Source organism: Paraburkholderia yinzeri (genome assembly GCF_046581065.1).
In the GTDB taxonomy this organism is placed as follows: Bacteria; Pseudomonadota; Gammaproteobacteria; order Burkholderiales; family Burkholderiaceae; genus Paraburkholderia.
On the sequence record NZ_JBFOCJ010000002.1, the window covers coordinates 1,437,233 to 1,493,266 of the forward strand.

The 56,034-nt window shown below is 65.4% G+C and carries 54 protein-coding genes and 1 pseudogene (2 of these 55 only partly in view); 26 read left to right on the forward strand and 29 right to left on the reverse strand.

Annotation, left to right across the window (positions count from 1 at the left end; genetic code table 11):
- Nucleotides 1-315, reverse strand: the 5' portion of a protein-coding gene (locus WJ542_RS23460) for a DUF4440 domain-containing protein (protein WP_411191868.1). It extends 147 nt beyond the left edge of the window; the window shows 315 of its 462 coding nt (coding positions 1-315); its start codon is at nucleotides 313-315; its stop codon lies beyond the left edge, outside the window.
- 311 nt (nucleotides 316-626) lie between these two features.
- On the opposite strand from WJ542_RS23460, the gene WJ542_RS23465 reads away from it, so the two are divergent.
- From WJ542_RS23465 to WJ542_RS23510, 10 genes and pseudogenes are all read left to right on the forward strand, one after another.
- Nucleotides 627-2,003 (forward strand): DUF2957 domain-containing protein, encoded by a 1,377-nt coding sequence (locus WJ542_RS23465; RefSeq protein WP_411191869.1) that lies wholly within the window; start codon nucleotides 627-629, stop codon nucleotides 2,001-2,003.
- A 102-nt stretch (nucleotides 2,004-2,105) separates the two neighbouring features.
- Nucleotides 2,106-3,371: a DUF2957 domain-containing protein gene (locus tag WJ542_RS23470; protein WP_411191870.1), complete on the forward strand. Its 1,266-nt coding sequence runs from the start codon at nucleotides 2,106-2,108 to the stop codon at nucleotides 3,369-3,371.
- A 190-nt stretch (nucleotides 3,372-3,561) separates the two neighbouring features.
- Complete coding sequence (locus tag WJ542_RS23475) at nucleotides 3,562-4,386, forward strand: OmpW/AlkL family protein (RefSeq protein WP_411191871.1); 825 nt, start codon at nucleotides 3,562-3,564, stop codon at nucleotides 4,384-4,386.
- Nucleotides 4,387-4,492: 106 nt separating this feature from the next.
- Complete coding sequence (locus tag WJ542_RS23480; RefSeq protein ID WP_411191872.1) at nucleotides 4,493-5,434, forward strand: MerR family transcriptional regulator; 942 nt, start codon at nucleotides 4,493-4,495, stop codon at nucleotides 5,432-5,434.
- Nucleotides 5,435-5,674: 240 nt separating this feature from the next.
- A complete protein-coding gene (locus tag WJ542_RS23485) occupies nucleotides 5,675-7,252 on the forward strand; it encodes a flavin-containing monooxygenase (RefSeq protein WP_411191873.1) in 1,578 nt (525 codons plus the stop codon).
- A gap of 50 nt (nucleotides 7,253-7,302) precedes the next feature.
- Nucleotides 7,303-8,281, forward strand: a pseudogene (locus tag WJ542_RS23490) (SDR family NAD(P)-dependent oxidoreductase).
- Complete coding sequence (locus WJ542_RS23495; protein WP_411191874.1) at nucleotides 8,226-9,125, forward strand: metal-dependent hydrolase; 900 nt, start codon at nucleotides 8,226-8,228, stop codon at nucleotides 9,123-9,125. The pseudogene WJ542_RS23490 and the gene WJ542_RS23495 overlap by 56 nt, the downstream one beginning before the upstream one ends.
- Nucleotides 9,122-10,069 (forward strand): alpha/beta fold hydrolase, encoded by a 948-nt coding sequence (locus WJ542_RS23500; protein ID WP_411191875.1) that lies wholly within the window; start codon nucleotides 9,122-9,124, stop codon nucleotides 10,067-10,069. The genes WJ542_RS23495 and WJ542_RS23500 overlap by 4 nt, the downstream gene beginning before the upstream one ends.
- Nucleotides 10,070-10,168: 99 nt before the next feature.
- Nucleotides 10,169-11,206 (forward strand): alpha/beta fold hydrolase, encoded by a 1,038-nt coding sequence (locus WJ542_RS23505; RefSeq protein WP_411192534.1) that lies wholly within the window; start codon nucleotides 10,169-10,171, stop codon nucleotides 11,204-11,206.
- A gap of 143 nt (nucleotides 11,207-11,349) precedes the next feature.
- Nucleotides 11,350-12,294 carry a DUF1571 domain-containing protein gene (locus WJ542_RS23510; protein WP_411191876.1) on the forward strand — a complete coding sequence of 315 codons (945 nt, stop codon included), beginning with the start codon at nucleotides 11,350-11,352 and terminating at the stop codon, nucleotides 12,292-12,294.
- 398 nt (nucleotides 12,295-12,692) lie between these two features.
- Here the strand turns inward: WJ542_RS23510 and phbB are convergent, their stop codons facing one another.
- The 10 genes from phbB to WJ542_RS23560 form a co-directional block, all read right to left on the reverse strand.
- Nucleotides 12,693-13,436 carry an acetoacetyl-CoA reductase gene (phbB, locus tag WJ542_RS23515; RefSeq protein WP_411191877.1) on the reverse strand — a complete coding sequence of 248 codons (744 nt, stop codon included), beginning with the start codon at nucleotides 13,434-13,436 and terminating at the stop codon, nucleotides 12,693-12,695.
- Nucleotides 13,437-13,633: 197 nt separating this feature from the next.
- Nucleotides 13,634-14,815, reverse strand: coding sequence for an acetyl-CoA C-acetyltransferase (locus WJ542_RS23520; RefSeq protein ID WP_411191878.1), 1,182 nt, complete (start codon nucleotides 14,813-14,815; stop codon nucleotides 13,634-13,636).
- 121 nt (nucleotides 14,816-14,936) lie between these two features.
- A complete protein-coding gene (gene phaP, locus WJ542_RS23525) occupies nucleotides 14,937-15,404 on the reverse strand; it encodes a TIGR01841 family phasin (protein WP_411191879.1) in 468 nt (155 codons plus the stop codon).
- Between the two features lie 340 nt (nucleotides 15,405-15,744).
- Nucleotides 15,745-16,725 carry an aldose epimerase family protein gene (locus tag WJ542_RS23530; protein WP_411191880.1) on the reverse strand — a complete coding sequence of 327 codons (981 nt, stop codon included), beginning with the start codon at nucleotides 16,723-16,725 and terminating at the stop codon, nucleotides 15,745-15,747.
- Between the two features lie 15 nt (nucleotides 16,726-16,740).
- On the reverse strand, nucleotides 16,741-17,394 hold the full coding sequence (locus WJ542_RS23535; protein ID WP_411191881.1) for a nucleoside triphosphate hydrolase: 654 nt from the start codon (nucleotides 17,392-17,394) through the stop codon (nucleotides 16,741-16,743).
- Nucleotides 17,391-18,284, reverse strand: a complete 894-nt coding sequence (locus tag WJ542_RS23540) for a sugar phosphate isomerase/epimerase family protein (RefSeq protein ID WP_411191882.1) — start codon at nucleotides 18,282-18,284, stop codon at nucleotides 17,391-17,393. Before WJ542_RS23540 ends, WJ542_RS23535 begins: the two co-directional genes overlap by 4 nt.
- A complete protein-coding gene (locus tag WJ542_RS23545) occupies nucleotides 18,285-19,331 on the reverse strand; it encodes an ABC transporter permease (protein WP_411191883.1) in 1,047 nt (348 codons plus the stop codon).
- Between the two features lie 8 nt (nucleotides 19,332-19,339).
- Nucleotides 19,340-20,341, reverse strand: coding sequence for an ABC transporter permease (locus WJ542_RS23550; RefSeq protein WP_411191884.1), 1,002 nt, complete (start codon nucleotides 20,339-20,341; stop codon nucleotides 19,340-19,342).
- A complete protein-coding gene (locus tag WJ542_RS23555; protein ID WP_411191885.1) occupies nucleotides 20,334-21,902 on the reverse strand; it encodes a sugar ABC transporter ATP-binding protein in 1,569 nt (522 codons plus the stop codon). The genes WJ542_RS23550 and WJ542_RS23555 overlap by 8 nt, the downstream gene beginning before the upstream one ends.
- 12 nt (nucleotides 21,903-21,914) lie before the next feature.
- Nucleotides 21,915-22,907 carry a substrate-binding domain-containing protein gene (locus WJ542_RS23560; RefSeq protein ID WP_411191886.1) on the reverse strand — a complete coding sequence of 331 codons (993 nt, stop codon included), beginning with the start codon at nucleotides 22,905-22,907 and terminating at the stop codon, nucleotides 21,915-21,917.
- 193 nt (nucleotides 22,908-23,100) lie between these two features.
- Between WJ542_RS23560 and WJ542_RS23565 the strand changes: the two genes are divergently transcribed.
- A complete protein-coding gene (locus WJ542_RS23565; protein ID WP_411191887.1) occupies nucleotides 23,101-24,162 on the forward strand; it encodes a LacI family DNA-binding transcriptional regulator in 1,062 nt (353 codons plus the stop codon).
- Nucleotides 24,163-24,215: 53 nt separating this feature from the next.
- Here WJ542_RS23565 and WJ542_RS23570 read toward each other — a convergent pair whose 3' ends face one another.
- The 8 genes from WJ542_RS23570 to WJ542_RS23605 form a co-directional block, all read right to left on the reverse strand.
- Entirely contained in the window at nucleotides 24,216-24,965 is a 750-nt protein-coding gene (locus WJ542_RS23570; protein ID WP_411191888.1) for an IclR family transcriptional regulator, read from the reverse strand.
- Nucleotides 24,966-25,076: 111 nt separating this feature from the next.
- Nucleotides 25,077-25,724: a glutathione S-transferase family protein gene (locus WJ542_RS23575; RefSeq protein ID WP_411191889.1), complete on the reverse strand. Its 648-nt coding sequence runs from the start codon at nucleotides 25,722-25,724 to the stop codon at nucleotides 25,077-25,079.
- Nucleotides 25,725-25,769: 45 nt separating this feature from the next.
- Nucleotides 25,770-26,570 carry an SDR family NAD(P)-dependent oxidoreductase gene (locus WJ542_RS23580; protein ID WP_411191890.1) on the reverse strand — a complete coding sequence of 267 codons (801 nt, stop codon included), beginning with the start codon at nucleotides 26,568-26,570 and terminating at the stop codon, nucleotides 25,770-25,772.
- Nucleotides 26,567-28,342, reverse strand: a complete 1,776-nt coding sequence (locus WJ542_RS23585; protein ID WP_411191891.1) for an FAD-dependent oxidoreductase — start codon at nucleotides 28,340-28,342, stop codon at nucleotides 26,567-26,569. Before WJ542_RS23585 ends, WJ542_RS23580 begins: the two co-directional genes overlap by 4 nt.
- Before the next feature lie 51 nt (nucleotides 28,343-28,393).
- A complete protein-coding gene (locus WJ542_RS23590; protein ID WP_411191892.1) occupies nucleotides 28,394-29,167 on the reverse strand; it encodes an SDR family NAD(P)-dependent oxidoreductase in 774 nt (257 codons plus the stop codon).
- 79 nt (nucleotides 29,168-29,246) lie between these two features.
- On the reverse strand, nucleotides 29,247-30,560 hold the full coding sequence (locus tag WJ542_RS23595; RefSeq protein ID WP_411191893.1) for an MFS transporter: 1,314 nt from the start codon (nucleotides 30,558-30,560) through the stop codon (nucleotides 29,247-29,249).
- Nucleotides 30,561-30,635: 75 nt separating this feature from the next.
- Nucleotides 30,636-31,382, reverse strand: a complete 747-nt coding sequence (locus WJ542_RS23600) for an SDR family NAD(P)-dependent oxidoreductase (RefSeq protein WP_411191894.1) — start codon at nucleotides 31,380-31,382, stop codon at nucleotides 30,636-30,638.
- A 346-nt stretch (nucleotides 31,383-31,728) separates the two neighbouring features.
- The gene (locus WJ542_RS23605; protein ID WP_411191895.1) at nucleotides 31,729-33,282 is read right to left on the reverse strand and encodes a phospholipase D family protein; all 1,554 of its coding nucleotides are present in this window, start codon (nucleotides 33,280-33,282) and stop codon (nucleotides 31,729-31,731) included.
- A 321-nt stretch (nucleotides 33,283-33,603) separates the two neighbouring features.
- On the opposite strand from WJ542_RS23605, the gene WJ542_RS23610 reads away from it, so the two are divergent.
- From WJ542_RS23610 to WJ542_RS23635, 6 genes are all read left to right on the forward strand, one after another.
- On the forward strand, nucleotides 33,604-33,936 hold the full coding sequence (locus WJ542_RS23610) for a BufA1 family periplasmic bufferin-type metallophore (protein ID WP_411191896.1): 333 nt from the start codon (nucleotides 33,604-33,606) through the stop codon (nucleotides 33,934-33,936).
- 70 nt (nucleotides 33,937-34,006) lie between these two features.
- Nucleotides 34,007-34,960 carry an MNIO family bufferin maturase gene (bufB, locus tag WJ542_RS23615; RefSeq protein WP_411191897.1) on the forward strand — a complete coding sequence of 318 codons (954 nt, stop codon included), beginning with the start codon at nucleotides 34,007-34,009 and terminating at the stop codon, nucleotides 34,958-34,960.
- Nucleotides 34,957-35,934, forward strand: a complete 978-nt coding sequence (locus WJ542_RS23620; RefSeq protein WP_411191898.1) for a hypothetical protein — start codon at nucleotides 34,957-34,959, stop codon at nucleotides 35,932-35,934. The genes bufB and WJ542_RS23620 overlap by 4 nt, the downstream gene beginning before the upstream one ends.
- A 31-nt stretch (nucleotides 35,935-35,965) precedes the next feature.
- Nucleotides 35,966-36,820, forward strand: coding sequence for an HvfC/BufC N-terminal domain-containing protein (locus tag WJ542_RS23625; protein ID WP_411191899.1), 855 nt, complete (start codon nucleotides 35,966-35,968; stop codon nucleotides 36,818-36,820).
- Nucleotides 36,817-37,332 carry a DoxX family protein gene (locus WJ542_RS23630; RefSeq protein WP_411191900.1) on the forward strand — a complete coding sequence of 172 codons (516 nt, stop codon included), beginning with the start codon at nucleotides 36,817-36,819 and terminating at the stop codon, nucleotides 37,330-37,332. The genes WJ542_RS23625 and WJ542_RS23630 overlap by 4 nt, the downstream gene beginning before the upstream one ends.
- Nucleotides 37,319-38,734 (forward strand): dihydrolipoyl dehydrogenase family protein, encoded by a 1,416-nt coding sequence (locus tag WJ542_RS23635; protein ID WP_411191901.1) that lies wholly within the window; start codon nucleotides 37,319-37,321, stop codon nucleotides 38,732-38,734. Before WJ542_RS23630 ends, WJ542_RS23635 begins: the two co-directional genes overlap by 14 nt.
- On the opposite strand, the gene WJ542_RS23640 is transcribed toward WJ542_RS23635, so the two are convergent.
- Complete coding sequence (locus WJ542_RS23640) at nucleotides 38,731-38,886, reverse strand: hypothetical protein (RefSeq protein ID WP_411191902.1); 156 nt, start codon at nucleotides 38,884-38,886, stop codon at nucleotides 38,731-38,733. The two genes, WJ542_RS23635 and WJ542_RS23640, sit on opposite strands and share 4 nt — an antisense overlap.
- 46 nt (nucleotides 38,887-38,932) lie before the next feature.
- Between WJ542_RS23640 and WJ542_RS23645 the strand changes: the two genes are divergently transcribed.
- Nucleotides 38,933-39,247: a putative quinol monooxygenase gene (locus tag WJ542_RS23645; RefSeq protein WP_411191903.1), complete on the forward strand. Its 315-nt coding sequence runs from the start codon at nucleotides 38,933-38,935 to the stop codon at nucleotides 39,245-39,247.
- Between the two features lie 262 nt (nucleotides 39,248-39,509).
- The gene (locus WJ542_RS23650; RefSeq protein WP_411191904.1) at nucleotides 39,510-40,550 is read left to right on the forward strand and encodes a helix-turn-helix domain-containing protein; all 1,041 of its coding nucleotides are present in this window, start codon (nucleotides 39,510-39,512) and stop codon (nucleotides 40,548-40,550) included.
- Between the two features lie 223 nt (nucleotides 40,551-40,773).
- Here WJ542_RS23650 and WJ542_RS23655 read toward each other — a convergent pair whose 3' ends face one another.
- The 3 genes from WJ542_RS23655 to WJ542_RS23665 form a co-directional block, all read right to left on the reverse strand.
- Nucleotides 40,774-41,301: a hypothetical protein gene (locus WJ542_RS23655; protein ID WP_411191905.1), complete on the reverse strand. Its 528-nt coding sequence runs from the start codon at nucleotides 41,299-41,301 to the stop codon at nucleotides 40,774-40,776.
- 185 nt (nucleotides 41,302-41,486) lie between these two features.
- Nucleotides 41,487-41,966 (reverse strand): nuclear transport factor 2 family protein, encoded by a 480-nt coding sequence (locus tag WJ542_RS23660; protein WP_411191906.1) that lies wholly within the window; start codon nucleotides 41,964-41,966, stop codon nucleotides 41,487-41,489.
- 90 nt (nucleotides 41,967-42,056) lie between these two features.
- Nucleotides 42,057-42,725: a TetR/AcrR family transcriptional regulator gene (locus WJ542_RS23665; RefSeq protein WP_411191907.1), complete on the reverse strand. Its 669-nt coding sequence runs from the start codon at nucleotides 42,723-42,725 to the stop codon at nucleotides 42,057-42,059.
- Nucleotides 42,726-42,897: 172 nt separating this feature from the next.
- On the opposite strand from WJ542_RS23665, the gene WJ542_RS23670 reads away from it, so the two are divergent.
- Complete coding sequence (locus tag WJ542_RS23670; RefSeq protein ID WP_411191908.1) at nucleotides 42,898-43,566, forward strand: YceI family protein; 669 nt, start codon at nucleotides 42,898-42,900, stop codon at nucleotides 43,564-43,566.
- Between the two features lie 39 nt (nucleotides 43,567-43,605).
- Here the strand turns inward: WJ542_RS23670 and tdh are convergent, their stop codons facing one another.
- Together tdh and WJ542_RS23680 are read right to left on the reverse strand one after the other, a co-directional pair.
- Nucleotides 43,606-44,634, reverse strand: coding sequence for an L-threonine 3-dehydrogenase (gene tdh / locus WJ542_RS23675; protein WP_411191909.1), 1,029 nt, complete (start codon nucleotides 44,632-44,634; stop codon nucleotides 43,606-43,608).
- A gap of 16 nt (nucleotides 44,635-44,650) precedes the next feature.
- Complete coding sequence (locus WJ542_RS23680; protein ID WP_411191910.1) at nucleotides 44,651-45,850, reverse strand: glycine C-acetyltransferase; 1,200 nt, start codon at nucleotides 45,848-45,850, stop codon at nucleotides 44,651-44,653.
- Between the two features lie 111 nt (nucleotides 45,851-45,961).
- On the opposite strand from WJ542_RS23680, the gene WJ542_RS23685 reads away from it, so the two are divergent.
- The 3 genes from WJ542_RS23685 (at nucleotide 45,962) to WJ542_RS23695 (ending at nucleotide 48,206) form a co-directional block, all read left to right on the forward strand.
- Entirely contained in the window at nucleotides 45,962-46,612 is a 651-nt protein-coding gene (locus WJ542_RS23685) for a helix-turn-helix domain-containing protein (protein WP_411191911.1), read from the forward strand.
- A gap of 91 nt (nucleotides 46,613-46,703) precedes the next feature.
- Nucleotides 46,704-47,099, forward strand: coding sequence for a DUF2471 family protein (locus WJ542_RS23690; RefSeq protein ID WP_411191912.1), 396 nt, complete (start codon nucleotides 46,704-46,706; stop codon nucleotides 47,097-47,099).
- 102 nt (nucleotides 47,100-47,201) lie between these two features.
- A complete protein-coding gene (locus WJ542_RS23695) occupies nucleotides 47,202-48,206 on the forward strand; it encodes a tyrosine-type recombinase/integrase (protein WP_411191913.1) in 1,005 nt (334 codons plus the stop codon).
- Between the two features lie 84 nt (nucleotides 48,207-48,290).
- Here the strand turns inward: WJ542_RS23695 and WJ542_RS23700 are convergent, their stop codons facing one another.
- Nucleotides 48,291-49,496: a DNA-binding protein gene (locus tag WJ542_RS23700; RefSeq protein ID WP_411192535.1), complete on the reverse strand. Its 1,206-nt coding sequence runs from the start codon at nucleotides 49,494-49,496 to the stop codon at nucleotides 48,291-48,293.
- 7 nt (nucleotides 49,497-49,503) lie between these two features.
- Nucleotides 49,504-49,860 carry a hypothetical protein gene (locus WJ542_RS23705; protein WP_411191914.1) on the reverse strand — a complete coding sequence of 119 codons (357 nt, stop codon included), beginning with the start codon at nucleotides 49,858-49,860 and terminating at the stop codon, nucleotides 49,504-49,506.
- Nucleotides 49,861-51,443: 1,583 nt separating this feature from the next.
- Here WJ542_RS23705 and WJ542_RS23710 point away from each other — a divergent pair.
- Nucleotides 51,444-52,796: a replication initiation protein gene (locus WJ542_RS23710; protein ID WP_411191915.1), complete on the forward strand. Its 1,353-nt coding sequence runs from the start codon at nucleotides 51,444-51,446 to the stop codon at nucleotides 52,794-52,796.
- 125 nt (nucleotides 52,797-52,921) lie between these two features.
- Here WJ542_RS23710 and WJ542_RS23715 read toward each other — a convergent pair whose 3' ends face one another.
- Nucleotides 52,922-53,986, reverse strand: coding sequence for a ParB/RepB/Spo0J family partition protein (locus tag WJ542_RS23715; protein WP_411191916.1), 1,065 nt, complete (start codon nucleotides 53,984-53,986; stop codon nucleotides 52,922-52,924).
- Between the two features lie 24 nt (nucleotides 53,987-54,010).
- Entirely contained in the window at nucleotides 54,011-54,673 is a 663-nt protein-coding gene (parA, locus tag WJ542_RS23720; protein WP_411191917.1) for a ParA family partition ATPase, read from the reverse strand.
- Between the two features lie 386 nt (nucleotides 54,674-55,059).
- On the opposite strand from parA, the gene arsC reads away from it, so the two are divergent.
- Together arsC and WJ542_RS23730 are read left to right on the forward strand one after the other, a co-directional pair.
- Nucleotides 55,060-55,419 carry an arsenate reductase (glutaredoxin) gene (gene arsC, locus WJ542_RS23725; protein WP_411191918.1) on the forward strand — a complete coding sequence of 120 codons (360 nt, stop codon included), beginning with the start codon at nucleotides 55,060-55,062 and terminating at the stop codon, nucleotides 55,417-55,419.
- Nucleotides 55,420-55,776: 357 nt separating this feature from the next.
- On the forward strand, nucleotides 55,777-56,034 hold the 5' end (the start) of the coding sequence (locus WJ542_RS23730) for an NADPH-dependent FMN reductase (protein WP_411191919.1). It continues 297 nt past the right edge of the window; 258 of the gene's 555 nt are visible here — the first part of the coding sequence; it begins with the start codon at nucleotides 55,777-55,779; its stop codon lies beyond the right edge, outside the window.

Here is a 56,034-nt window from a genome sequence, read left to right on the forward strand (position 1 = left end):
GCAGTCGATCTCGATCCAGCTAGAGTCGATCTTGCCCACCGGCTTCTTCTTCAGGAATACGACGAAATAGTCCCGTTTGGTTTCCGGCGTGAGCCGCGGTTTGTTCGACACCGTCGGCAGCAGAATGGAGCGCGTCGCGTAGTTCGCCACGACCTTGTCCGGGTCGCCCGTCTGAAGCGATGCGTTCCAGCGGTCGAACAGCGAAGCGATGTCCTGCTCGCTGGCCTTCCTGCACGTGTCGGTTCGCCCGAATGCCGTGGCCGACGGCAGCAACACGCACAGTCCAATGGCCGATATTGCAATCAGGTTTTGCATGATGGCTCCCGCAGGCCCAACAACGTTGCACCGCATCTCTCTGCGTCTCTCAATTAAATGCGCAACTTCTTTCAATCCGCTGTCGATTCGCACGGTTCCGTGCGCACGGGAACACCGTTTGCTCCGCGCGCCGCTTCGGTCTCCTTGATACCGCTTCGGCACATCAGGACAAACCCCGGTGTCTCGTTCGCAAACCAAGACAGGACAAGCCGTTCAGGCGGACTGCCCGGATTTAGACGGTTCGTTCAATTGACAGCCGCTGATGTCATGATTCACTCTCTTTCGCATAACTAGATACAGGGAGGCAACGCATGTTGGATAAGATCCGCGGCGTGGCGCTAGCCATGGTCGCCAGTCCTTTGCTGCTCGCGTGCGGAGGTGGCAACGCGAGCAACCCGGGTCCCATCTCGCCCGCGCAATGCTCGGGCTCGACGTGCGCCAATCAAGGGCCGCCCACGAGCCAGCCCGCCGCCACGGCCTTGTGCCCCACGGATTCACAGATCGCGGCCAACACCTATCTCGGCGGCGCCGGCAGCGGCGAAGTCGTGAGCCTCAGCATCAATCCGACAACCATGACGTACAAGCTCACGTGGCTTGCGTCACCCATTCCAATCGCGTCGAGTTCGGTGCAGAACACGCGCACCGGGCTCACGATCACGGGCGCCGTGCAGCATCCGCCTTCGGGCTCGCTCCCCTCGGCTTCGCAGATCGCCTGCGCGTTCCAGCTCCAGGCCGGCACCGGCACGCTTAACGGCGCGAGCTATACGACCGCGTACAACGCCCAGAATCCGCCCACCATCTATGTCGGCTTCGGCGTGGCGGGCGGCGGCATACCGGGCGCAACGGTCGATATCGATGGGGATTCCCAGGCAAATCTGCTGTTCCCGAACCAGCCTGCGCGTACCTTCGACTTCTATCCGTTCATCGGCTTTTCCACGGTCAGCACGAGCATTACCGATCTCGCGGGCTCGTATAACGCGCTGCTCTATCACATCGTGCCGTCGAGTAAATTCGCCGCCGCGGCCAAAGTTGTTCAGGAGTCCTACAACGGCAGCGGAAACTGCAGTGTGCCGAGCGGCGCGACCAACACGAGTTGCGAGACTGCCTCGAATACGTGGGCGGCCGACCCGAACGGCAGCTACTTCACGAGCACCGACGCCCCGCAGATCGAAACGCCGTCCAACGCCCTGTTCGGCAGCCCCACGGCAAGCGCGCACCTCATTCTCGGCAAGCTGAACGGGGCTATCGTGCCGGTCGTCGTCCGCACGGGCCACGTGGCGGAAATCAGCGTCACCAACCTCATCCCGCAGATCGACGACGAATCGGGCATTGCGCTGCTCGCGCCCGCCACGGCGCTCACGTCGGGCGCGTTCAACGGCAGCTACATCGGCGCCGATTCGAACTTCGCCTACACGGCGGCGCTCATCAACGATCAGCAAGGCGGCTTCCTCAAGCCTTCGACGATGACGACCGAAAGCACCTTCGCGCTCGACTACACCCAGACGCATCCGGGCCTGATCGGCGTGACGGACTCGCAGGGCAACGCGGGCAGTCTCATTGCCGTGGGCGGCCTCTACGGCGTTTTCATCAACGGCGAGGAGAACGGCGGCGTCACGCCGACCTCGGCGAACAGCACCACCCAGAATTCGCCCTATTTCGGCGTGGGTGCGCTGATTCAGCCGCAATAGCATGCGCTTCGGCTTGCTAAACAACTGACCGAGCAGGACCAGGGAGAGGACCGGCCGGAGGGGAGCCGGTCCCGGACACAAAAAACGATCCGGAGAAGCAGTATGAACAAGAAGCTTTTTGCGGCGCTTATCATCTCGGCACCGCTCTTCGCCGCGTGCGGCGGCGGTGGCGGCGGTGGCGGCGGCAGCAGCAGCCCGGCGCCGGTGGCGGCCGCGTTGTGCCCCACCACGCTCGACTACGGCACGGTCTATACCGGCGGCGGCGGCGACGGCGAACTCGTGAAGCTGCAGCTCGACACGACCAAAATGACCTGGCAGATCACCTACGTCGAGTCGCCGATCCCGCAAACCACCGGCACGGTCACGCCCACGCGTCAGGGCCAGGTCGCCACGGGCACGCTCACCCAGGAAACCGGGCTGCCCACGCAGAAGCTCAACCAGTGCGCCTACCAGCTCAACGGCGCGAGCCTCGACCCCACCCGGCTTGCGCGCGTGTTCATCGGCGAGGGCGTGGCGGGCGGTACGATTCCCGGCGCCGAGATCGCCTATGCGGGCACGGGCGGCGTAGGCGTCGTGCCTGAAACGACGTTCCCGTACTACCCGTTCATCGGCTTCTCGTCGATCGATACCAACATTGCCGACGTCGCGGGCGTCTGGAACCAGCTCGGCTATCACCAGGTGCCCTCGCAGAACTTCCTGCCGGTGCCCGTCGACGCCAAGATCACGATCAACGCGGATGGCAGTTGGACCGAGTGCGACAACACCGGCATCAACGCCGGCACGTGCCAGCAGCCCGGCACGAACCTCGCGCAATCGGCCGACGGCAGCGGCGCATTCGAGACCGACCACTTCCTCGGCCAGGCCAAGCCGACGCTCGTCACGGGGCAACCGGCCGCGAAAGGCTTCATGATCGTCGGCAAGCTGCGCGGCCAGCTCGTGCCGGTGCTCGTGCGCCGGGGCGTAGCGTATCCGTACATCGGCACCGATCCGCAAAGCGGCGCAACGGGCCCGGTCGCCGACGACGAGTCCGGCATTTCGGTGCTCGCGCCGCAGGCGGCCGTCGCGGTGGACTCGCAGGACGGCGAATACATCGGCGTGGACAGCCAGTTCGACTATCGCACCACGGCGCTCGAAGGCACCGAGGCCACGCTGCTCGACCCGTTCAATGCTTCGCAGGCGGCGCTCGCCACGGCACTCGATCTCAGCTTCACGGAAACCGTGCCCGGCGTCGTGACCACCACGCATGTCGGCGCCTCGACCGGCTCGACGCCCACCGGCAAGATGATCTTCACGGTCGGCGTGTTCGGTTTCCTCGACATGAGCACCCCGTCTGCGCCGTACTTCACGGTCGGCGCATTCGTTCAATAATTCGTTCAATAAGCAGTACAGAAGAGACCCCGATGCTCCGGGGTCCGTGCTGATGAGGTAGCCGCCCGACGACCGCCGCGCAACGCGGTGGCCGAACCGGAAGGCGCGCAGGGACCGGCAGGCCGGTGAAGAAGCCGGAAGCCGCCGGATGCCGCGCGCGGGCAGGCATACCCGAACCTGGGAGGAAAGAATGAGACGCATCGTCATGGCGGCGCTGACCGCCGGACTTTCCATGAGCGCTCACGCGCAGCAGGCGGGAGACAACGTGGCCGTGCTGGGCTGGTTCCATGTGGCGCCGCAAGGATCGAGCACGCCGCTCACGACCAACGTCGCGCCCGTGCCGATCAACACGCCGTTGCGCCTGCCGAACAGCTTCACGTCGCCGGGCACGGGCCTCTCGACCACGAACGCGGACACGGTCGGCCTCACTTTCAGCCACTTCCTGACCGACCACATCGCGATCACGACCGTGGCCGGCGTGCCGCCCACGTTCAAGCTCTACGGCCACGGCACGATCAAGCCACCGGGCCCGGCGGGCGCGCTCGGCAGCCAGAACCTTTCCGATCCCGCGGCCAACCCGATCGTCACGAGCGTACGCCAGTGGAGCCCGGCGCTGCTCTTCCAGTACTACTTCCGCGACGCCGACGCGAAATTCCGGCCGTTCGTGGGCATCGGCGTGTCGTACAACTGGTTCTCGGACGTCCAGCTCAATCCGAACTTCGTGAGCGCCACGCAGAACGACCTCGGCTCCGTGCTCGCCGCCGGCGCCGGCAAGCCGGGACCGACGCAGGTGAGCGCGAAAGCGTCGGCGTCGTGGCAGCCGGTGTTCAACGCCGGCGCGGAATACAACATCACGGCGCATCTCGGCCTCGTCGCCTCGATCACGTACATTCCGCTGAAGACCACCTCGTCGGTAATCGTAAAGGCCGCGGACGGCACCGAACTCGCCGTGAGCAAATCGGATCTTTCCGCAGACCCGATCATCTCGTTCCTTGCCGTCTCTTACCGCTTCTGACATGCGGTCATGATCCGCCGCGCGACCGTGGGCGAGCGCACGCTATGCATGCTATTGCCGCGCGCCCTTCTCGCGCCGGTCGATCGGCTCGCGTTAAAATCGACGCATGCCGAAATCGCCCCCAACTTCCAGCGCCGAAGCCAGGCCCGAACGCGCGACCGAGAACGAATACACGGTCGACGAACTCGCACGCGTGGCCGCGACCACGGTGCGCAACGTGCGCGCCTACCAGGACCGGGATCTGCTCATGCCGCCCGAGAAGCGCGGCCGCGTGGGCATCTACAACGATTCGCACGTCGCGCGGCTGAAGCTCATCAATCATCTGCTCGCGCGCGGCTACACGCTCTCGAACATTCAGGATCTCATCAAGGCCATCGACGACGGCGGCGACCTGCGCTCGATCCTCGGCCTCGAAAACGCGATTGGCGGGCGCTGGACCAGCGCGCGGCCGAAGACCTTTACGATCCGCCAGCTCGTCAAGATGTTCGGGCCGCAGGCGCCGGGCCAGCTCACGCGGCTCGGGGAACTGGGGCTGCTGGAGCGGCGCGGGCTCTCGTTCGTCGCGCGCAATCCGGCCGTGCTCGACGCCGCGGCGGCAACGGTACGCGAAGGCATCCCCGCGCGCGATCTGCTGAAGGTGCTGGAAGAGGCGAGGCCGCACTTCGACGCCATCGCGAAGCTGCTCGTCGAGATGGTCGTGCGGCATCTGGACCGCTACGACGCGGGCGCGCTGCCCCCGGCCACCGACATGCCGGCACTCGTCGACGCGATCTGGCGGCTGCGGCCGCTCTCCAGCGTGTTCGTCGAGAACGAGATCCTGCGCGCGCTGGAGGAACAGTCGAGCAACTACCTGGGCGGCCGGGTGGCGACGATCCTCGACAAGACGCTCGGCGGGCAAGCGGCAAAAGAGCCGCAGGCGCAGGAAGCGCCGCGCGCCGCGCGCAAGACAGCGGCGAAGAAGGCCCCCGTTGCGCTCGCCCCGGCCCGCAAGACGCCGCGGCCCGCGGCCAAGCCGATCCGCACGACGCGCAGGTCGGGCACCACCTAGGCGCGCCGCCCACGCCCCTCTCTTTCCTCATATCTTTAGCCGCGCGAGCCCTCGCGCGGTTCTGCCAGAACGCCCGAACACCCCGCCGGATGGGGGTTCTGCGCTGCGCGCCGTCTTTTCCCCCGACCATACGCTTCCCCTAGAGCGCCACATCTAGACACTTGCGTTCCGGCCCGAACCGCCCTATGTTTACATCCATCAATGTCACAGTTAAAAATGAACCATAGGGAGACGCTCCGGATGAACGCACGCACCCGGTCTTTCAACCCGGCAGGCAATGGCCCCGCTGGAGGGGTCATCGACATCGACATCGCCATCATCGGCACCGGCTTCGCCGGCCTCGGCATGGCGATCCGTCTGCTGCAAACCGGCAACACGCGCTTTGCCGTGTTCGAGAAGGCCGACTCGGCGGGCGGCACCTGGCGCGACAACCATTACCCCGGTTGCGCATGCGACGTGCAATCGCACGTCTATTCGTTCTCCTTCGCACCCAACCCGCTCTGGACGCGCATGTTCGCGCCGCAGCCGGAAATCCGCGCGTATCTCGATCACTGCGTGAACCGCTTTCGCCTCGCGCCCTACCTGCGCTTCGGGCACGAACTCGCGAGCGCCACCTATGACGAAAGCGCGCACTGCTGGCGCCTCGCGTTCGCCAACGGCAAGCGGCTCGCCGCGCGCGTGCTGATCTCCGGCATGGGCGGCCTCTCGCGCGCGGCCCTGCCCGACATTCCCGGCGTCGAAACGTTCGCGGGCAAAGCGTTCCATTCGCAGCACTGGGACCACGACTACGCACTCGACGGCAAGCGTGTTGCCGTGATCGGCACCGGCGCCAGCGCAATCCAGTTCGTGCCGCAGATCGCCCCGCGCGTGGCTGGCCTCGCGCTCTTCCAGCGCACCCCGCCCTGGATCATGCCCAAGCCCGACCGCGCGCTTTCCAGGTTCGAGCGGTGGATGTTCCGCACGCTGCCCTTCACGCAGAAGCTCGCGCGCGCGAGCCTCTACTGGATGCTCGAATCGCGCGTGCTGGGCTTCGCGATCCATCCTTCGCTGATGAAGAACGTGCAAAAGCTCGCGCTGCGCCATATCCGCCACCAGGTGCCGGACCCCGCGCTGCGCGCGGCCGTTACGCCCGACTACACGATCGGCTGCAAGCGCGTGCTGATCTCGAACGACTACTATCCGGCGCTCTCGCGCGAGAACGTGAGCGTCGTGACGACCGCCATCGAGCGCGTGGACACCACGGGCGTCGTCACCGCCGACGGCGTCCATCACGAGGTGGACTGCCTCATCTACGGCACCGGTTTCCAGGTGGCGGATCCGTTCCCGCCCGGAACCGTCGTAGGCCGTGGCGGCGTGGATATCGTCGAGACCTGGCGCAACGGCGCGCATGCGTACCTCGGCACGTCCTTGCCTGGTTATCCCAACTTTTTCATGATCGTCGGCCCGAACACGGGTCTCGGTCACAACTCGATGGTGTTCATGATCGAGTCGCAGATCGAGTACATCCTCGGCGCGCTGAACGCCATGCGCCGCGACGGCGCCGACGCCATCGAGGTGCGCCCTTACGTCGAATCCCGCTACAACGCACGCCTCCAGAAGAAGCTCGATCGCGCGATCTGGTCGGTGGGCGGCTGCAAGAGCTGGTATCTCGATCCGCGCAACGGCAAGAACACCACGCTGTGGCCGGGCTTCACGTGGCGCTTCCGGCAGGCGACGGCGCACTTCTCGCTCGCCGACTACCAGGTGTACCGCGTGCGGCAGCCTGAACCCGCCGCCACGCCCATCGCCATCGCGACGCAATCCACCGAGCCGGCTTGAGACGCTCCGAACCCGTCTGAAACAGCGCGCATCCGCACGAGGAACCCTGCATGAAACACTTCGACAACAAGGTCGCCGCCATCACCGGAGCCGGCTCGGGCATGGGCCGCGCGCTCGCCGTGCAACTAGCCGAGGCCGGCTGCCATCTCTCGCTCGCCGACCGCAACGCCACGGGTCTCGCGGAGACCGAACGCATCGTGCGCACACTTGCCCCCGCGGTGCGCGTGACGACGCGCGTGCTCGACGTGGCCGACCGCGAGGCGGTGTACGCCTGGGCCGACGAGACCGCCACCGCGCACGGCCACGTGAACCTCGTCTTCAACAACGCCGGCGTCGCGCTCTCCAGCACGATCGAAGGCATGGCCTACACCGACCTCGAATGGATCGTGAACATCAACTTCTGGGGCGTCGTGCATGGCACCAAGGCCTTCCTGCCGCACCTGAAAGCCGCGGGCGAAGGCCACATCGTCAATACGTCGAGCATTTTCGGCATCTTCGCGCAGCCCGGCATGAGCGCCTACAACGCCACCAAGTACGCAGTGCGCGGCTTCACCGAATCGCTGCGCCAGGAACTCGACATGATGCGGTGCGGCGTCTCCGCCACCTGCGTGCACCCGGGCGGCATCCGCACGAACATCGCGCAGTCGAGCCGCATCGCGTCGAACATGGTGGGCTTCATGGTGGCGAGCGAGCAGCAAGGTAAGGACGACTTCGAAAAATTCTTCATCACGACCGCCGAGGACGCCGCGCGCGCCATCCTGCGCGGCGTGCGCCGCAACAGCCGGCGCGTGCTGATCGGGCGCGACGCGCGCGCCGCCGACTGGCTCGCGCGCACGCTGCCCGCGGCGTACCAGGCGCTGGTGGTGGTGAGCGCGCGCCGCGAGGCCGCGAAGGCTCGGCGTAGAGCCGGCCGCGCGGGCATGGCGCGCAACCGGAACGCATAACGACGCAGGCCAATCAGGGAGAAAACATCATGATGCCGATACGGCGCGACATACGCTTCGCACTACCGCCCGACCGGGCCTGTGACTGGCACGCCCAGGGCGTGGCAGTCACCCACTTCTTCAACGCGCTTTCGCTCCTCTTTCCCGCGGGCGAGCGCTTTTTCATGGACGCCGTGCGACATTACCGCGACGGCATCGCCGACCCGGATCTCAAGAAGCAGGTGCTGGGCTTCATCGGCCAGGAGGCCATGCACACGCGCGAGCACATCGAGTACAACGATCTGCTGCAGGCCGCGGGCCTGCCCGCCCACAAGCTCGACAAGCGCCTGTGGGCCATCCTGAACTTCGGCCGCAAGGTGCTGCCGCCTTCGCTGCAACTCGCGCAGACGGTGGCGCTCGAACACTACACGGCCATGCTCGCCGACCTGCTGCTCACCAGGACGGCGCGCAACATCGAAGGTTCGGTGGAAGGCTACAAGCAGATGTGGCTGTGGCACGCGCTCGAAGAAACCGAGCACAAGGCCGTCTCGTTCGACGTCTGGAATGCTTCGATCCCACCGGGCCTGAAACGCTATCTGATGCGCACGGGCACGATGCTCGCGACCACGGTGCTGTTCTGGGTCATCGTGTTCGACTACCACATGGCGCTGATGCGCGCGCATGGCCGCCGCCAGGGGAAAGTGACCGGCAAGTGGCGCCTCATCCAGTTTCTCTACGGTCCGCGTCATGGCGTGTTTCCCGGCATTGCGCTGGAATGGCTGCGCTTTTTCAAGCCGGGCTTCCATCCGTGGGATCAGGACAACCGGCGCCATCTCGCACGCATCGACGGCCTGATCGCGCAGATCGACGCGACCAACGCGCAATATGCCGCGAAGGCCGCGCCGCGCCGCGTGCCCCTGCATCCGGCCGCGAACGCGAAGCCCGCATGAGCGACGCCATGCGCCCCGCGTGCGAGACCGCGCTTGAAACCGCGCCTGAAACCTTCATGGTGCAGTCCGACGACGCGCGGCTCGCGGTCTACGCGAGCGGCCCCGTCGGCGCGCCGCCCGTGATCCTCGTGCACGGCTACCCCGACTCGGCGGCCGTCTGGACGCTGCTGCGCCGCGAGCTGGAAACACGCTACCGCGTGATCGCGTACGACGTGCGCGGCGCGGGCGCCTCCGACGCGCCGCGCGGCCGCCACGCGTACCGGCTCGCGCAACTGGCACGCGACCTCATGGCGGTTGCCGATGCCGCCTGCGGCGCGCGGCCGTTCCATCTGGTCGGACACGACTGGGGATCGATCCAGTGCTGGGAAGCCGTCACCGATCCGGCGAACGCCGCGCGGCTCGCGTCGTATACCTCGATCTCGGGGCCGTGTCTCGATCACGTCTTTCGTGCACCGCTCGATCTGCGGCAAACGCTGAAATCGTGGTACATCGCGTTCTTCCATCTACCGCTCGTGCCCGAACTCGTCTGGCGCGCGGGCGGCGCACGGCTATGGCCGTGGTGGCTCTGGAAGACCGAACGCGTGCGCGCCGCGCGCGACCCGCAACAGTTGCGCAATGGCCTGAATGGGCTGAAGCTGTATCGGGCGAACTTCCTCGCTCGCGCGCGGCGCCCGCGAGAGCGCAGCACGCGCACGCCGGTGCAGTTCCTCGTGCCGCGTTTCGACCGCTATGTCACGCCCGCGCTCTCCGAAGGGCTCGACCGCTGGCTTGGACGCTACCGGCGCGAGGTGATCGCTTCGACGCACTGGACCGTCGTGCGCGACGCACCGCTCATCGCGGCCCGTATCGACAGCTTCGCGGCGTGGGTGGCAAACGAGGCGTCGTCGCGCGCAACACCGCCCGCCGTGGAGGCCGCCGCAAACGCATTACCCGAAGGAACCTGAGAGAAACCACAACGAAAAAGCGGCGAGGGGACCCTGCGTCCCCTCGACCGACTCATCACCTATCCAGAGACAAGAGGTCAGCCGGTGAACGACATCGCCATGCTCTCCGCAGCCGTAGCCGCCGTCGCCATCGCAGGCGCCGCGCTCTCCACCTTCTCGCGGCGTACCGCGCGCCGCATCGAAGCGGCCGTACCGATGGACGGCCAGCTCATCGACATCGGCGGCGACCGCATTCATTACGTCGAGCGCGGCGAAGGACCCCCGATCGTTTTCGTCCACGGCCTGAGCGGGCAGATGCGCAACTTCGCCTGGCTGCCCATCGACGAGTTCGCGCGCCATCACCGCGTGATTCTCATCGACCGCCCCGGCACCGGCTACTCGACGCGCGGCGCGCAGTCGGCCGCGAACGTCTACGCCCAGGCGGAAACCCTCGTGCGTTTCTTCAAGGCGCTCGGGCTCGAGAAACCCGTGCTGGTCGGGCATTCGCTGGGCGGCGCGATTGCGCTCGCGGTCGCGCTCAATCATCCGCGGGCGGTCTCGCGGCTCGCGCTGATCGCCCCGCTCACCCATGCCCAGACCGAAGTGCCGAAGGCGTTCCGCGCGCTCGTCATCCGCTCGGCCTTCGTGCGCCGCCTCGTGGCGCGCACGCTGGCCACGCCCGTTGCGCTCGCCACCAGTTCGGCCGTGCTCAAGCAGGTCTTCGCGCCCGAAGCCGTGCCACCCGATTTTCCCCGGCGTGGCGGCGGCATGCTGAGCCTGCGGCCTCAAGGGTTCCTCGGCGCATCGGAGGACCTCGCCGCCGTCGAGAAGGCCCGCGACCTGGCCGAGATGGAGCAACGCTATGCGCAACTGGAGGTGGACACGGACGTACTGTTCGGCCGCGACGACATCGTGCTCAACTGGATCCGCCATGGCGACGCGCTGCGGCGGCGTTCGAAGCGGGTTGCGCTGAAGGTGGTGGAGGGCGGGCACATGCTGCCCGTCACCGCACCGCAGGCAACCACAGAGTGGCTGCGGGCCGTCATGTCAGGTTCGACGAAACACGGGGCAGTTAGCAACGCCATTGAGCGCGCCGTTGATCCCGTACGCGCCGCCGATCCGGCCGAAGGCGCGGCCATGCCGCTACGGCGTGCCTGAGCCCCTCTACCCTTCGTGGTCGTCAACGTCAATCCGTTCTATACGCCGCGCGAGCTCGCGCATCAGCTCAAGGACAGCGGCGCGCACCCGGCGAGACCTGAATGACGGTCTCGCCCATCATTCTATAAAGGGAGACAACTCACATGAAAAGCGATCAACTTCAGGCGCGGCGCCCGAGCGCGCGTTTCGCACGACCTCTGGCATGCGCAACACTCGCGCTTGCGTCGGCGCTGGCATTCGCACAAGGCGGCGCGGCTGCCGCCCCGAGCGGCGACGACACCGGCGCCGCGCAAACGGCAGTCACGGCAACGGCGCCCTCGCAGGTCGGCAAGCTGCCCGTTGAAGATCAGGTGCGCTGGCTTCAGCATGCGCAGAAGAGCGACGCGCTGGAGAAGATGGACGACGCGCAGCTCACCGCGCTCTTCCAGTCGCTCGACCCGCTCGTGGTGCCCACGCTGATCAAGCTCGGTCCTTCGGGTTATCCGTCGTATGAATTCGAACTGTGGCGCTGGGAGCGATTGAACGGCAAGTGGCCCAGCCGGCCCGCGCACATGGTCGTCAAGCTCGAACACGATCCACTGCGTATCTACGCAAAGTGGCTGCCCGACGGCGACCACTCGGGTGAGGAAGTGATCTACGACGCGTCGAAACGCAGCGACGAAATGTATGGCCACCTCGGCGGCCTGCTCGGCGTCATGCCGATGTGGACGGCGCTCGACGGCACGCTCGCGCGCTCGCAGTCGAACCACAAGATCACCGACCTCGGCACCGAGTTCATCACGAACCAGTTCATGACCGATGCGAAGAAGTACGTGGCAGTGGGCGCGCCTTACACGCCACAGGTAGAGGTCAAGGTCATGAACGGTGTGCGCGTGGTCGCGCTCACCTATGTTTCGCCCGCCGGCAAACCGCAGTACTACGCGAAGAAGCAGACGCTCGGCCTCGACTTGCGACACCCGTACTTCCGCACGGTCGAGGCATACGACGACAGCGGCCAGATGTTCGAGCGGATCGTGATCGACAAGATCGAGCCGAAAACCTTCGACGCCGACGTATTCGATCCGAAGAATCCCGACTACAAGTTCTGATCAGGCGCGTGCGGTGTCGCAGTATTGCGGTATCGCACAGGCGCCACGAACGCAAAGGTGAGGCTTTTCGGGAAGTAAGCCGCCTGTTATCGGCCGCGCAAGTGCCGATCGGCGAAAAGGTGAGGATTTCCAGGAGCTTCCAGGTGCTCGACAGGCGGACACGAACCTTCAGGTGAACCTGGTAGATCGAAGAGACTCACGTTTAAGCCGCAAAAGGTGCAAAACGGTCTCCTGGAACTACTCACTTTTGCCGTTTTTGCCTGCAAGCGAGCCAAGGTGAGGCTCATCGAGCCTCGTCGCACACCGTACGAATCGTGCAACGCGCTCCGTCGCTCCCGGAAAACCTCACCTTTCGGCCGATGGCGTATGTCGATGCGCCACCGGTTCTCACCGCCCTTTCACTGCATATGCTGGCCGCCGTTGATCGGGATATTCGCGCCAGTCACGAAGCCCGCCTCTTCCGAGCACAGGAAGAGCACGAGCGCCGCGATCTCGTCGGGCTGGCCGAGGCGGCCGACCGGAATCTGCGGCAGGATCTTCGTATCGAGCACCTCCTGGGGTATCGCCGTGACCATCTTCGTGGCGAGATAGCCAGGCGAAATGGTGTTCACCGTCACCCCCTTGCGCGCCACTTCCAGGGCCAGCGACTTGGTGAAGCCGTGCATGCCCGCTTTGGCCGCGGCATAGTTGGTCTGCCCGATCGAGCCCTTGGAGCCGTTCACCGACGAAATATTGACGATGCGGCCCCAGCCGCGCTCCACCATGCTCTCGCACAGCGGCTTCGACATGTTGAAAACGGAATCGAGATTGGTGCGGACCACCGCGTCCCAGTTCACCTTGTCGAGCTTGCGAAACGTCATGTCCCGCGTAATGCCGGCGTTATTGACGAGGATGTCGACGGGGCCGACATCGCACTGGATCTTCTCGGCACCTTCCTGGCACGAGTCGTGATCGGCAACGTCCACGGGATAGGCGTAGAACTCGCGATCCGTCGATTTCATCCGCTCCAGCCAGTCCGCAGCGCCGGCGTTCTCCGGCGAGTGCGTGACGACGACCCGGTAGCCCGCGTCGTGCAGCCTGACGCTGATCGCCTCTCCGAGGCCGCCCATACCACCCGTTACCAAAGCAATACGATTAGTCATCCTGTATATCCGCGAGAGTAAAGCGTAAAAACAACGTGGCATCTGGTCCGGATACGCCACGTACATCACCGCCGTGCCTTCCTCGCCGTGAGGCGAGGAAGGCACGCGAACCATCGCGCGACTTCTGGTTGGAATCTGATATGGCGCGAATCGGTTAGGGCCACCCGCGCGGGCGGCCCTGATACTTCGTAGAGAGGTCAGCCGCGCTCGACCGCAAGCGCCACGCCCATGCCGCCGCCGATGCACAGCGACGCCAGGCCCTTCTTCGCATCGCGCTTCTGCATCTCGTACAGCAGCGTGACCAGCACCCGGCAGCCCGACGCCCCGATCGGGTGTCCGATCGCAATCGCCCCGCCGTTCACGTTGATCTTCGACGTGTCCCACCCCATCTGCTTGTTCACCGCCAGCGCCTGCGCCGCAAACGCCTCGTTGATCTCCATCAGATCCAGGTCCTGCGCCGTCCAGCCCGCGCGCTCCAGGCACCGCTTCGACGCCGGCACCGGACCCATGCCCATGATCTTCGGGTCCAGACCCGCGTTCGAGTACGCCTTGATGCGCGCCAGCGGCTTCAGGCCCAGCTCTTCGGCCTTCTTCGCCGACATCACCACCACCGCCGCCGCCCCGTCGTTCAGCCCCGACGCGTTCGCCGCCGTCACCGTGCCTTCCTTGTTGAACGCCGGCTTCAGGCCCGCGAGCGACTCCGCCGTCACGCCGTGGCGCACGAACTCGTCGGTCCTGAACTGCAGCGGCTCGCCCTTGCGTTGCGGGATCGCCACCGGCACGATTTCGTCGTCGAAGCGGCCCGCCTTCTGCGCGGCTTCCGCCTTGTTCTGCGAAAGCGCCGCAAACGCGTCCTGCTCCTCGCGCGTGATGCCGTATTCCTTCGCGACGTTCTCCGCCGTCACGCCCATGTGGTACTGGTTGTACACGTCCCACAGGCCGTCCACGATCATGCTGTCCACGAGCTTCGCATCGCCCATGCGGAAGCCGTCGCGCGAGCCCGGCAGCACGTGCGGCGCCGCGCTCATGTTCTCCTGGCCGCCCGCCACGACAATCTCGGCTTCGCCCGCGATGATCGCGTTCGCCGCGAGCATCACCGCCCTCAGGCCCGAGCCGCACACCTTGTTGATCGTCATGGCCGGCACCGAGGCAGGCAGACCCGCCTTGATGGACGCCTGGCGCGCGACGTTCTGGCCCGAACCGGCCGTCAGCACCTGACCCATGATCACTTCGCTCACCTGCTCGGGCTTGATGCCGGCGCGCGCCAGCGCTTCCTTGATCACCACCGCGCCCAGCTCCGGCGCCGCAATCTTCGCCAGCGAACCGCCAAATTTGCCCACCGCCGTACGGGCGGCCGATACGATCACAATGTCAGTCATTTCCAGTTCCCGCGTTAAAAATCCCTACCTGCCTGCCTCGAACTTCGAAGCCACGACGCATCGCGCCGTACCCTGCGCCGTGTTCCGGCACAGCGGTCGCAGCACAATGCGTGGAAAAGTCTTACTTTGCGGCTTGTGCCGGCTGCGCCGCGGCAGTGGCGCCGGCAGCGGAGAACATCGAGTTCATCGCGGCGATCCATGCCCCCGGACTCGCAGGCACGCTCGGCGAAAACTGGCCGGAGAAAGCCTCGAACCGCAGTTCATGCTGCTCCGACTGGGCACGAGCGGCTCTCATCCATTCCGCCTGCGTGGCCGTTGCGATATCCACAAGATGCTGGCCGTACGAGATGGCCTTGGCCGCCGCCTGCTGCGAGACGGTCACCTGCTGGGCCAGAAATTCAAGCGGATTCTGGCTTTGAATCGCCCCCTTGAGGGTCGCTTCGGTTTCCGCCATGGCGGCCTTGATGGCCTGCGTATTCAGATCCACGACGGCCTGAACACCCTGCAGCGCGGGATTGGCCAGCGCAAAAAACGCCCGGACGCCGGATTGGCAAGCGGTTCTGAGATGCTCTGATGCGAAAGCGGTCATCAATCCTGCCCTCTCTCTTTGTTAGTAAGACTAAATAAAATCCAGCTTGAAAATAGGTGCCCTGCTACAGGGCTCGTGTGCTTGCGACAACGGCATCGTTACGGCAGCACGTTTAGAGTCATCACTCTAAAGCATCAATTTAACAATTTTTTGTACCGCGTGGCTAGGTACAAACCCTAGTGCCCCAGATTTTGGTTTGCTTTTTGCATTGATCTGCCGGGTATGTCATGCATTTGTCATGACATCGGGCGGGAGGGCGAAGAGAGACAGGATTGTCAACCCGGCGCAGGCCGGAGCAAGCCGGCCGCCGTCGACATTGAGGAGGGTTCCGGTGCGCCGGTTAGATGACGGGAACGGCGGCGATCCGGTAGCGAACCGTACGCGGCTTGCCCGCCTCGAACGCGAGCCCCGAGCGGCCGGCGAGCGGATGATCGCCAGGAGGCCTGACGACACGGCCGAGATCGAAGAAGCTGTTGGCCGGTTCGACACCCAGGGCGAAATGCCGCCCCGACCAGGGCTCATGCGCCCGTCCGCCGTTGCTGATCCAAAGCAGGGCGTCGGGCAACGCGGCCGGATCCCAGTCGAGCAGGACATCGGCTCGTTGCGCCGGGTATCGCACGACAAAGGGCGGTTCGCAGCCTTCCATCTGCAGCAGTTCCTCGGTCTTCTCCTGCAGCGGCAAACGCGTGGCGTCCAGCGGGCCTGTCGCCGTCGGGAGGGCAGCCAGCGAGGCGAAGGTGCTGTTTGACACAACGCGCGAAACCCCCGGCTCCGGCGCAACCGGGTAGCCGTGGATGCGCCGGTGCGGGCAGGCGAGCACCTCGATACCTTCCGCCGGAACCGCGAAGGTGGGATGCAACGCAAACGGCAGTACGACCGGGCGCCTCGCGCGCACGGTGACGGAGACCACCAGCGCCGGTGCATCGGGATCGGCGTCGATGGTTCGTTCGAGGCTTTCGATGTCGGCCTCGGCCGGATAGTCAATGGCAAGGGTCAGCCTGTGCGCCGTCTGCTCCATGCACCGCCACAGGTGATTCGCACCGTAGCCATGGTCCCAGCCGTCCGCCGCGTCGCGCGTCTCGAAACCAGCAGGCAGACCGCGAGGCGCTCTCGCCATGCCGAACGGCAGGCAGGGCCACTCCCCTCGCAACGCCCTGAGCAGCCCCGGCCACCGCGCGTCGTCCCCCCACGGTGCAGGTCGAAACGGCGTCACGCTGTGCCCCGGCCCGAGGTCGAAACGCACGGGCGCCAGCATGCCGCCCAGCGCCTGCACTGTCGCCTCGCCATGCGCCCACGCCAGAGTCCAGCCTTCGATATCCATCCTCGCTCCTCGCACTCAGGTGTTGGCGACCACGAACTGCGCGCCCACGCTTTGCGAGAGGACGAGATCCACATTCGGCAGATCGTTTTCCAGGAGCTTCACGCGTATCGCCGCTTCATCCATTCCATAGCCGCGCCAACGGGCCAGGAGACGTTGCGTCAGCACGTCGCGCGGCACCTCCAGCATGACCGTGACGTCGAAGTACGACTGCAGCGCGCTCCAGCCGGGCGCGTCGAGCAGCAGGTAGTTCCCCTCGACCACCACGAGCCTTGCCGACCGCGGGATGATCTCCGCCCCCGCCCGCGCAATCTCGATCGAGCGGTCGAACACCGGCACCGCGATTTCGCTGCTGTCGTCCGCCTTGAGCCGGCCGAGCATCGCGGCGAGTCCCGGCACGTCGAACGTATGCGGCGCCCCCTTGCGCGCACGCTGGCCACGCGCCTCCAGCACCCGGTCGTCGAAGTGAAAGCCGTCCATCGCAAGCACGCAGGCCACATCCGGTACGCGCCGGTTGAGGCCCGCGCACAGCCCTTGCGCGAAGGTGCTCTTGCCCGAGCCCGGCGCTCCCGCGATAGCGACGAGACGCCGCTCGCCGCCCTTGAGACCGAGCAGGTGTTGCGCCAGCTCGTCGGGGCCGATGCGTTGCCCCGGCTGTGCGACGCCGCTCACGACAGGCGGCTCCGTTCGGCTTGCTTCAAGGCTTCCTGCGCCGCCTTGATTTGCGCCCGCGTATACATCAGCGCGTGCGACGCCAGATCGTGACCGTCTTCCCACAGATTGCGCCAGATGCCCAGTATGCCTTCCAGCGGCTGCCCGACCACGCGCGACGAAAAGCTTTCGAACGTAATCGGCCCCTTGAAGCCGGAGAACACCAGCGCCCGGAAAATTTCCGAAAAGTCGATGCTGCCCGAGCCGAGGTAGCCGCGATGCGAGTCGCCCGTGTGGAAGTAGCCGAGGTAGTCGCCGGTTTCGCGCACCGCCGTAGCAATATCGGATTCCTCAATATTCATGTGATACGTGTCCAGATGCACCTTCACATTCGGCGCGCCGATGCGCTTGCACAGCTCGACGCCCTGCGAAGCCGTATTGAGCACGTTCGACTCGTAGCGGTTCACGACTTCGAGACCCAGGACGACGCCGCTCTTCGCCGCCGTCTGCGCCACCTCGCCGAGGATGTCGACCGACATCGCAATGCCGGCGGCCGTAGGTGGCACGTAGTACTTCTGGAAGGCCGAGTACAGGATGCCGCACATATGCGTCGCCCCGCAGTCGCGCGCGACACGCAATGCGGCCTCGAGCTTCTCCTTGCCGCGGGCGGCCTTCTCCACGTCGCCGCTCGAAATATCGGACTCGGCGTCGAGTCCCAGCGAAAAGGTCACGCCAAGACCGTTCTTCTCGAGTTCGCGCCGCGTGAAATCGACGTCGATCGATTTCGGGTCGAGCGCCGGCACTTCGATGAAGTCGAAGCCGACTTCCGCGGTGCGGGCGATAGCCCGTGCGCAGGCCTCATGGCTCCAGTTGGCCTCCCAGACGAGAGCGTGTACGCCAAGCTTGTTCATTCAGACTCCTTTGGTTGACTGTGTCCCGTGCCGCCGCGCGGCGAGGCGCGCCCGGACGGAAGTGTGGAAAACGCCGTTGGCCCACGCCCAACGGAACAGCATGACGGCGAGCAGGAAGACCCCCCACAGGGCCGTCGCGAGATGCTGGCTGGCGCCGAGAAGATTCAACCCCGATGCGATCGTCTGCAGGATCACGAGCGCGACCACGACCGGCGCAACGCGGCCGAATCCGCCGAACGGATCGACGCGGCCGAGGAAGCAGGCAAGCACGGAGATCAGCAGGAAAGCTTCGCCATGCCCCACGCGGACCGAATTGAAGCTCGCCAGCATGACCACGCCCGCTACCCCGCACATGAGGCCGGACAGCATGTAGATGCGCGTGACCGCGCGCGTGGTATCGATGCCGGCGTAGCGGGTGGCTTCGAGGTTGGAGCCGATCATGCGGGTCGCGAAGCCAAGGCGCGAGCGCGTCATCAGCACGTGCCATAGCAGGGCGCATCCCGCGAAGATCCACAGCGGCACCGGCACGCCCAGCCACAGACCGTTGCCCATGGCGAGCACGAGCGGCGGGAAACCGGAGATGTCGCCGCCGTGGGTCAGGAACTCGCCCAGGCCGCGCAGGAAGATCATGGCCGAGAGCGACACCAGAATCGGACTCGCGCCCGTGCGCGCAATGATCGCCCCCATCGCCCAGCCGCTTGCCGCGCCGGTGGCCAGCGCCGCCGCAATGCCGAGCACCACGGCGGCGACGCCCGCGTCCGCGCCGCCCATCGAATGAATCACCCAGGCCATCGCAAGACCCGCGATATTGGCGGTGAACGTGACGGCGAGATTGAAGCCGCCGGACACGAGCGGCATGAGCATCGCGAGCGTGAAAAAGCCCAGCTCGGGCAACTGGAACGCGACCGAGACGAAGGTGCTCGCGGAAAAGAACCGGTCGGAGGCGAAGCTCATCGCCACGATCACGATGGCGAGAAAGCCCAGCAGGCCCAGCACGTCGGCCGGGACATGCGCTGCGAGGGAGCGTCGGGAAGAAGGGGAACTCATGGCAGCACCTATGCGCGTTGCGAGGCGAACCGCGATCCGACGAGCTTCGCAAAGCCGCCGCTCGACAGGGTGATGGCAGTCAGGATGACCGCGCCGATGATCATCTTGAAGGCGTAAGGCGAGATCCCGAGCAGGTTGAGGCCGTTTGCGGTGATGGCCGTGAGCAGGATGCCGAGGATCGCGCCGAGAATCGTGCCGCGGCCGCCGCCCAGCCTCGCGCCGCCCAGCACCACGGCCGCCAGCACGTCGAGTTCGCGCCCGTAGAGTGCATTCGGCACGACCTCCTGGACGATATGCGCCTGCATCAGGCCCGCAATGCCGGCCATCATGCCGAGCCAGCCGAACGCGACGTAATGCATCGCGCCGATATTCACGCCCACGCGGCGCGCGGCCTCGGGATTGTCGCCCATCGCGTACAGTTGCCGACCCGTAGCTGTCCTTCGCAACATGAACCACGTCGCGATAACGGTCGCGATCATGACGGCCACAGGCAGCGTGAGATCCGCCACGCCGCTTGCCGTCTTCACCTGCAGGATCGACACGCGATTCACCCACCAGTCAGGCAGGTCGTAGATCGACACGCCGTTGGTCAGGAACATCAGCCCGCCGAAGAAGATGTTGAACGTCGCGATGGTGACGACGATCGAGACGATCCGGAAGCGATAGATGATGGTGGCATTGAGGGCGCCGAGCAGAAAGCCGAAGGCCATGGACGCCAGAAAGCCGATCAGCCAGTTGCCGCCGCCGAGCCATCCCACCGTCAACGCGGTCAGATACTGAACGACGGAAGCGCCGACGGCGAACGAGATGTCGATGCCCCCGGCAATCAGCACCACGAGCAAGCCGACGCCGAAGATGATGTTGACCGAGCTCTGGTTGAGCAGGTCGAACAGGTTGGGCAGCGTCAGGAAGGTCGACGTCGTCAGACCGAGTCCTGCCGCCATGACGGCAATCACGAGGATCAGCAGCGCCTCGATCGAGCCGATTCCGGGTTTGCGAAGATCAGGCATGGACGTCTCGCTCGATTTGATCAATGCTCGTCCGACCCGGCACGTACTCGGCAATGATCCTGCCGTCGCGCATATGCAGAATGCGGTCGGAGTTGAAATAGACTTCGGGAATCTCGTCGGAGATCAGCACGATGGCCATGCCGGCCGCGGCGAGTTCGTGCACGATGCTGAAGATGCCGGCGCGCGCGCCCACGTCCACCCCTACGGTCGGCGAGTCGAGAATCAGCACCTTTGGTTGCGTCGCCAACCACTTCGCGAGCACGATGCGCTGCTGGTTTCCGCCCGACAAGGTCGAAACCGCGTCGTCGGGCTTGCCGATCTTGACGGCCAGTTTGCCGATCCAGTCGTGAATCAGCGCGTCGCGCTTGCCCGGCGAGAGGAGGCGGCAAGCGTCGAGCAGATCGTCGAGCACCGATGCCACCGTGTTGTCGCCGATCGATTGCGCCTGTACGAGGCCCAGTTGAAGGCGGTCCTCCGACACATAGGCGAGGCCCGCGCGGATCGCGTCGCGGTTCGAGCGCAGCACGAGCGGCTTGCCTTCGAGAGCAACGGCGCCGGCGCCGGGCTTCGTCATGCCGAAGAGCGCCAGCGCGAGTTCCGTGCGCCCCGCGCCGAGACGCCCGGTCAAGCCGAGAATCTCGCCGCGTTTCACGGCGAACGTCACGTCCTCGAACTCGCCGCGGCGCGTGAGTCCCTGCACCTGAAGCGCGACGGGCGCGTGCGAGAGATCGGCCGTGCGCACGGCGTAATCGAAGGTGCGGCCCGTCATCAGCTCGGTGAGCCGCGACTGTGTCATGCCGGCTGTGGGGAAGGTGCCGACATACTGGCCGTCGCGCATCACGGTCACGCGCGTGCAGACGTCGAGCACCTCCGCGAGCCGGTGACTGACGAACACGACAGCGATGCCGTCCGCCGCAAGCCGCCGCACGATGGCAAGCAGCGCCTGGGTCTCCGCGTGGCTCAGCGAAGCGGTCGGCTCGTCCATGAAAACGATGCGCGCGTCGGCCACCAGCGCGCGGGCAATTGCCACCACCTGCCGCTGGGCGATCGAGAGCGAACGCACGGAGCGTTCGAGCGGCAGCTTGACGCCGAGGCGCTCGAGAATGCGGCGCGCCGCCTCCTTCATCTTCGCGTAGCTGACCACGCGCGGACGCGAGCCCAGGTTCTGCTCGAAGGCGATGTTTTCGGCGACCGTCATCTCGGGAAAAAGCGCGAGGTCCTGCCAGATCACCTGAACACCCAGCTCGCGAGCCCGGGCGGGATCGAGGCGCCCGAGCGGTTCGCCGTCGAACCGCATCTGCGCGCCGGGTTCCGGCTGATACACGCCGCTGATCACCTTGATGAGCGTGCTCTTGCCGCAACCGTTCTCGCCCGCAAGGCACAGCACCTCGCCCGGCATGATGTCGAAGCGCACTTGCTGCAGCGCCTTGACGCCGCCGAAGACCTTCGAGATGTTCTCGAGTTCGAGCAACGCGGGACGGTCCTCGTCCAGGGCGGGCCCGGCCGGCATCATGGCGCCGGGCGCGGGCGAAACGGGGTGCAAGGAAGAATCTGGAATCATGGAACACCCAGCTCAGAGACCCATCTTCGCGAGACTGTCCACGGTCTGCGCGTTCAGCTCGACGAGATCGTTCACGATCAGGTTGTGTCCTTCGGGATGCACCACGCCAAGACCAGGAATGTCCGTGCCGTCCTTGATCGGCTGCCCCCTGGCCACCATCGTGCCCAGCGTGACGAACACCTCGCCCGCCTGCTCGGGATTCCACATGTAGCCGCCCGTCAGCACGCCGTCATGGACGAGGCGCTTGCCCTGGCCCGGCGAGAACGGTCCCAGCACGAGCACCTGTTTTTCTTCGTGCTTTTCGGCCACCGCGCGCGCGGCGCCGATCGGCCCCTGGCTGCCGAACGCGAGAATCGCGCGCAGGTTGGGATGCGCGAGCATCAGGTCCAGCGCTGTCTTGCGCGAGGCGTCCACGTTTTCGGCCACGCCGTAGCGGTCGCCCACGAGCTTCATATCGGGGTAGTTCGCCTTGAGGTAGGCGATGGCCGCGTCCGCCCAGGCGTTATGCAGCGGCACCGTGAGCGAGCCGACAAAGACCGCGTATTCGCCCTTGCCGCCCAGGTCCTTCGCCAGCGTCTTCGCATACGCCTCGCCAAAGCCCTTGGCCGATGCGAGTTCGAAGTCCCAGTCCGTGTTCTGCTGCTTGGGCGACTCGTGCGTGATCACCTTGATGCCGGCGGCACGGGCACGCTGCAGCACCGGTTCGAGCACCTGCGCGTCGTTCGGCACTACGCCGATGACGTCGACATGCTGCGCGATGAGGTCTTCGATCGCACGCACCTGAAGGGCCGGGTCGGCACTCGTCGGCCCCACCATGAAAGCCTTCACACCCAGTTCGTCGGCGCGCTTCTTGATGCCGGCCTCCATGGCGTTGAACCAGGGAATGCCGCCCACCTTCACGACCACCCCGATCACGGGATGGTCCGGCGACGCACAGGCAAATCCCGTCGCGAACGAAAAAGCAAGAATTCCGGCGCACAGCCGGCGCAGCAATCTGTTTGTCATGTCTCCTCCGACTCTGGAACGGGCCGCATTCGGGCCACTTTTCAATTGCTGAATCCATTCAGCAAATTGATGTGGTGTATGCTGAAACCATTCAGCAATGGTTGGAAGAGGGTGAAAACCCTAATATGGCGGGGTGCGCCAAAGCGGCTACCGTCGGCCGGACAGGTTGAGCGCGCTCGGGGAGCAGACAGAGATGAAGGGCATGACCAGCGGACGAAAGTCCACGATCTACGACATCGCCACGGCGACGGGGTCTTCGATATCCACCGTGAGCATGGTGCTGAACGGCACGTGGGCGCGCTACCGGATCAAGGAAGCGACGGCGAACCGCATCCTCGAGTGCGCGCAGACGCTCGGCTACCAGGTCAACATGAAAGCGCGCGGGCTGCGGCTCTCACGCTCGGGCCTCGCCGGCATGATCATTCCGCACTACCGCAACCGGTTCTTCGCGGGCCTCGCGCAAACCTTCGAGGACTCGGCGCGCAGCCGCGGCCTCTGCCCGATCGTCGTGAGTACGCAGCGCGACCCGGCGGTCGAGTTGAGCGTCACGCAAACGCTGCTGTCCCAGCGCGTGGAAATGCTGTTCATTGCCGGCGTGCGCAATCCAACGCCCTTGAACACGCTGTGCGACGAGGCCGACGTCGTGTCGATCAACCTCGACCTGCCCGGCGACGGCGCGCCTTCGGTGGTCTCAGACAACCGCGCGGGCGCGCGCGTCATCACGGACGTGATGATCGACAAGCTGATTGCCGCCGGCCGCTCGCCGCAGGATCTCGTGCTGCTGGGCGGCGTGCCGCACGAGTACGCGACCGAGATGCGCATGGCCGGTTTCTTCGAAGCGTTCGCCGCGCGGCAGATCAGCCCCGGCAGCGACGCGGTGGAACTGTGCGGCTACAACGCGGCGGCCGCCCGGCACGCGCTCGCGCGGCGTCAGGAGAAACACGGCCGGGTGCCGGCAGGCATGCTCATGAACGCCATCAACGCCTTCGAAGGCCTGGTTCATTTCGCTTCGCAGTTGCCGCGGGACGCGCTGCGTGAAGCGGTGGTCGGGTGCTTCGACTGGGACCCGTTCGCGGCGCATTTGCCCTTCGACGTCACGATGCTTCATCAGGACGTGCAGCGTATCGTTTCGGAGGCGTTCTCGCTCGTCGACAACCGCGAAGCCGGGGTGCACCCTCGCGTTGTCGTTCCGATGAATTTTGGCGAGATGTTCGACGACGACGAACGCACCATCAAGGAAGAACACGATCGTTGAAGGTCGCGCCCGCACGGCCTTTCAACGACTGACCGCGAGCAAGAGAGCGCCCCTCAGAACATCGGCGCCCCGAGCCGCTGGCTCGCGCGCTTGCCGAACGCCTTCAACTGCTGCGCGAGCGGTCCGTCCGGCTTCGAATCGAAGCTGTTGAATGGCCCGATGGCCGTCACGACCGCCGCGATCTGCCGGCGGGCATCGAAGACCGGCACCGCGGTCGCGGCAATGCCGGGCACCATCAGCCCTTCGATCACCACGATGCCGTGCTCGCGCGCCGCCGCGAGACGGGCATTGAGCGGCGAGCCGGCTTCGTGCAACTGCGCCTGGAGGTCGTCGGGCTCGGCCGCGAGCACCGGCGCCTGATCCGCGGCGCCCAGATGCGCGGCGAACGTGAGCCCGGTGGCCGAGCGCAGCAGCGGCATGGTCGCGCCGGCCCGCGTGAGCACGGTCACCTCGCCCACCATCTCCACCACGCGCACCACGGTCGGACCATGGTTCGCCCACACCGCGACGAAGCAGGTGTGTCCCGTTTCGTCGCGCAGGTCGGGCAGCATGTCCGAGATATTGCCGACCACGTCGATATGGGCAAGCGCCGCAAGGCCGATCGCCACCGCCGCCGGTCCCAGCGCATAGCGGCCCGACTGCTTTTCCTGGGTCGCGAGACCGCTCGCGATCATCGCCTGCAGATAGCGATGCGCTTTCGCGGGCACCATGCCCGCCACCTCGCTGATGTTGGTCAGCGAGGCCGAGGGTCCAAGGCTCGCGAGAGCCTTCAGGATTTCGGCGCCGGTTTCCGCCGATTGCACGCGGGTTCTTGGAGTCTTTCTCGTCTCGTTGGTCGCCATAACGCTCCCGGTGTTGCGCATCGATAGCAAAGACCACCAGTCTACCTTGCGACACCGCCCGGTCGTGCCCCCTCAGGCCTCCGGATGGCGCGTGGCCTGCATCGACGCACGCGTGGCGAAGCGCGCGAACCAGTCGGCCAGCGCGGTGCGCGAGCGCCAGCCTTCGTCCGGAAAGCGCAGGTCCAGATAACCGAGCGCGCAGGCCACGGTGATCGTGCCGATGTCCACGCGCTCGCCGAATTCCGGCACCCACGCGGCGAACTGGTCGAGCGCCGACACCACTTTCTCGTGCTGGCCGTTGAACCACGGCGCGTAACGCAGGTCTTCCGGCCGGATGACCTGCTCATAGCGCATGAGCAGCGCGGCGCCGATCAGGCCGTCGGCAAGCGCCTGCTCGCGCAGCGCGCGCCAGCGTGCCTCGCCCGCGGCCGGGAAGAGCTTGCCGTGCGGCGCGTCGAGGTATTCGCAGATCACGCGGCTGTCGTAGAGGGCGCCCTCGTCTTCGTGTTCCTGTTCGCCCGCCAGCAGGGTCGGCACCTGACCGAGCGGATTGCGCGCGACCACGGTGGCGTCGCGCGTGACGGGATTCGCGTTGCTCGCAAGACGCTCGACAGGCATGCCGAGTTCGGCGGCGCATACGAGCACCTTGCGCACGTACGGCGAGTACGGCGAATAATAAACACGCAGCGAAGCACGCAGCGGCGATAGCGTGAGCGACATGGGGTCTCCTGGGTAGTTCGATGAATTCACGCGACTATAGGGGATTCAGCGCGGCGGCGCATGCAGCGCGTAATCGGCGCCCTGCGCGTGCGTCAGATAGCCCGCGGTCAGGCCGCCGTCCACCTCCAGCACGCTGCCCGTTACATAGGAAGCCGCATCCGAGAGCAGAAACGCGATCGATTCGGCTACTTCCTCGACGAGGGCGAAACGCCCGAGCGGCGTGCGATCGAGCATCACGCCGTCACGAAAGGCCGCGGGCACGCCTACGTTCAGCATCGGTGTGTCGACGCCGTTGGGCGCCACCGCATTCACGCGCACGCCGCGATTCCCCCACTCGGTCGCAAGGCTCTTCACGAGACCGACGAGGCCCCACTTCGAAGCCGCATAGTTAGCTCTCCCAGGCTGCCCGCCGCGCGCCGTGACCGAAGCGAGACACACGATGCTGCCGTGCCGGCGCGCCAGCATGGCCGCCGCCGCATGCTTGCAGGTGAGGAAGGTGCCGCGCAGGTTGATGTCGAGCACGAGATCCCATTGCTCGGCGCTCATGCTTTCGGCAGGCGCGCTGCGCGCGAGGCCTGCGCAGGGCACGACGTCGGTGATCGCGCCGAGTTCGCGTTCGACGCGTGCGACGAACGCTTCAATCTGCGCTTCTTCGCGCACGTCGACCACGCCATGCAGAAAGGGAATCGCGCTACCAAGCCACTCGCGCAGCGCGCGCAGGCCCGCCTCGTCGAGATCGGCGGCGGCAATGCCCACGCCCTGGGCCGCGAGCCGCTCGCAAACCGCGGCGCCGATGCCGCTCGCGGCTCCCGTGACGAAAGCGATGCGCCGGGAAGTGTCGTTCATGATGACAATGCCTCTTTGTTGTACGGCGACGGCGTCACGAGGTGCGCGTCGCGGTTGGCTGCTGCGGGCTCGCCCGCGATGTCACGGCCCGCGATATAGCCGAAGGTGAGCGCGGGGCCGAGCGTGATGCCCGCCGCCGGATAGGTCCCGCCCATCACCGAGTTCATGTCGTTGCCCACCGCATAGAGGCCGGCGATCGCGGTCCCGTTGCCGTCGAGCACCTGGGCGCGCTCGTTCGTTTCGAGGCCCGTTGCGCTGCCGATGTCGCCGGGCACGATCCGCACCGCGTAGAACGGCCCGGTTTCGATCGGACCGAGACACGGATTCGGCCGCTGCGAGGCGTCGCCCAGATAGCGGTCGTAAGCCGAGTTGCCGCGTCCGAACTCCTCGTCCACACCGCGCTTCGCAAACGCGTTCATTCTGGCGGCGCTTTGCGCGAGCGCCTCGGGCGGCACGCCGATTTCGTGCGCGAGCGCATCAAGCGTCGTGCCGCATTTCAGATAGCCGCTGCGCACATAACGCCCGAGCGAGAGCGAACGCGGACGCACGCGTCCCAGCCCGTACCTGCGCACGAAGTCGCTGTCGCAGACGAGCCAGGCGGGCACGCAGGGCGCTGTTTCATTGGCGCGATGCATGGCCGCGACGAAGTCGTGATACGAGGTGGCCTCATTGGCAAAGCGCAGACCGTTCGCATCGACGGCCATGATGCCGGGCTTCTGCCGGTCGGTGATGAGGTGCGGGAATACCGCTTCGCGGCCATCGCCGTCGCGAAACACCGAAACCGGCGTCCAGAAGGCCGCGCCTGCATTGCCGCTCGCGAAATGGCCGCCCAGCGGCTCGGCCAGCAAGGCGCCGTCGCCCGTGTTGCCTTCGGGCGCCATCGAGCGATGCAGGTCCGCGTGCGGCACCAGCTTCGCGCGCAACGCCGCGTTCTGGGCGTAGCCGCCGGTGGCGAGCACGACGGCACGGCGCGCGACGATGACCCGCCTCCTGCCGCCGATCTCGACCGTCACGCCGCTCACGCGCGCGCCGTTCGTTTCGAGGCGCGTTACGCGCGCGCCAGGAATGAGCGTGATGCCCGCATCGTGCGCCGATTTCAGGAGGCGCGCCGCCAGCGCATTGCCAAGCACGAGCCGCGTGCCGCGCGACCATTTCAGTCGATCCTTCGCATACCTTAGCAAGAGCGGCAGCGCATGTCCGAGCGCCGCAACGCTCTTGTGCATGGCCAGCAGCGCGTCGATGTCCTTGCGGTTCACCATCATGCCACCGAGCGCGAGAAAGCTCGGCAGCGGCCGGCGCAACTGCTCGAACAGATTTCCAAGCGTGCGTCCGTCGAACGGCGCGGGATCGATCGTGCGGCCGCCCGGCATGGCGCCGTCGAGTTCGGGCTTGTAGTCGGGCGAAACGGCGCGCGCGATGAAATGAACCTCCGTGTGCGCCTCCATGAAGCGCACCATCTCCGGCCCGTGCTGCAGATAGGCCTCCATCAGCGGCTCGCGCAAGGCTTCGCCCACGGTCTGGCGCAGATAGCGGCGCGCCGCGTCGAGCGTGTCGCGATGGCCGACGCCGGCCATGTGCGGATTGTCGGGAATCCATACCGCGCCGCCCGAGACGGCCGTGGAGCCCCCGAACTGCGCGGTCTTTTCCAGCACCAGCACGGAAAGTCCCGCGTGCCGGCACACGAGCGCGGCGCCGAGTCCGCCCGCGCCCGAGCCGACCACGACGACGTCGTAGGCTTCATTCACCTGATGGTTTGCCGCTGCGCCTGTCATTGCGCACCTCCTCGTTCTTCGCTTGCTGTTCCATCGGTTGTCCTGAATGCATCACTGCATCCGGTATCCGCCGTTTACATCGACCGTCGTGCCGGTCTGGTAGCCCGCCTCGGCGCTGACGAGGTGGACGACGGCGGCGGCCACGTCCTCGGGCAGACCGAGACGGTTGAGCGGAATGGCCGCGGCGGCCTGTGCATCGCGCTCGGGCGGCAGCGAAAGACGCAGCATGGGCGCGTCGATCAGGCCCGGCGCCACGGCATTCACGGTCACGCCCTGCGGCGCGAGCTCGCGCGCGAGCGCCTTCGTCAAGCCGAGCACGGCGGCCTTGCTCGCGATATATGCGGCGTTCGAGCGATACCCGCCCAGTTGCGCCGCGACCGACGAAAGCGTGACCACGCGGCCGAACGTCGGCCCCGCGGGCAGACGGCGCGCGTACTCGCGGCACACGAGAAAACAGCCCGTCTGGTTGATGTCGACGTTGCGCTGCCAGTCGGCGAGCGACGTTTCCACGACGAGCGGCCGGTCGCCGTCCGGCTTGAAGTGCAGGATGCCCGCGCTGTGCACGAGAATCTCGGGGCGGCCCATGTCGGCCGTCACGGCGTCGAAAGCGGCGCCCACCGCCGCTTCGTTGGCGACGTCGAGCGCGTATGCGCCGTGCCCCGCGCCTTCGAGCGACGCGGCCACGTCGCGCGCGGCCGCGAGTTGCAGATCGGTCACCGCCACGCGATGGCCCGCCGCGGCAAGCGCGCGGCAGATCGCGACGCCGATGCCGCCGGCGCCGCCCGTCACGAGTGCGACGCGGCGGCGGGAGGAAGTCTGGGTCATGATGATAGGTTCTCTCATCGAAGCCTGATGAAACCGGCGAAGCGCAGCGGAACGCGCCTCGCCGCCGTATCGATGGCGCTCAGGCGAGCGCCGAATCCTGCTGGCGCCGGCGATAGGCAGGTGTGAGCAGTTGCAGCGCGAGTGCGCCGACCAGCACGAAGCCGCCCATGGTCGCCATGGCCGCCTGGAAACTGCCCGTGGTCTGCGTGAGCCAGCCGATGATCGCGGGCCCGAAGAAGCCGCCCATGTTCGAGACCGCGTTGACGAACGCGAGCGTCGCGGCGGCGGCCGTACCGCTGAAGAACAGCGTGGGCAGCGTCCAGTAGGCGGGCATCGAGGCGTAGAGGCCGATCATCGCGAGGCACAGCCAGCTCATGGCCCACACCGGCTGATGCAGCGTGAGCGACGCGCCGACGAACGACACGCAGGCCAGCAGTTGCGGCAGGATCACGTCGGACAGACGCATCGTGCGGGACCGGCAGCGGCGCGCCCACAGCAGCATGGCGGCGGCGCCGAGCAGATTCGGCAGCGCGGTCAGCAAACCGATCGTCGTCGTCGAGGCGCCGAAGGTCTTGATGATCTGCGGCAGCCAGAAGCCCGCGCCATAGAAGCCGATCACGAAGCACACGCCGGTGAAGGTGATGACGAGCGTGCGCAGATCCGTGAGCGATTCGAGCACCTCGCGCCAGCCGTGCGCGCGCATCCGGGCCGCGTCCTCCTGCTGCTCGTGGTCGATCTTCGCCTGCAGCCATTCGCGTTCGCCGCTTGCAAGCCACTTCACCTGCGAAGGCTGGTTGCGCAGCACGCGCAGCGTCACGAAGCCCAGCACGATGGCGGGCAGACCCTCGGCAATGAAGATCCAGCGCCAGCCCGGCAGACCCGCGACGCCGTTGAGCGCCTGCAGGATGAACGACGACACCGGGCCCCCGATCGCCGCCGCGATCGGCAGCGAGATCATGAAGCGCGCGATGATGCGCGTGCGCTGCTCGCGCGGAAACCAGAACGTCAGATAGAACAACACGCCCGGAAAGAAGCCCGCTTCGCTGATACCAAGCAGGAAACGCATGGCGTAGAAGCTCTTCGGTCCGGCGATCATGGAGGTCGCGAGCGTCACGCAGCCCCATGCGATGATGATGCGCGTGAGCCACAGGCGGGCGCCGTAGCGCACCATCATCAGATTGCTTGGCACTTCGAACGGCAGCATGCCGACGAAGAAGATGCCTGCGCCAAGGCCGTACATCGCGGGCGTAAGGCCGATGTCGTGGTTCATCTGCAACGCCGCGAAGCCGACGTTGGTGCGGTCGATGAAACTCACGATATAGAGCAGGAACAGAAACGGGATCAGGCGCCAGGCGGTCTTCTTTAGGATCGCGGCTTGTTCGGCTGGGTTCATGGAGTGTCTCCTCTGCGCGGCGCCTTTCGTGGGCCGCGCCTGATTTAGTGGGTCATGCTGCTCAGAGGCTGCCGCTCAGAAGCTGCCGCCCAGCGACTTGCCGCCGTCCACCATCAAGGTCTGGCCGGTGATGAAGTCCGTTTGCGGCGACGCCAGAAAGGCCACCGCGTTTGCGATGTCCTCGGGGCGCGCGGCGCGCCCGGTGGGCTGCAGCGCGAGTTGCGCGGCGCGCCGCTCGGGCGTGAGGGCCTGCAGCATCGGCGTGTCGACGAGCCCCGGCGCCACGGCGTTCACGAGAATGCCGCGCTCCATCAATTCCATCGCCATGGCCCGCGTGAGGCCCACGACGGCCGCCTTCGCCGCCACATAGTGCGCGTGATTGCGCGCGCCGAGATACGCCCGCGAAGCGATGTTCACGATCTTGCCGCCCGGGGGCAAACGCCGTGCCGCCTGCTGGCTCAGGCTGAAGAGCGCGATGACGTTGAGCTCGTAGTGGCGCCGGAAATCCTCGGCGGTGAGCGCCATGAAAGCGCGCTCGTCGAAGATGCCCGCGTTGTTCACGAGCGCGTCCAGACGCGGCAGCGACTCGATCAGCGCTGCCGTCGCCGGTCCGTCGCGCAGATCCATCGCGTGCGACTGCGCGGATCCGCCGGCCGCACGAAGCGCCTCTGCCACGGCCTGCGCCGCCGCGCCGTCCAGGTCCAGCGCCACGACGTGAAAGCCGTCGCGCGCGAGACGCCGCGCGATCGCCTGGCCAATTCCGCCCGCGGCACCCGTCACGACGGCATAGGGCCGGCCTGCTGCTGGCTCATGAGTCGACATCGCTCCTCCTGCTAATTTGCGTAAATATTTACGCAAATCGTAAATTTGAGATTGGGAGGGGGCAATGCTCCAAAACCCTAGGCGAACGCGAACGCCGGATTTCCGCGGCAGCGAAACGCTGCGCGGAGTCATCCGGGAAGAAATTGATGAAAAGCTTTCGATGGGGCGCACGGAAGCCGATAGCGCTACCCGTGCATGGGGATGGGTGGGAGAGGGAATTCGGGGAACGCTCGACGGTGGATCAACGCCCGGCTCTCGATCCGGTCCGCAACATCACGTCTGCGCGTTCGCTGTCGTCGAGATCCTCATCCTCCTGGAAGTCCTCACCATTGCGGACCGCCAGCGCTCACAGCTCCGATTCGATCGGTAGCAGTCCCAGGAACCAGATGCCGGCACGCCGCATGAAAGAAACATCCGGCTCCGAATCCAGCTCCGTCACCGTTCCGTTCTCGGCGGTGTCGATCCAGACGATCCGGCGCTTGCCGTCCGCGTCGGTACGCAGCTCGACTCGCCAGGCCCCCGTGTCCAGGTTCGGTTCGACGTCGTCGATCACCTGGCCGGCAATCGCCGGACTGTTGCACAGCACGCCGATCTCCGTGTTGAGATGGTTCGAGCGAGGATCGAGATTCATCGAGCCGATGAAAATGCTTTGCCGGTCGAAGACATACGTTTTCGCATGCAACGAGGCTCTTGAAGAGCCGAAGAACCCGTGCTGCGACTTCACCTTGCTCGATCCGGTCGGCTTCAGCTCATAGAGGCGCACGCCCGCTTCGAGGAGATCCTCGCGATAGTGCTGATATCCCGCATTCACTGCGCCGACATCGGTGGCGGCCAGCGAGTTGGTCAACACCGTCACCTGTACCCCGCGCGCGGTCTGCTCGCGTATCCATGCCACGCCCTCTTTCCCCGGCACGAAATAAGGCGAGATGATGAGCATCTCGTGCTCGGGCCTGAGGTTCAGGGCGTCGAACCGCGTCATGAGGTGACCCTGCGGGTCGTTCGGGTCGCGTGTGACCTTGGCCGGATCGTCGTACAGGAGCGTGGCTTGCCCCCACGAGAAATCGGCATCGCCTGCGTCGAGGATCCGGGCCATCCGCTTTCGGGCTTCCACGACGTAGGGCGAGTCATGCTCCGCTTTGATGTATTCGTCCAGCTTGGTCCGGTAGTCCGCCAGCGCTGACGGATCCGCCGGATGTCCCACCAGTTGCGCGATCGAATACGACGATTCGGCATTCCAGAACTGGTCGAAGGCATGGGAAACGTTCCGGACAATCGGACCGTGCATCAGCACGTCGAGATCGCCCATGGCAAAGACTTTCGATGCGCCGAAGTATTCGTCGCCGATATTGCGTCCACCGAGAATGGCGGCCTCGTTGTCCGCAATCATCGCCTTGTCGTGCATGCGCCGGTCGACGCGGGAAAATTCCAGGGCAGTCGCGAGCGACTTGAAGTGGCGGCTCGCGACCGGGTTGAACAGCCGTATCTTCACGTTCGGGTGCGAGCTGAGTGCGAGCAGAACCTGATCGTCGGCGTTCGTGCCCAGGTCGTCGAGCAGGACACGAACGCGTACGCCGCGGTCCGCCGCCTGGAGCAGCGCCGCCGCGAGTTCGCGCCCGGTCAGATCGTCATGCCAGATGTAGTACTGCAGGTCGAGCGAGCGGTCGGCCGTTTGGGCGAGCGCCACGCGCGCCACGATCGCGTCGACCGGATCCTGCAGCAGATGAAACGCGCTGTTGCCCGGATGGCTCTGCTCCTGCGGCGTGAAGATCGCGCCGAGCCGTGTGGACTCCGTGTCTTGAAGCGCGAAGGTTGGGGACCGGCCGCTCTGCGGCGGCAGACTCGCGCACGCGGCCAACATGAAAACCAGAACGCTTGCGATGAGACTCTGTAGTTTTGTCATGTCCGCACTGTGCGAGATAACAAGCGATCGCCGGCCACGCGTGCTGCGCCGATGCCGGGTGTGATAACCGTTATAGACGCCGGTTCGTCCAGGCGCAACCGTGCAGACAGCCGTTCGCCGATGCCGTTGTCGAGGGCAACTTGCCGGCGAAAAATGGCATGTTTTTGCTCTCAATGGACCGTGCCTGCTCTCCGGTTCGCGTGCATGCGATCGTTGTCGCCCGCCGATCGCAATACCAGACCAAATCGCACAAGACCATGCAATCCCTGGGTGACGGCGGTTTCGTAAGATCACGGCTCCCACTCAACTCGGAGAAACCGCATGGCCGACTATAAATTGACCACTCTGGTTGCCGGCGCAGTCGCAACCGCCCTTGCTGCCATCGCAGCGGCCCCCGCAAGTGCGCAGGAATTCACCGACGCGCAAAAGAAGATTCAGGCTGAGCACACCGCGCTCGTCAAATCGGGCAAGGTCGAACCGTGCTTCGGCACCGCGCTGAAAGGCCAGAACGACTGCTACGCGGGCGCCGGGACAACCTGCGCGGGAACGAGCACCGAAGACTACCAGGGCAACGCATTCCGGCTCGTGCCCAAGGGCACCTGCACGAGCATCTCCACGCCGAAGGGTCCGGGCAGCCTCTCTCCCAAAGCCTGATCCCGATCAAGGTCCGGGTCTCGCGAGAGGCCCGGACCGCGGGTTCCCTCCGTCACCCTACCGGCCTGCCATGTCTGACTCGTCGCCCCGTTCGTCGTCGGCTCCCGCCAGCCTTCGCCTGCCGCCGCGCGCGGGCGTGGGCCTCAAGGCCGAGCACTACCGCACGATTCTCGAGGTCCGGCCGGACATCGGCTTCTTCGAGGTTCATGCGGAAAACTATATGGGCGCCGGCGGGCCGCCCCACCGCTTCCTGACCGCCATCCGCGACGCCTACCCGCTTTCGCTTCATGGCGTCGGCCTGTCGATCGGCGCGGACCGTCCGCTCGACCCGGTGCATCTGCAACGGTTGCAAACGCTGATTACCCGCTATGCGCCGGGGCAGTTTTCCGAGCATCTGGCCTGGTCCAGCCATCGCTGCGGCTTTCTCGACGACCTGCTGCCGGTGCCGTACACCACGCGCAGCCTCGCTCGCGTCGTCGAACATATCGACCAGGTGCAGGAAGCGCTAGAACGTCAGATGCTGCTCGAAAATCCCTCGACGTACCTGGCCTTCGAAGAAAGCACCTATGCGGAGGCCGAATTCATCGCCGCCATCGTGCAGCGAACCGGTTGCGGCCTTCTGCTCGACGTCAATAACGCGTACGTCGCATCGATCAACCAGCAGTGGGATCCGCGCGCCTATATCGACGCCCTGCCGCTCGCGGCGGTGCAGCAGATCCACCTGGCCGGCCATGCGCGGCAGTCGGACGACCAGGGCCGTCCGCTGCTCATCGACACGCACGACCGCCACGTCGCCGGCGTCGTATGGGACCTCTACGCCCATACGATCCGCCGGACCGGCCCGCTTCCCACCCTGGTCGAATGGGACGCGAATCTGCCCGACTGGAGCACGCTCGCCGCGCAAGCCGCACGCGCCGACGCCGTCATGCAGGCGGCGGCGCGACCCGGCGGCGCCGACCGCGACGACACGCTGCCGCCTTGCCCCCTCACGCCTCATCAGCCAACCAGGATACAGATGCCATGAGCCAGCGAAAGGTCCTTGTCTACTACGCGTGGAGCCGTCCGGGCGAGAACGGCGCCCCGCTCCACGTGATCGAAGATCGATTCCCCGCGCTTTTCGAAAGCCGCAGGATGGGCTTTCCGAAGTTCCACGACTATGCCGACCCGGCCCGGTTCGACCAGAGCATCGCGGGCTTCCTCGACCACATCATGAAGCGCAACTTCACCGCGTTCGTCGAACTGGCGGCGACGCTCACCGGGCAGCCGGTCACGGAGATCGAGCGCGTCGCGGACGATGGCACGCTCACGCCGCTCGACGCTCGCACGCTGGACGGCGTGGATACCCTGATCGTGATCAGCTTCGATTCGCTTCGTACTGCTCAGAAAGCCGATGGCGGCGAGATCGATGCGGTTCGGGCGTTCCTCGCGCGGCCCGACCACCTCGCCTTCGTCTGCCCGCATCACGACATCGGCGACGTGGAGGGGGTGGACGAGGACGACCGGTTACGCCGCCAGATAGTGGAGTTCGAGCACCACGGCGACAAGACCATCCCGCCGCGTCAGCGCTTCGGCGGCCTCGCGCGCTCGCTGCTCGCCGGTCTCGGCATGCCCGTGGAAAACCGCTTTGGCCTGCGGCCCAAAGCCGAGGCGAACGGATCTCCGTCCCCTATCGAAGCCGGAACGGATATCGACCGGTTAGGCATCCTTCGAAACGTCGCGACCTTCAATCTGCACCCGCACCTGCCGCAGCTCGAACGTCTCGGCGACGCAGCGAGCAAGCTGGATGTTCTTGCCCGCCAGCCCGTCGATCTCGCCGCGCCGCCCCACCCGTTCACGCTGGAACGGTCGACGTTCGACGCGCTCCTGCAGTCGCGCGAGGACACGTTCGAGGGCACGCTGCTCGTGAGCGATACGACACTCTGGAGCTCGACCGCCGGCGGTGTCGAAAGCCTGCGCCAGTTGTGGACGAACGTCGTGCAACGACCGTTGCGCGCGTGAGGACGACATGACGCCCCGATCATCCGCCCGCATGTTTCCGCCATCGCCGTGCCGTGCCGCGCACCGTGCGCGCCCGCACGCGCGCTCCCTGCACGATCGCCAGAAGGACTTCGCCGCCGCGCTGCTCGACCCCGCCGTGCCGATACCGCGCGGCCTCGTCGGCCCCGACCGGAAGCCGGACGTCAAACGCTTCAATGTCTATCGCAACAACGTCTTTGCCGGGCTGATCGGCGCGCTGAAAGCGGCTTTCCCCGCGGTGCGCCGCATCGTGGGCGACGAGTTCTTCACGGCGATGGCGCGGATCCACGTCGCCCTCGATCCGCCCGGCTCCCCGGTCATGCTCGAATACGGGGAAGCGTTTCCGGGCTTCATCGAAGCGTTCGAGCCGGCGAAAGGCGTGCCGTATCTGGCCGACGTCGCGCGGCTCGAACGCGCATGGGCAGAGGCCTATCATGCGGCGGAATCCGCACCGGCCGCGCCAGGCGCGCTCGGTGCACTCGAAGCGCAATGCCTTCCTCGCGTCGGCTTCACGCTGCATCCGTCGTTGCGGGTCGTGCGCTCGCCCTTTCCCGTCGTCGACCTGTGGCAGATGAATATCGACGGCGGCAATCCGGCCGCCATCGACGTCTTCGGTGGCGGCCAGCACGCGCTCGTCGTCCGCCCGCATGCCGAAGTCGAGGTTCGTCGGATAACGGCCGGCGCGGCGACGTTCGTCCAGTGTCTCGCTGCGGGGGATCCGATTGCGGCCGCCGCCTTGCTCGCACAAAACGACGATCCGGGCTTCGACCTGGCCCGCGCGCTAGGCGAGCTGTTCGCAACCGACGCGATAGCCGGATGGAACCTGCGGGACGACCGGGACGTTCTCCCGGGTGCGAGGCGCGCATGAACCCGTACGCGCCACCGACGAAACCCCGCGTCGAGCTGCTGATCCGTTCCGGGCTGGACCGGCTTCGGGAGCTCGCGTGGCGGGTCGCGCCCCCCTTGCTGCGGCTCGCCCTCGCGCTGCCCTTCCTTCGATCCGGCCGCACACGATGGGACGGTTTCCTCTCCCTCTCGCCGGCCACGCTGTACCTGTTCGAGAATCAGTTCAAGGTTCACCTGTTCGGCGCAGCCTTTGGCTTTCCCGCGCCGGACACCGTCGCGCTTTTCGTTGCCGTGGCGGAGATCACGCTCCCCATCCTGCTCATCCTCGGACTCGCGACGCGGCTGACGGCACTCGCGCTACTGGTGATGACGGGAGTCATTCAACTCGTTTTTCCCGACGGCTGGGCGAACTTCCACCTGTACTGGGCCTCCCTTGCTGTCGGGATCATGGCGATCGGTCCAGGCGCGCTGTCACTGGACCGGCTGATCGAGCGCTGGTCGTACCGCCGCAGCCGCCTTGATGAATCGCTATGACGTCATCGTCATCGGCTGCGGCCCGGGCGGATACAACACCGCGATTCGCGCGGGCCAGCTCGGCTTCAACGTTGCCTGCATCGAACGCGCGCCGCAGCCGGGCGGCGCCGGCATCCGCACGGGCTGCTTGCCCTCGCGGCTGCTGCTGCATGCCTCCGAGCTGTACGACATCGCGAACCGGACACGGAACGCCGCGCGCGGAATCGACTCCGCGACGACGCTGCAGCTTGCGCGGATGATGGACCGCAAAGCGGCGATGGTCGACACGATGTCGAGGAAAACGCGCGGCCTGCTGCGCGCGCAGCAGGTCCGGCTCATTTCCGGCCACGCGCGGCTCGCCGGCGCGGGCACGGTGGTGCTCACCCGAACCGATGGGGCGCAGCAGACCTTGTCCGCCCCCGCGGTCGTCGTCGCCACCGGCTCCGAACCGATCCCGCTGGCCGCCGCCGCATTCGATCACGCCCGCATCGTCGATTCCGCCGATGCGCTGTCGCTCGACCGGATCCCGCGGCATCTGGCCATCGTCGGCGCGGGGGCCGTCGGCGTCGAACTGGGCTCGATCTGGCATCGTCTCGGTTCGCGCGTCACCCTGATCGAGCGTCGCGACCGCATCTGTCATTGGCTCGACAGCGAAGTCGCGGCCACCCTGCAGCGCGCGCTCAGGCGACAGGGCATCCGCATCCGGCTCTCCACCGACGTGGTCGGTCTCGACCGGCGGTCCGAAGGCGTGGCCGTCCATCTTCGCAGCGCAAGCCCCCACGGCGCGACGACGCTCGACGCGGACACGGTGCTCGTCGCAATCGGCCGCCGGCCATTCGTCGACGGGCTGAATCTGTCGAGCGTCGGCATCCAGCCCGGCGCGGAGGGCGCATTGCCTCAGCGTGGGCCGCTCGCAGGCACGCGCGGACTCTGGGTCGTGGGCGACGCCGCCGCCGGGCCGATGGTGATGTCGAAGGCCGAAGAGGAAGCGATTGCGTGCGCCGAGCAGATCGCCGGGCTGCCGGGATTCGTCAACTATGCATCGATCCCTCAGGTGCTTTACGCGAGTCCCGAAGTCGCGATGATCGGCAAAACCGAGGACGAGCTTCGGCAAAGCGGCGTGCCGTACAAAGTCGGCCGCTATCCGCTCGCCGCCAATGCAAACGCGATCATCCGCGATACGTCCGAGGGATTCGTCAAGCTGCTGGTCGACTCCCGCACCAACCTCATCGCGGGCGCGCATCTCGTCGGCGCGGGCGCGGCGGATCTGATCTCGCAGGTGGCCGTCGCCATGGAAGCCTCGATGCTCTGCGAAGACTTCGCCCGGATCTGCCATCCGTATCCCGCGTGGTCGGAATCGCTGCGTCAGGCCGCCATGGCCGCAGGCGGATGGATGATGCACGCCCGGATGTCTTCGCTTTAATCTGCGTTTGCGTTCGCGCCCACGCCGCCGGCGATCAGCCAGAGAAATGTGGCGCCCGCATCGACCAGCGAAAAGGAGCCGCTCACCGCCGCCGGAATCGAAAGCATCAATCGTCCAGTTCGAGCAAGAAACGGCAAGCCATCGAAGGGCAAGCCACGTATCGTCCCAAGACGCCGCGTATGAATCTGGAGGAGAACGATGATTGGCTATGCACTCTTTGCGCGCCTCGACGCGAAGCCTGGCAAAGAAGACGAAGTGGCGGCATTCCTCGCCCAGGCGCTCGACATGGCGAATCGCGAATCGACGACGCCCATCTGGTTCGCGTTGCGCCTGTCCGGCTCGAGCTTCGGCATCTTCGACGCTTTCGCTTCCGAGGCAGACCGGAATGCGCATCTGTCCGGCCCTATCGGGCAGGCCCTGATGTCGCGCGCCGCCGATTTGCTCGCGGCACCGCCGGCCATCGAGCTCATCGACGTACTGGGCATCAAGAACCCGATGCAGGCGAACGATTGATGATGGCGCGCGCGTGAGCGCCGACGCCGACACGCTTCCCGCAATCGAACCCGTACCGCTGCAGCCTCGCGCGCGGCGTTGCCGTCCACGCTGTTCCGCGCCGTCCTGCGAATTGATCCGGGCGCGAAGTTCGCTGCGCAACCGCGCGCCATCATGGACCCGCGCGGCTAGCGCACGCGTCAGCAACGCCGCGCCGGTTGTGCCAAACTAGTCAGGCGCCAAGCTCGATGTGCGAATCCGGATCCGCCCAGGAGAGGCACCAATGATCACCGCATTCGAATCCCCAGGACGGCGGGGCGGCAGCAGCAACGCCCTGACACCCGATCACACGAAGCTCGCAGAAGCCGTCCCCCGACAATCGGGCCAGCCCCGGCTGATCACGATCGACGAGATCCTGCATGCACGGCCGCAGCGGCCGGTCGCGACCACGCGCGGCCGCGGCTGGACCGGGGTGACGGTCGATGTCCACCGCCCCTACTTCGGCTGCTCCGAACGCTATGCCGGGGTCGACCATCACCTGATCGGCTACTGCCCCTCCGGCAGCGCCAGGCTGGTGCAGACGCGGGCGGGCGTCGTCCACGACGGCACGATCTCGGCCGGCACCACCTACCTCATGCCGGCCGGCTGCGACTCAGTATGGGAGGGCGATTCCGGGCAGTCCGTCCGCCTGCGCGTCCCCCCTTCGCTCGTTGCGCTCGCCGGCGAACAACTCGGCCGCCAGAATGTCCGGGTTGAAATCCGCAGCCTATTTCTGGTGCGCGATCCCGTGATCGAGCGGCTTGCCCAAGGCCTCGTCAGCGAAATCGACATGAAAGCGCATCCGGCGCAGGTGCTCATCGTCGACTCCCTGTCCGCGGCGCTGGCGGCTCACCTGCTGCGCAGCTACAACGCGTTCGAACCCGCCGAGTTCGCGCCGGACCGCTCGCTCGGCAAGCTCGAAGTCGCCCGGCTGACGGAATTCATCGAGGACAATCTCGACCGGCCAATCTGCCTCGACGATCTGGCGGCACTCGTGAACGTGAGCCGGTTCCATTTCAGCCGGCTATTCAAGCGCACGATCGGCGTCACGGCGATCAGCTACGTGGAGCAGTGCCGGATCCGTCGCGCCAGGTCGCTGATTCTCGAAACCAGGTTGCCGCTTGCGGAAATCGCGCTGTTGACGGGCTTTGCCGACCAGAGTCATTTCACCCGACGTTTCCAGCGCCATGTCGGCTGCACGCCGGCCGCATTCGCACGCGAACAGGGCCAGCGTCGCGCGGCGCCACGCCTTCCACGATCGCAAAAATCTTCCGGAAGCGATTGAAGAATGGTGCTACCAACAGCGTCTTGTTGCGCCCATGGATCCGGTTGAAGCATCCTTGCTGCGATGTGGACAGAGGGCGCAGATTTTCTCCAACCGACGTCAGGTGAGAATATTCAGGACAGCTTCGAAGGGGAATACCGCACGGTGATACGAGAAGCATTCAACGCTTCACCTCGCCGCCAATCCCCTGGAAATCCTCACCATTCCGGATCCGCTCACGCGCTCAGAACTTCACCCGGAACTGAAACCCGATCGTGAACGGCAGGTCGTCGGAAGGAATCGGCGGAATCACGATGAAATTCATGCCCACGCGCTTGTACGCCACCATCACGATGGGTGCCGCGACCGGGCCGATCGTGTGATTGCGGCCAAGGCCCCAGTCGCCGTAGTTGTAGCCCGAGATGATGCCGCCCATCGCGGCGAGCCGCACGTAGCCCCAATGCAGGAATTCCGGCGCCCACACCCCGCCGCCGTAGAACGACGGCCGGCGCAGCGAGTTGCGAAACCCGCCCGCCGTGAGCGCCCACGTGTCGCCCGGCCAGCACTCCACGCCGAGCCCCGGATTGAATTGTTCGAAGTCCTTGTCGGGATGGATGTGATACGAGGCCGCCATCGCATCGACCCAGAGGCCGCTGCTGCACCAGCCGTCGGCACGGGCGCTGCCCGCCGCAGCCAGCAGCAGCACGCCGGCCGCCGCAATTCTGATTGTCTTTATGATTGCCGTGCCGCCGTGCCTGCGCCAAAGATGCATGGGTCTTTGTCCTCGCTCTCGCCGATCTGCCTGGTTTTGCTGGATTCAGGTCATGGCGCACTGTACCGCAACTCGATGCTCACGCAATGGAGGCCGCGCCCGGATCGGGCCCGCGCGGACAGTCGACGCCGCCGGCGATTATGAGGAGCTCGTGAGTCGCGACGATGACCGCACGAGCCGGCGCCTCACAGGCCGAGTTCGCTCAAGCCCGGATGGTCGTCGGGACGGCGGCCCAGCGGCCAGCGGAAGAGGCGGTCCCGCTCGGCGATCGGCAGGTCGTTGATGCTCGCGTGGCGGTACGCCATCAGCCCGTTCGCGTCGAATTCCCAGTTTTCGTTGCCGTACGAGCGGAACCAGTTGCCCGAATCGTCGTGGCATTCGTAGGCGAAGCGAACCGCGATACGATTCTCCGTGAAGGCCCACAGCTCCTTGATCAGGCGGTAGTCGAGCTCGCGCGCCCACTTGCGCGTGAGCAATTCCACGATGGCCGCGCGGCCCGTGACGAACTCGGCGCGGTTGCGCCACACGCTCTGCGGCGTATAGGCAAGCGAGACCCGCTGCGGATCGCGCGTATTCCAGCCGTCTTCGGCCGCGCGCACCTTCTGGGCGGCGGTTTCGCGCGTGAACGGCGGCAGGGGCGGGCGGACTTCGACAGCATCACTCATGATCTTTCTCCACGAAACGGTCGGCCCGCCGGGATGGCGAGCGCGAGCGGGGTTGATTAACGGACTAGCTGCGGGGGTTCAATTGCAGGTTCAACTGTGGGGTTGATTGCGGGAATGACTGCGGGAACGGCTTGGTGGCGTCTTCACACCGGGCAGCGCTTCGAGCAACTGCTTCGCAGCGGCGCGAGCGTCCAGCGCGGCATCGGCTTCGCCGCTCACGAGCGCCACGCCAATCGCACCGTCGATCAGGATCAGCCACTGCCGCGCGAGACGTGCGGCGTGCCGGCGATCCGCGCCGCGCGCCGCCATCAGCGCGTCGCACTGCTCGCGCACGAAGTCGAGCAGGTGCGCCTTGTGCTCGCGCGCCACCACGCGGACCGGATCGTCGGGCGAAGCGAGTTCTCCCGATGCGTTCAGAAACGCACAGCCGTGAAAGCCCTCGGACGCGAACCACTCGCGCAGAACCTCGAACATGCCGAGCAGCCGCGCTTCGGGCGATGCTCCGTGCTGCCCGGTGCCTTCGACGAACCAGCGCATCCAGCGCTCGTGGCGCCGCGCGAGGGCCGCGGCCACGAGCGCATCCTTCGATTCGAACCACGTATAAAAACTTTTGCGGGCCGCGCCCGCCTCGCGAACGATCGCGTCGACGCCCGTGGCATGAATGCCGCCCGCGTAGACCAACGCTTCCGCGGCATCGAGCAGACGCTCGCGCGCGTCGGGCTGAGGTGCGCCGGAGGCGCCAGGGGAAGACGGATTCATTGCAGTGCTCTCCAGACAGAACCGGACGGGTCAAACACGCCGCCCGGGGTAGAACGATCATTCTCCCGGTGCGAAATGTAGAACGATCATTCTCCGTCGTCAAGCAAAAAATGCGCGGCCGGAATATGCGGTGTCGTCAACGCGTTAACATCGGGGCAACCCAGGAGATCGCATGAATCGACATTCCCCGACGACATCGAAACGCCGCGCGGCGGCTGGCGCGTTTTGTGCCGCGTTCTGCGGTGCGCTTCTGCTGCCCGGGTGCACGCCGCTGCGCGTGGTGACGCACAGCGTGAGCAGCGTCGAGGCGGCGGTGCCGCCGGGCCATTACGCGCTCGACCCGTGGCACTGGAGCATCGTATTCGACGTCGATCATCTGCATTACTCGCGCTTCGTGATGCGCTTCGACCGGGCCAGCGCCCAGCTCGACTGGCAGACCGGCGGACTGCGGCAGGCCGCCGTGGACGCGACCATCGACGCGGCCAGCCTCGACACGAACGTGCCGGCGCTGGACCGGATGGTGAAGGGGGAACAGATGCTGGATGTGGCGCGCTATGGGCAGATCCGCTTCGTCAGCACGCATTTCGAGCCCACCGGGGCGGGCCGCGGCACGCTCAGCGGGAATCTGACGATCCACGGCGTGACGCAGCCGGTCACGCTGGACGTGACGTTCAACGGCTACGCACCGAATCCGCTGACGAAGCAGCCGACCGTCGGCTTCTCCGCGCAAGGCCATTTCAGCCGCGCGAGGTTCGGATTGGCGACGTGGTATCCCGCGGTCGGCGACGAGATCGACGTGCGCATCGAAGCCGAATTCGAAAAACCGGCCACGGGAACGTGAAGCTTGAAGCTTGAAGCTCCAATAAGGCTCAAATAAAGCTCAAGCCGTCCAGTCGAGAATGACCTTGCCGCTCTGGCCCGAAAGCATTGCCGCAAAGCCCTGCTCGTAGTCGTCCACGCCGAAGTGGTGCGTGATGATGGGCGAGAGGTCGAGCCCGCTCTGCAGCATGGCGACCATCTTGTACCAGGTCTCGAACATCTCGCGCCCGTAGACCCCCTTGATTTCCAGACCCTTGAAGATGACCTGGTTCCAGTCGATGGCGGTCTGCGCCGGCGGAATGCCAAGGAGAGCCACCTTGCCGCCGTGGTTCATCGCTTCGAGCAGCGCCGTGAACGCGCTCGGCACGCCCGACATTTCGAGGCCCACGTCGAAGCCCTCGGTCATGTGCAGGTCGCTCATCACGTCGCGCAGCGACTCGCGCGAGACGTTCACGGCGCGCGTCGCGCCCATCTTGCGCGCGAGTTCGAGGCGATAGTCGTTGACGTCGGTGATCACGACATTGCGCGCGCCCACGTGCTTCGCGATCGCCACGGCCATGATGCCGATGGGCCCGGCGCCCGTAATGAGCACGTCCTCGCCGACGAGGTTGAAAGACAGCGCCGTGTGCGTTGCGTTGCCGAACGGGTCGAAGATCGCGGCGAGGTCGTCGGAAATCTCGGGCGGAATCTTGAACGCGTTGAAGGCCGGAATCACGAGATATTCGGCGAATGCGCCCTCGCGGTTCACGCCCACGCCCGTCGTGTTGCGGCACAGATGCCTGCGGCCCGCGCGACAGTTGCGGCAGAAGCCGCAGGTGATGTGGCCTTCGCCGGAAACGCGGTCGCCGATGCTGAAGCCGCGCACTTCCTGGCCCATCTCGACGATCTCGCCCACGTATTCATGACCCACGTGCATCGGCACCGGAATCGTCTTCTGTGCCCAGTCGTCCCACTTCCAGATATGAATGTCGGTGCCGCAGATCGCCGTGCGGTGAATCTTGATCATCACGTCGTTATGGCCAACTTCGGGCTTCGGCACATCGGTCAGCGTGAGACCCGGTCCGCGTTCGAGTTTGGCGAGTGCTTTCATTTTTCAGGATTCCTTGTCAAATCACGCCAAGCTGCTTGCCGACGCGCGCGAACGCCGCCACGGCGCGTTCGATCTGTTCGGGGGTGTGCGCGGCGCTCATCTGCGTACGAATGCGCGCGCGGCCCTTCGGCACCACCGGGAAGGAGAAGCCGATCACGTAGACACCCTCGTGCAGCAGCGCGTCGGCCATCTTCGTGGCGACCTGGGCGTCGCCGAGCATCACCGGAATGATCGGGTGCTCGCCCGGTACGAGCGTGAAGCCGAGCGCGCTCATCTCGCGCCGGAACAGCGCGCCGTTCGCCCGCACGCGCTCGCGCAGTTGGGCGCCCTCGTCGCTCGCGACCAGCTCCAGCACCTTCAGCGTCGCGGCGGCGATGCTCGGCGCGAGCGTGTTCGAGAACAGATAGGGGCGCGAGCGCTGGCGCAGCAGCTCGACCACTTCCTTCCTGCCCGCGATATAGCCGCCCGATGCGCCGCCCAGCGCCTTGCCGAGCGTGCCCGTGATGATGTCGACACGGTCCAGTACGCCGCAGTGCTCGGGCGTGCCGCGCCCGTGCTCGCCGATGAAGCCCACCGCATGCGAGTCGTCCACCATCACGAGCGCGTCGTAGCGGTCGGCGAGATCGCAGATGCCCTTCAGATCCGCGATGATGCCGTCCATCGAGAACACGCCGTCGGTCGCGATCAGCTTGTAGCGCGCGCCCGCTTCGTCGGCCTCGCGCAGCTTCGCTTCGAGATCGGCGAGATCGTTGTTCTTGTAGCGGTAGCGGCGCGCCTTCGAAAGCCGCACGCCATCGATGATGCTCGCATGGTTCAGCTCGTCGCTGATGATGGCGTCCTCTTCGGAAAGCAGCGTTTCGAAGAGGCCGCCGTTCGCGTCGAAGCAGCTCGAATAGAGAATCGTGTCCTCGGTTTGCAGGAACTGCGCCAGCGCACTTTCGAGCGCCTTGTGCACGCTCTGCGTGCCGCAGATGAAGCGCACCGACGCCATGCCGAAGCCGTCGCGATCGAGGCCGTCCTTCGCCGCCGCGATGAGCCGCGCGTCGTCCGCGAGGCCCAGGTAGTTGTTGGCGCAGAAGTTCAGCACGCCGCTGCCGTCGGCGAGGCCAATGGCCGACGACTGCGGCGTCGCGATCACGCGCTCGCTCTTGTAGAAACCGTCTGCGCGGATCTGGTCGAGCGTGGCGCGCAGGTGCTCGATATAGGGGGTTCGCATGGGTCTTGCTCCTGACTGGACGGGCCGCGGCCTGCTATAGTCGCCGTCAGCCTCACCGGAAATTTTCGTTTTTTCGAACCTGATTTCGATATGTCGAACAAACTCTAAACGATGGAGCCGCAAATGGCAAGCAAGCGCAATCCGCCCAAGGCCGCCGACGCGGCACCGCAACCGGCGCCTTCGTCCGCCGGCGCGCCCGTCCTCTCGCCGGTCACGCCGCCGCGCGTGGGCGAGCAGATCCAGCGGCTGCGCAGCGAACGCAGGATGACGCTGGACGACCTTTCGCGCGCCGCGGGCGTGTCGAAATCCATGCTATCGGAAATCGAGCGCGACAAGGCGAACCCGACCATCGCCGTGGCATGGCGGCTCACCAATGCGCTCGGCGTGAAGCTCGACTCGCTGTTCGCCGCACCGCGCGCGCCCGAGGCAATCGCGGTAGCGGGGCCGCACGACATCCCGACGCTGACGGGCCAGGAGGCCGGCTACCAGTTGCGCGTCTGGGGACCGATCGAGCTCGCCGGCCACTTCGAGTGGTACGAGCTCACGCTCAAGCCGGGCGGCGCGCTGGTATCGAACGCACACGAGCCGGGTACGCGCGAGCACCTCACGGTGCTGCAGGGCACGCTCGATGTGGAGGCCGCGGGGTCCGCGCAGCGCCTGAAGACCGGCGACACGGCGCGTTACGTCGCCGACCAGGCGCACGCGATCCGCAACGCAGGCAAGGGCGAGGCGCGCGCGCTGCTCGTCGTGATCCACGGCTGAGGCCGTCATCGTCGTAAACGCCGCAAGCGCGGCTGGACAGCCCGCTCCAATACTGTATATTTATACAGTTCCAAGATCGACTGGAGCCGCCATGCCAACCCCCAACGAACAGGATCTGGCCGCCTTGCGTTTTCAGGCGGCCGCGCGCGACCTCGAGCACGTCGTGCGCAGCATTGCCCAGCGCTACATCGCACAGCAGGTGCCGCTCAGTTGGCGCCTCCTGCACGCCATCGAGGCCGAGGCGCTCGCCGACCTCGGTTTCGCGAGCCGGCACGACGCCATCATGCTCGGGCTGTTTCAGCGGCCGGGCGAGCTGGCGTACCCGGAAACCGACGATCCGGTGGATTTCGGGCGCTCCAACGCGTTGCCTGCCGTGTTCGCCTTCGCCGTCTCGGCCTACGAGCGGGCTGCCCGGATCCACGAGGAGGCGCGAGCGCTGACCCGCCGGCAGGACACGCCGCGTCGGATGCGCACCTGGGGTGGCTGATCGCCGCGAATCGTGACCTCCGGCGCGGCTGGTGCATGCGGTGAGCTGCACCGGCATTCCGCTACAATCCATGCCAAGAACGCAACTAACGGAAAGAGAGCCATGGCGCCTTCCGACCTTTCCCACCCTTCGCGCGACCTCTTCGACCAGCAGCGCGCGGACTGGCAACGCGATCCGGCCGGGGCCTTCGACGCGTGGCTCGCAACGCAGCAGTTCCGCCGCTCGTCCGCTGACGTCTACCGCGTTCAGTGGGGACGGTTTCTCGAATGGATGGCGCTCAGGCGCAAAACGATTCTCTCCGTCGATACGGGCACGATCGCGGAGTTCGTCGCGGGACTCGATATAAAGAAGCCGCAGCGGCTGCGCTATCTGCGTTTGATCGAACGGGTGCTCGACCATGTTCGCGAAATCGAACTCGCGTCCACCAACCCGGCGCGCTTCATTGCCCAGGACGGCGAGGCGGCCTGGCGCAATGCCCGGGAAAACGAGCCGACCGGATTCCTGGATGCCACCGAACGGGCGGCGATCCTCGCCCAGTTGTTCGCGCCGCTCGAAGAACCGTCGGCGGCGAGGCGCTGGCGCGAACGCCGCGACCGGGCGCTCGTCGCGGTGTTTCTCGGCGGCGGCCTGAAGACGGGGGACGCCATCGCGCTCACGCTCGACTGCGTGCAGGCGGGCTCGGAATGGCTCACGATCGAAGCCGACAATCCGCTCTTCACGCGTGTCACGCGTCTCGCCCCTTTTGCCGCGGACGTGGTTGCCGCCTGGCTCGAAGCACGAAAGCAGGCCGGGCTGCCGGGGCAGCTCGTCTTTCCGGGCTCGCCCTCGGGCCGGCCGATGCACAAGGCTACGGTGCTGCGAGCCGTCGACGCGATCGTCGAGGCGTCGGGCGTGGGGCAGCGCCGCGCGGAACGGGCAAGCCCCCAGACCTTGCGCAATACGTATGCGGCCGATCTGTTCGAGCGCGGCGAAAACGCCGAGCGGGTGGGGCAGTGGCTCGGTTTTCTGCAGCCGATTTCGGCAGGCCGGCTGCATCGTTCGTGGCGATTGTGGGCGGAACGCGAGGACGCCGGACTCCGGCCGGATACCGGGCCGGACGTTATCTGACAAGGCTCGCGGGGAGGCGGGGGCGGCGGGACTCCCGTAAAACCTCACCCGGAAAGCATGCGCCGGCCCCCGGAACGACTCACCTCAGGCCGTTTCGGAAGCACGCTTGTCCTGCAGAAATCGGCTGACCGCGGCAAGGCGCGACACGCCCGTTCCGGACGTGTGTTCGCATTCGGGACATGAGAGTTCGTAGCGGTGATCGACTTCGGAAAGTTCGGGCTCCCCTTCGAGGCATTTCGGGCAGCGCGCCGGCAAACTGACATGGCCATCCACGACCGTGCCGAGCCGTTCGAGCTCGTCGTCGCTGAGCCGCCCGGCGCCGGCCAGCGAACAGAGCACGTCCGCCACTGACGCATCGATACCCTGCTGGCCGCGCAACGCGTTGACCTGGCGCGTCAGGAGATCCACTTCGTCGGAGCGCTCGCGCAAGAGCGCGTCGAGACGATCGGCGCGCGCCTTGGCCGTCGCCAGTTGCTGGATGAAATCGAATTCCTTTCGGCTCGCCTCGCGCTGCGCCGCCTGCCAGGTCGACGACGTCGTCCGCAACGAATCGAGTTCGACCAGCATCGGTTTCACGCGCCGCTCGGCCTCGGCCAGCGCATCCTTGATCTGCTGGGCATAGTGCTCGGTGCTTCTGCGCAGATCGTCCTGCAAGGCGTCGATGCGGTCACGCAGGCCGGCATTGCTCGTCTGCTCGACCTCGACCCGCTTCGCCAGCGTGTCTTTTTCCGCTTCGAGACGGCGCACGGTGCTCTGGAGACTGTCCTGATGGACGGCGCCGTGCGCGGACGAGGCGGCAAGCTGGCTTTCCAGCTCGCGAACCCGAGCCCAGGCCGTTTCGGTACGGGCCTCGCTGCGCTGCAGCAGCTCGTCGGCCGCGGTATTACGCGCCTGAGCATCGCGAAGGACCTGTTCGGCAGCCTGCCGTCGAGTGTCGATTTCGGTCCGTTCCGCGTCGAGTGCTTCTCGTGCGACGGTCTGGGCTTCCTGGAACAGGGCACCGAGCAGTTCGCCCGCTCGCTCCTCAAGGACGGCCGGAATCGCGCCGCCACTGATCCGGATTTTCGAAGCGGCGCGGATGCGCTGCCAGAACAGCTCGATGTCTTTGGGAATGTCGCTCGCGCTGCCCGTCTGGGTCAGGTCACGGACGGCAGCCATCGAAGGACGGATGCCGAAGTCGAAAAAGAGACGCTTGCAGGCGTGGAGCGACAGTGCCTGACGTCGTGCACCCTCCTTGCGCAGGGATTCGAGTTCGTCACGGATAGCCTGGCGATCTACGTCTTGCATTATTCTTGCCTCAAGGCAGGTCGGAATGGCTTAATAATAACAAATTACGTATTTTTTGATACGTATTTACTATCTCGCCTGGAAAATTGCCGATCCCTTTCGCTTTTTTCGCTCCAGCGGCTTTTCTGACGCGCTGTCGCATGCCGTGACCGTGAAACAAATCGAAGTTTGTTTCATAAGCTATTGTAAATGCTTGTGTTTCTACCATGCGCTGAATTTCTTTGGCTGTTTCACGGTTCGACGGAGCGCTGGTTTCGATCAGATTGATGGGTTTGGTAAGGGGGATTTCCGGAAGCTCGCGGGGTAGACGTGCTTGAGAGTAATAAAAGTAAACACCTTTGATACCTGTTAAAGACGTTAACGCCACGGCAAACCCTTACCAGGCAAGGGATACAACGGGGTCGGGTGAAGCTTTACGGGATATTGGGTGAGGAGGTGCGGGACAGGCGGGTGATGGGGTTCGGGGAGGCCGGTGAGGCAGTTCGAGAAAGGACGTGAGCGGCTTCGGGAACCGGGGGATTCTTGACTTCGGAGCAAGGGTGAGTAAATACAGGAGCTCGAAGCGCGTGAACCGCCGCAGAGTCGCAGATCGACGCGATGTTGCGGGAATTGCAACGGTGAGCGGATTCAGGACCATCATTTGTCGCGGATTTGAGCCAAAAAATCGGGCCTTGGGAGTACCGGGTGAGCCGAATCGGGACAGCAGCGCGTCATGAGGTGAGATTTTTCGGGATTCAGGGGCGGATTTGAGGCCTGTTGAGCCCCCTGAACAGCCTTCGGTGAGGTTTTACGGGAGGTCTGGAGCGGCAGGATGGCCTGGTTTGGATGGCATCGTCCGGTTTTTTGCCTGGATTGACCGGCTTGAGGTGAGGCGATTCAGGATACGGCGACCGCGGAGCGCATACGATGGGGAGGGAAGGCGTCTGCGGTCAATGCCGAGGCTTCGGTGAGTCTTTTCGGGAGCCGAAAGTCGGCGCGAAACCGGCTTAGGTGAGGCTTTTCAGGGGCTGGTTTGCGGTCACTGACCTGAAAGCACCGACAGAACGGGGTCGAAGTTTGCGGCGCGCGATGCGCTGGATCGATTGAGGTGAGATTTTTCAGGAGCCTGGGTCGGAGGTTGGGCTACCTGTTCGATTCTGGTCCGCGCAGTGGAAGGTGAGAATTTTCGGGAGTGAGTTGTGGCTCTGGCTACTCCGAACCGATGTGGATAAGTGGCGGAATCTATTGGATTTTTCCCTGGTGGTCCTGAAAGGTGAGCCTTTTCGGGGGTACCCGGAGAGTGGCGCGGTCAGGCGTCGATTTCCATAAAGGTGAGCTTTTTCGGGGGATATCCTGGGCGTAGCGTCGATCTGACAAGGCATGGAACATTGCCCGGTGTCTCCTCTGCCCGGTGTCTCCTCTTTCGCCGGCAATGAGTGAGGTTTTACGGGAGCCGCCGGAAGGGAAGCACGGCAAGTGCCCGGCGAGCGCTTCCCGTGAGTCGCAGGGCGGCCGTTTGACGCTTTCTGCGGGCGCGGATTCACAAAGGCGGTGGGGGTAGACCGTGACCGCGCATCGGTCTGCAGGCCCACCCGGGGCGCCTCAAGGCGGGAGATCCGGCTGGCCGCAGCCCTGGCAAGGTGCATAGCCGCTGCGGGGGGGCCCGGCTTCTACAGCGCGAGCCATGTCGTGCTTCCGTTGCGTCAGGGCAAAATTTTTTTGAGGTGAGACGATACGGGAGCATGGGCGAGATTCTGAGGCACTGCAGGATCGGGGCCAGCTGCGCCGATCGCACGGCCTGCAATGGCCGGGCGATTTCGGGCCGTCTGCGTATGGTGAGCCCTTTCGGGAGTGCCTCCCGGTGAGCCGCGCACGGATCGCATGCATCACCCGCAATGGTGAGAGAGGCCCTATAGACGCCTATCACCACAGACGGTATCCTTTCGCGAAAATCTCTCCTCGACCTGACGCATGGCCACGAAGCGCGTGAAAAAAACCGATGTGGTAAGCCCCAGTTCGGCCGAATTGCGCAAGGCCGTCGAGGCGATCGCGATTCAACCGAAGAGCGGCAAGATCACCCTGCTGACCCGCAAGCTGTTCAACGTGCTGCTTGCCGTGGCCCAGCAGGCTGACGAGTCGGGCGACACCTACCGGGCGCTTCTTTCCGACATCGTCGCTAATTCGGCATTCGATTCCAACGACACGGCGCTCGTCAAGGAACATCTGCGCCGCATGGTGTCCGTGCAGGTCGAATGGAGTCAGGGAACGTCGAGCCAGAAGCCCGGACGTAAATGGGGGATCTCGACGCTGATTGCCGATGCCGAAATTCTCGAAGATCCCACGACGCGGCGCGTCTGGGTGGAGTTTTCGTTTGCGCCGAAGATCAAGAAGAAACTGCTGGATCCGGTCCAGTACGCCCGTCTCAGTCTCCAGTTTCAGAGCCAGTTGCGCAGCAGTGCCGGTCTCGCGCTCTACGAAATCTGCGTGCGCTACCTGACGAATCCCAGCCACCTCACGATGCGCGAAACCTGGGAATGGTGGCGGCCGATTCTCTCGGGTACGCCCGATACCGAAGCCGGCGACGAGGCCAAGCGCGAGTACAAGTACTTCAAGCGCGATTACCTGCGGCCGGCGATCGCCGAAGTCAACGCCGTCACGAACATTTTCGTGGAGTTGATCGAACATCGCGAAGGCCGCCGTGTTGCCGAAATCCAGTTTCGCGTCACGGAGCGCAAGCAGCCCATGCTGGCGCTCGACGAGCATCCGAACGTGTTCGACAGCACGCTCGTCGATCGCATGGTGAAGATCGGGATTCCGCTAAAGGAAGCGCAGTCGCTCTACGCCGACAGCGAGGAAAACCGGATTCGCGCAGCCCTGCAGTTGACCGAACAACGCATGCGCAGCACCAGCCTGCCGCCGGTTCGCAGCGCGGGGGCGCTGTTCAAGGACGCGCTGAAGAAGGGGTACGCGCCGCCGGTCGAAGCGGCGGTCTCGGGCACGGTAGCCAATGGGAAGGTGGGGGCGCTCGGCGCGGCCGATCCTAAAGCGCGTCTGCTGGACGAGTACTCGGCATGGCGGCGCAAGGAGGCGCGTGCGCTGTACGACGAGCAGGGTGAGCTGGAGCGGGAGGTTGCACGCCAGTCGTTCGAGACCGACGAATTGCCGGGGCTGGGCACCCATCTTCGTGACGACTGGCGCCGCCGCGGGCTCGAGTCAAAGATGGGCGATACCGCCTTTTTCGATTGGCTGGCCCGCAAAACCTGGGGTGAGCCGACGGATGGCGATCTGCTCGCCTTTACGTTGAGCCAGTCGCGCGCGGCGTGAGCGCCGCCTCCGTCTGGGTTGCACTGAACATCACGTAGTTCAATAACATCGCCGGGTAATCCGGCAACGCGATCTCCGGCGCGACGCATGGTCGGAGATCGCGGCACGACATACTTCCCTTTGGCTTATTTCGCCTGCAGGATCTGCTGGATCTGATGCAGGATCTCGTCACGCCGGTCTTTCGCGAGACCTTTCAGGCGTAGCTCGAGCCTGTCTTCACCGTAGGACTTGAGATCGCCGACGGCGACGCCATCCAGCTTGATCTCGAGTCGCTGTGCGTAACGCTGGCGCCCCGCTGGCCGCGGGCTTTCCTGCGCGCTCGAGCGTCCCTTGACGATATCGGCGACCTGCCGCGTGCTTAGATCGTCGGCGAGAATCCGGTTGATGAGTCGCAGCGTGGCTTCGGTCCCGCGCGCGCCGTGATAGCGGCCAACCTGATATGCCATGTTCGATCCGAACCGGTCCGGCCGCGCCACCATTTCCTGCATGATCGACTCGGGGAGCTTGGCGATCGAGAGCGCCACGGCGACGGTCGATTCGTCGAGCCCGAGATGATCGGCGAGTTCGCGCTGGCTTTGGAAGAATTTTTCTTCGATGAAGCGCTTCCACACGATCGCATTATCGAAAACCGTTTGCGAATCGCGCTGGACGTTGAGGTCGTAGCCGAGCTTGTAGCTTTGAATGCCGATAGGCAGATCGACGACGATCGCCTTGACGGTTTCCTTGTTGGCTTCTTTCAGTGCGCGGACGCGCCGTCCACCGTCGCTCACGTAATAGCTGCCCGGCGCGGCGTAGTCGGGAATGACGTGGATGGCCTGCTGCTGTCCCTGCTTCGCGAGATTGACGGCAAGTTCGGCAATCGACGACTTCAGATAGAAGTGACGCGGGTTGAAGGGGCTGGGCTTGATGGCCTTGAGCGGCAGTTCGACGATCTGTCCTGCCCGATAAGCGTGTTCGAGTCGCCACGCGCGATATTCCGCCGACTCATTTTCGTGTGACTCGGCGGGAGGTTCGGGCGATGCGATCGGTTCGACAACAGGCTGGCTCGACCGTCCCGTGACTTTGGGGGCCACCGGTTTGTCTTGAACCAGTCCATCGATTGCATTGAGGCGGTCGAGTGCCGTGCGCTTCTCGCTACTTGTCGTATCGGGCCGCGCCTGAAAGCCTTTGGCGAATTGGGAGGGTTTCATTCAGCGTCCTTTATGCGCATAAAGTCAGGGGAGCATCGCCGCGATTTCATCGGCGACGGCGCGCACTTCGACGGCGGCGAGTCGCGCGCCGCGATCGTTCATTTGCAGGACCGTTTGGCCGAGCGCCATGGCCTGCTTGTACGCTTCACGGGTGGGAATCTGCGTCCTCAGCAACGGGAAGCCGAGTTCTTCCAGCGCGCGCTTGAGTTCCCGTGTCAGCATGCGCTTTTCTTCGGTCTTGTTGAGCAGAAATACTGCCCGCAGATCCTCGTTCATGACCTGCGCTTGCTGGACGAGTTTAACGAGACCGACGCTGGACCAGTAATCGGCCGGTGACGACGACGTGGGAATGACCGCAATCGTCGCAGCCAGCAACACAACACCTGAAACTTTCTCGGTAATCGACGGCGGGCAGTCGACGACGATGATGTCGTAGTCGGCGATGAACTTCTTGATCTCCCGGTGAATCTGGCCGCCAGCTTCGGAGAGGTTGACGACATGAAACGGAATGCCCGCTTCTTCGTCACCGGAGGCACTGGCCCAATGGACCAGCGTGTTTTGGCCATCTGCGTCCACGACGAGCACGCGCTTGCCCTTTTCGTGGAATGCAGCGCCGAGATGCATCGCGATCGTGCTTTTGCCGACCCCGCCCTTCTGCTGCGTGACTGCGATTATCTCTGCCGCCAATTGGTGTTCTCCTTTTTGCTAATTAGCGGAGATTCTACCTGGATTGAATTTCAATTCAACGACTTCTGTCGTATTTGGGCCATGAATTAGCCGTTCGGCCTGCTTTATGCGCATAAAGCAGGCGCCAGGTTGCGGATTCTGCGACCTGGTGTCGTGGTTATCGTCGAGTCGGAGGGGATCATAAAGGCCTCGGTCCCGTTCCTTCCAATGGGAATCGCTGGCAGCCGCTTTATGCGCATAAAGCCGCAACTAGGGGCCCACTCGAACCAACAGATTCGCCTCCGGGCGAGCCACATGCGGCGTCGTCACCGGGCACTGGCCTTTGCCAGGTAAAATCGCTCGGACTGCTCACCACGATCCTCACTTCTGCTTCCCGCACACAAGCCATGATCACGATCTATCACAACCCTCGCTGCTCCAAGTCGCGTAGCACCTGCGAACTGATCTCCACGACCTGGAACACCACCAACGAGCCAGTCGAGGTGATCGAATACCTGAAGACACCGCTCACCGTCGCACAATTGAAGTCGCTTCACGCCATGCTGGGCGGTCCACTGCGCGAGATGATCCGCAACGGCGAGACCGTCTATACCGAGCTCGGCCTCGATAGCGAGGGTCTCGCAGATGATCAGCTCTACGAAGCAATTGCGAGCCATCCCATCCTGCTGCAACGCCCGATCGTCGTACGTGACGGCCGAGCGATGATCGGCCGCCCGCCAGAGAACGTCGCGGCGTTATTTGCCTGAGCGATTCCTGGCGTCCTTCGCGACCTTTCCGTTCGGTGCTCGACGCCATCTACCCGCGGCGCTCAAACGGTTATCAAAGGTCTCGACGCTCAACGTGCCCAATAGTTGGGCATTTGCATTTTTTACCCGCAATCCCACTCGCCCCCATATGCGGCGGGCTGTCCGGCCAGGTTGTCCACAAGGTTATCCAATAAAATTGTGGATAAATCCCGGCAACGCGAGTTTGTTCACAGCCCGGCGGCGCCGCGCGAGGTGCCGCCGGACGCCCCGGACACCTTCAAGCACGCCGGTCATCGCCTGCACCTATGATGAAGTTTCCTTCCACCGCGCTTCATGCGTGCAACCGGGGACACTCAAATGGCTTATCGAATTGCAGTCGTGGTTGGCAGTCTGCGCAAGGAATCCTTCAACCGGCAGCTTGCGCATGCGATCATTTCGCTGGCGCCGGCGGATTTTTCTTTCGAGTTTCTCGACATCGGCGTGCTGCCGCTCTATAGCCAGGACTACGATCCCGACTTTCCCGAGATCGCGCGCCAGTTCAAGCAGCAGATCGAATCGTCCGACGCGTTGCTGTTCGTCACGCCCGAGTACAACCGCTCGATGCCGGGCGTGCTG

Excerpts from the sequence above, each read along its gene's own strand:
- WJ542_RS23710 (WP_411191915.1), top strand. The coding sequence starts at position 51,444 with ATGGCCACGAAGCGCGTGAAAAAAACCGATGTGGTAAGCCCCAGTTCG.
- WJ542_RS23465 (WP_411191869.1), top strand. The coding sequence starts at position 627 with ATGTTGGATAAGATCCGCGGCGTGGCGCTAGCCATGGTCGCCAGTCCT.
- WJ542_RS23645 (WP_411191903.1), top strand. The coding sequence starts at position 38,933 with ATGATTGGCTATGCACTCTTTGCGCGCCTCGACGCGAAGCCTGGCAAA.
- WJ542_RS23500 (WP_411191875.1), top strand. The coding sequence starts at position 9,122 with ATGAGCGACGCCATGCGCCCCGCGTGCGAGACCGCGCTTGAAACCGCG.
- WJ542_RS23680 (WP_411191910.1), bottom strand. The coding sequence starts at position 45,850 with ATGCGAACCCCCTATATCGAGCACCTGCGCGCCACGCTCGACCAGATC.
- WJ542_RS23635 (WP_411191901.1), top strand. The coding sequence starts at position 37,319 with ATGAATCGCTATGACGTCATCGTCATCGGCTGCGGCCCGGGCGGATAC.
- WJ542_RS23685 (WP_411191911.1), top strand. The coding sequence starts at position 45,962 with ATGGAGCCGCAAATGGCAAGCAAGCGCAATCCGCCCAAGGCCGCCGAC.
- WJ542_RS23690 (WP_411191912.1), top strand. The coding sequence starts at position 46,704 with ATGCCAACCCCCAACGAACAGGATCTGGCCGCCTTGCGTTTTCAGGCG.
- WJ542_RS23600 (WP_411191894.1), bottom strand. The coding sequence starts at position 31,382 with ATGTCGACTCATGAGCCAGCAGCAGGCCGGCCCTATGCCGTCGTGACG.
- WJ542_RS23590 (WP_411191892.1), bottom strand. The coding sequence starts at position 29,167 with ATGACCCAGACTTCCTCCCGCCGCCGCGTCGCACTCGTGACGGGCGGC.
- WJ542_RS23505 (WP_411192534.1), top strand. The coding sequence starts at position 10,169 with ATGCTCTCCGCAGCCGTAGCCGCCGTCGCCATCGCAGGCGCCGCGCTC.
- WJ542_RS23485 (WP_411191873.1), top strand. The coding sequence starts at position 5,675 with ATGAACGCACGCACCCGGTCTTTCAACCCGGCAGGCAATGGCCCCGCT.
- WJ542_RS23695 (WP_411191913.1), top strand. The coding sequence starts at position 47,202 with ATGGCGCCTTCCGACCTTTCCCACCCTTCGCGCGACCTCTTCGACCAG.
- WJ542_RS23665 (WP_411191907.1), bottom strand. The coding sequence starts at position 42,725 with ATGAATCCGTCTTCCCCTGGCGCCTCCGGCGCACCTCAGCCCGACGCG.
- WJ542_RS23540 (WP_411191882.1), bottom strand. The coding sequence starts at position 18,284 with ATGAACAAGCTTGGCGTACACGCTCTCGTCTGGGAGGCCAACTGGAGC.
- WJ542_RS23520 (WP_411191878.1), bottom strand. The coding sequence starts at position 14,815 with ATGACTGACATTGTGATCGTATCGGCCGCCCGTACGGCGGTGGGCAAA.
- WJ542_RS23550 (WP_411191884.1), bottom strand. The coding sequence starts at position 20,341 with ATGCCTGATCTTCGCAAACCCGGAATCGGCTCGATCGAGGCGCTGCTG.
- WJ542_RS23580 (WP_411191890.1), bottom strand. The coding sequence starts at position 26,570 with ATGAACGACACTTCCCGGCGCATCGCTTTCGTCACGGGAGCCGCGAGC.
- WJ542_RS23585 (WP_411191891.1), bottom strand. The coding sequence starts at position 28,342 with ATGACAGGCGCAGCGGCAAACCATCAGGTGAATGAAGCCTACGACGTC.
- WJ542_RS23510 (WP_411191876.1), top strand. The coding sequence starts at position 11,350 with ATGAAAAGCGATCAACTTCAGGCGCGGCGCCCGAGCGCGCGTTTCGCA.
- arsC (WP_411191918.1), top strand. The coding sequence starts at position 55,060 with ATGATCACGATCTATCACAACCCTCGCTGCTCCAAGTCGCGTAGCACC.
- WJ542_RS23470 (WP_411191870.1), top strand. The coding sequence starts at position 2,106 with ATGAACAAGAAGCTTTTTGCGGCGCTTATCATCTCGGCACCGCTCTTC.
- bufB (WP_411191897.1), top strand. The coding sequence starts at position 34,007 with ATGTCTGACTCGTCGCCCCGTTCGTCGTCGGCTCCCGCCAGCCTTCGC.
- WJ542_RS23630 (WP_411191900.1), top strand. The coding sequence starts at position 36,817 with ATGAACCCGTACGCGCCACCGACGAAACCCCGCGTCGAGCTGCTGATC.
- WJ542_RS23480 (WP_411191872.1), top strand. The coding sequence starts at position 4,493 with ATGCCGAAATCGCCCCCAACTTCCAGCGCCGAAGCCAGGCCCGAACGC.
- WJ542_RS23660 (WP_411191906.1), bottom strand. The coding sequence starts at position 41,966 with ATGAGTGATGCTGTCGAAGTCCGCCCGCCCCTGCCGCCGTTCACGCGC.
- phbB (WP_411191877.1), bottom strand. The coding sequence starts at position 13,436 with ATGACTAATCGTATTGCTTTGGTAACGGGTGGTATGGGCGGCCTCGGA.
- WJ542_RS23560 (WP_411191886.1), bottom strand. The coding sequence starts at position 22,907 with ATGACAAACAGATTGCTGCGCCGGCTGTGCGCCGGAATTCTTGCTTTT.
- WJ542_RS23555 (WP_411191885.1), bottom strand. The coding sequence starts at position 21,902 with ATGATTCCAGATTCTTCCTTGCACCCCGTTTCGCCCGCGCCCGGCGCC.
- WJ542_RS23595 (WP_411191893.1), bottom strand. The coding sequence starts at position 30,560 with ATGAACCCAGCCGAACAAGCCGCGATCCTAAAGAAGACCGCCTGGCGC.
- WJ542_RS23670 (WP_411191908.1), top strand. The coding sequence starts at position 42,898 with ATGAATCGACATTCCCCGACGACATCGAAACGCCGCGCGGCGGCTGGC.
- tdh (WP_411191909.1), bottom strand. The coding sequence starts at position 44,634 with ATGAAAGCACTCGCCAAACTCGAACGCGGACCGGGTCTCACGCTGACC.
- WJ542_RS23475 (WP_411191871.1), top strand. The coding sequence starts at position 3,562 with ATGAGACGCATCGTCATGGCGGCGCTGACCGCCGGACTTTCCATGAGC.
- WJ542_RS23655 (WP_411191905.1), bottom strand. The coding sequence starts at position 41,301 with ATGCATCTTTGGCGCAGGCACGGCGGCACGGCAATCATAAAGACAATC.
- WJ542_RS23575 (WP_411191889.1), bottom strand. The coding sequence starts at position 25,724 with ATGTCGCTCACGCTATCGCCGCTGCGTGCTTCGCTGCGTGTTTATTAT.
- phaP (WP_411191879.1), bottom strand. The coding sequence starts at position 15,404 with ATGACCGCTTTCGCATCAGAGCATCTCAGAACCGCTTGCCAATCCGGC.
- WJ542_RS23650 (WP_411191904.1), top strand. The coding sequence starts at position 39,510 with ATGATCACCGCATTCGAATCCCCAGGACGGCGGGGCGGCAGCAGCAAC.
- WJ542_RS23495 (WP_411191874.1), top strand. The coding sequence starts at position 8,226 with ATGATGCCGATACGGCGCGACATACGCTTCGCACTACCGCCCGACCGG.
- WJ542_RS23605 (WP_411191895.1), bottom strand. The coding sequence starts at position 33,282 with ATGACAAAACTACAGAGTCTCATCGCAAGCGTTCTGGTTTTCATGTTG.
- WJ542_RS23610 (WP_411191896.1), top strand. The coding sequence starts at position 33,604 with ATGGCCGACTATAAATTGACCACTCTGGTTGCCGGCGCAGTCGCAACC.
- WJ542_RS23715 (WP_411191916.1), bottom strand. The coding sequence starts at position 53,986 with ATGAAACCCTCCCAATTCGCCAAAGGCTTTCAGGCGCGGCCCGATACG.
- WJ542_RS23620 (WP_411191898.1), top strand. The coding sequence starts at position 34,957 with ATGAGCCAGCGAAAGGTCCTTGTCTACTACGCGTGGAGCCGTCCGGGC.
- WJ542_RS23530 (WP_411191880.1), bottom strand. The coding sequence starts at position 16,725 with ATGGATATCGAAGGCTGGACTCTGGCGTGGGCGCATGGCGAGGCGACA.
- WJ542_RS23545 (WP_411191883.1), bottom strand. The coding sequence starts at position 19,331 with ATGAGTTCCCCTTCTTCCCGACGCTCCCTCGCAGCGCATGTCCCGGCC.
- WJ542_RS23625 (WP_411191899.1), top strand. The coding sequence starts at position 35,966 with ATGTTTCCGCCATCGCCGTGCCGTGCCGCGCACCGTGCGCGCCCGCAC.
- WJ542_RS23565 (WP_411191887.1), top strand. The coding sequence starts at position 23,101 with ATGAAGGGCATGACCAGCGGACGAAAGTCCACGATCTACGACATCGCC.